At 60.8% G+C, this 56,620-nt stretch carries 54 protein-coding genes and 1 tRNA gene (2 of these 55 cut by a window edge); 42 read left to right on the top strand and 13 right to left on the bottom strand.

Features of this window, described 5'->3' with window-relative positions:
* Positions 1 to 1,315, bottom strand: the 5' portion of a protein-coding gene (gene nirB, locus AC1DZE_RS12400) for a nitrite reductase large subunit NirB (RefSeq protein WP_477671575.1). 1,121 nt of this gene lie to the left of the window's left edge; only the first 1,315 of its 2,436 coding nucleotides appear in the window; the start codon lies at positions 1,313 to 1,315; its stop codon lies off the left edge, out of view.
* Positions 1,316 to 1,367: 52 nt separating this feature from the next.
* The gene (locus AC1DZE_RS12405; protein WP_477671576.1) at positions 1,368 to 1,517 is read right to left on the bottom strand and encodes a hypothetical protein; all 150 of its coding nucleotides are present in this window, start codon (positions 1,515 to 1,517) and stop codon (positions 1,368 to 1,370) included.
* A gap of 250 nt (positions 1,518 to 1,767) precedes the next feature.
* On the opposite strand from AC1DZE_RS12405, the gene AC1DZE_RS12410 reads away from it, so the two are divergent.
* Positions 1,768 to 3,048 carry a type IV pili methyl-accepting chemotaxis transducer N-terminal domain-containing protein gene (locus AC1DZE_RS12410; RefSeq protein ID WP_477671577.1) on the top strand — a complete coding sequence of 427 codons (1,281 nt, stop codon included), beginning with the start codon at positions 1,768 to 1,770 and terminating at the stop codon, positions 3,046 to 3,048.
* Between the two features lie 69 nt (positions 3,049 to 3,117).
* Positions 3,118 to 4,866 (top strand): bifunctional protein-serine/threonine kinase/phosphatase, encoded by a 1,749-nt coding sequence (locus tag AC1DZE_RS12415; protein WP_477700109.1) that lies wholly within the window; start codon positions 3,118 to 3,120, stop codon positions 4,864 to 4,866.
* Positions 4,867 to 5,579: 713 nt separating this feature from the next.
* Here AC1DZE_RS12415 and AC1DZE_RS12420 read toward each other — a convergent pair.
* The 8 genes from AC1DZE_RS12420 to AC1DZE_RS12455 all read right to left on the bottom strand — a co-directional run bounded on the left by AC1DZE_RS12420 (position 5,580) and on the right by AC1DZE_RS12455 (position 14,174).
* Positions 5,580 to 6,794, bottom strand: a complete 1,215-nt coding sequence (locus tag AC1DZE_RS12420) for an MFS transporter (RefSeq protein WP_477671579.1) — start codon at positions 6,792 to 6,794, stop codon at positions 5,580 to 5,582.
* A 184-nt stretch (positions 6,795 to 6,978) separates the two neighbouring features.
* Positions 6,979 to 7,437 (bottom strand): chemotaxis protein CheX, encoded by a 459-nt coding sequence (locus AC1DZE_RS12425; protein WP_431097274.1) that lies wholly within the window; start codon positions 7,435 to 7,437, stop codon positions 6,979 to 6,981.
* A gap of 10 nt (positions 7,438 to 7,447) precedes the next feature.
* The gene (locus AC1DZE_RS12430) at positions 7,448 to 7,819 is read right to left on the bottom strand and encodes a response regulator transcription factor (protein ID WP_457279080.1); all 372 of its coding nucleotides are present in this window, start codon (positions 7,817 to 7,819) and stop codon (positions 7,448 to 7,450) included.
* Positions 7,820 to 7,875: 56 nt separating this feature from the next.
* Positions 7,876 to 10,017: an ATP-binding protein gene (locus AC1DZE_RS12435; RefSeq protein WP_477700110.1), complete on the bottom strand. Its 2,142-nt coding sequence runs from the start codon at positions 10,015 to 10,017 to the stop codon at positions 7,876 to 7,878.
* 61 nt (positions 10,018 to 10,078) lie between these two features.
* Positions 10,079 to 10,888 (bottom strand): ABC transporter ATP-binding protein, encoded by an 810-nt coding sequence (locus tag AC1DZE_RS12440; protein ID WP_477648110.1) that lies wholly within the window; start codon positions 10,886 to 10,888, stop codon positions 10,079 to 10,081.
* Positions 10,889 to 10,916: 28 nt separating this feature from the next.
* The gene (ntrB, locus tag AC1DZE_RS12445; protein WP_477700217.1) at positions 10,917 to 11,723 is read right to left on the bottom strand and encodes a nitrate ABC transporter permease; all 807 of its coding nucleotides are present in this window, start codon (positions 11,721 to 11,723) and stop codon (positions 10,917 to 10,919) included.
* A gap of 219 nt (positions 11,724 to 11,942) precedes the next feature.
* Complete coding sequence (locus AC1DZE_RS12450; protein WP_477671582.1) at positions 11,943 to 13,187, bottom strand: CmpA/NrtA family ABC transporter substrate-binding protein; 1,245 nt, start codon at positions 13,185 to 13,187, stop codon at positions 11,943 to 11,945.
* Between the two features lie 354 nt (positions 13,188 to 13,541).
* Positions 13,542 to 14,174 (bottom strand): ANTAR domain-containing response regulator, encoded by a 633-nt coding sequence (locus tag AC1DZE_RS12455; RefSeq protein WP_477671583.1) that lies wholly within the window; start codon positions 14,172 to 14,174, stop codon positions 13,542 to 13,544.
* Positions 14,175 to 14,416: 242 nt separating this feature from the next.
* Here AC1DZE_RS12455 and tsaD point away from each other — a divergent pair, with 242 nt between their 5' ends.
* The gene (gene tsaD / locus AC1DZE_RS12460; RefSeq protein WP_477674071.1) at positions 14,417 to 15,460 is read left to right on the top strand and encodes a tRNA (adenosine(37)-N6)-threonylcarbamoyltransferase complex transferase subunit TsaD; all 1,044 of its coding nucleotides are present in this window, start codon (positions 14,417 to 14,419) and stop codon (positions 15,458 to 15,460) included.
* Between the two features lie 98 nt (positions 15,461 to 15,558).
* Here the strand turns inward: tsaD and AC1DZE_RS12465 are convergent, their stop codons facing one another.
* Positions 15,559 to 15,960, bottom strand: a complete 402-nt coding sequence (locus tag AC1DZE_RS12465) for an Hsp20/alpha crystallin family protein (protein WP_477671585.1) — start codon at positions 15,958 to 15,960, stop codon at positions 15,559 to 15,561.
* A 141-nt stretch (positions 15,961 to 16,101) separates the two neighbouring features.
* On the opposite strand from AC1DZE_RS12465, the gene AC1DZE_RS12470 reads away from it, so the two are divergent.
* The 26 genes from AC1DZE_RS12470 (at position 16,102) to AC1DZE_RS12595 (ending at position 40,722) form a co-directional block, all read left to right on the top strand.
* The gene (locus AC1DZE_RS12470) at positions 16,102 to 17,379 is read left to right on the top strand and encodes a branched-chain amino acid ABC transporter substrate-binding protein (protein WP_477674409.1); all 1,278 of its coding nucleotides are present in this window, start codon (positions 16,102 to 16,104) and stop codon (positions 17,377 to 17,379) included.
* A 57-nt stretch (positions 17,380 to 17,436) separates the two neighbouring features.
* Entirely contained in the window at positions 17,437 to 18,624 is a 1,188-nt protein-coding gene (locus tag AC1DZE_RS12475) for a pyridoxal phosphate-dependent aminotransferase (protein WP_477700111.1), read from the top strand.
* Positions 18,625 to 18,771: 147 nt separating this feature from the next.
* On the top strand, positions 18,772 to 19,038 hold the full coding sequence (gene rpsO / locus AC1DZE_RS12480) for a 30S ribosomal protein S15 (RefSeq protein WP_348046953.1): 267 nt from the start codon (positions 18,772 to 18,774) through the stop codon (positions 19,036 to 19,038).
* A 220-nt stretch (positions 19,039 to 19,258) separates the two neighbouring features.
* On the top strand, positions 19,259 to 21,376 hold the full coding sequence (gene pnp / locus AC1DZE_RS12485) for a polyribonucleotide nucleotidyltransferase (protein WP_477648118.1): 2,118 nt from the start codon (positions 19,259 to 19,261) through the stop codon (positions 21,374 to 21,376).
* A 76-nt stretch (positions 21,377 to 21,452) separates the two neighbouring features.
* Positions 21,453 to 22,451: an NAD(P)H-quinone oxidoreductase gene (locus AC1DZE_RS12490; protein ID WP_477673200.1), complete on the top strand. Its 999-nt coding sequence runs from the start codon at positions 21,453 to 21,455 to the stop codon at positions 22,449 to 22,451.
* Positions 22,448 to 23,206, top strand: a complete 759-nt coding sequence (gene tpiA / locus AC1DZE_RS12495; protein WP_477673201.1) for a triose-phosphate isomerase — start codon at positions 22,448 to 22,450, stop codon at positions 23,204 to 23,206. Before AC1DZE_RS12490 ends, tpiA begins: the two co-directional genes overlap by 4 nt.
* A gap of 33 nt (positions 23,207 to 23,239) precedes the next feature.
* Positions 23,240 to 23,656 (top strand): preprotein translocase subunit SecG, encoded by a 417-nt coding sequence (gene secG / locus AC1DZE_RS12500; RefSeq protein ID WP_477671590.1) that lies wholly within the window; start codon positions 23,240 to 23,242, stop codon positions 23,654 to 23,656.
* 115 nt (positions 23,657 to 23,771) lie between these two features.
* Positions 23,772 to 23,856, top strand: a tRNA-Leu gene (locus tag AC1DZE_RS12505).
* A 99-nt stretch (positions 23,857 to 23,955) separates the two neighbouring features.
* Complete coding sequence (locus AC1DZE_RS12510) at positions 23,956 to 24,315, top strand: NADH-quinone oxidoreductase subunit A (RefSeq protein ID WP_477700112.1); 360 nt, start codon at positions 23,956 to 23,958, stop codon at positions 24,313 to 24,315.
* A gap of 54 nt (positions 24,316 to 24,369) precedes the next feature.
* Positions 24,370 to 24,849 (top strand): NuoB/complex I 20 kDa subunit family protein, encoded by a 480-nt coding sequence (locus tag AC1DZE_RS12515; RefSeq protein WP_007864469.1) that lies wholly within the window; start codon positions 24,370 to 24,372, stop codon positions 24,847 to 24,849.
* A gap of 3 nt (positions 24,850 to 24,852) precedes the next feature.
* A complete protein-coding gene (locus AC1DZE_RS12520; protein WP_477671592.1) occupies positions 24,853 to 25,461 on the top strand; it encodes an NADH-quinone oxidoreductase subunit C in 609 nt (202 codons plus the stop codon).
* A 23-nt stretch (positions 25,462 to 25,484) separates the two neighbouring features.
* A complete protein-coding gene (locus AC1DZE_RS12525) occupies positions 25,485 to 26,738 on the top strand; it encodes an NADH-quinone oxidoreductase subunit D (RefSeq protein WP_477671593.1) in 1,254 nt (417 codons plus the stop codon).
* Complete coding sequence (locus tag AC1DZE_RS12530; RefSeq protein WP_477671594.1) at positions 26,735 to 27,259, top strand: DUF2059 domain-containing protein; 525 nt, start codon at positions 26,735 to 26,737, stop codon at positions 27,257 to 27,259. Before AC1DZE_RS12525 ends, AC1DZE_RS12530 begins: the two co-directional genes overlap by 4 nt.
* An 18-nt stretch (positions 27,260 to 27,277) precedes the next feature.
* On the top strand, positions 27,278 to 27,772 hold the full coding sequence (nuoE, locus tag AC1DZE_RS12535) for an NADH-quinone oxidoreductase subunit NuoE (RefSeq protein WP_477671595.1): 495 nt from the start codon (positions 27,278 to 27,280) through the stop codon (positions 27,770 to 27,772).
* Positions 27,769 to 29,163: an NADH-quinone oxidoreductase subunit NuoF gene (gene nuoF, locus AC1DZE_RS12540; protein WP_477671596.1), complete on the top strand. Its 1,395-nt coding sequence runs from the start codon at positions 27,769 to 27,771 to the stop codon at positions 29,161 to 29,163. Before nuoE ends, nuoF begins: the two co-directional genes overlap by 4 nt.
* 19 nt (positions 29,164 to 29,182) lie before the next feature.
* Complete coding sequence (gene nuoG / locus AC1DZE_RS12545; RefSeq protein WP_477672599.1) at positions 29,183 to 31,339, top strand: NADH-quinone oxidoreductase subunit NuoG; 2,157 nt, start codon at positions 29,183 to 29,185, stop codon at positions 31,337 to 31,339.
* Positions 31,336 to 32,409, top strand: coding sequence for an NADH-quinone oxidoreductase subunit NuoH (gene nuoH, locus AC1DZE_RS12550; RefSeq protein ID WP_477672600.1), 1,074 nt, complete (start codon positions 31,336 to 31,338; stop codon positions 32,407 to 32,409). Before nuoG ends, nuoH begins: the two co-directional genes overlap by 4 nt.
* A 161-nt stretch (positions 32,410 to 32,570) precedes the next feature.
* A complete protein-coding gene (gene nuoI / locus AC1DZE_RS12555) occupies positions 32,571 to 33,068 on the top strand; it encodes an NADH-quinone oxidoreductase subunit NuoI (RefSeq protein WP_436155269.1) in 498 nt (165 codons plus the stop codon).
* A 38-nt stretch (positions 33,069 to 33,106) separates the two neighbouring features.
* Positions 33,107 to 33,760 carry an NADH-quinone oxidoreductase subunit J gene (locus AC1DZE_RS12560; RefSeq protein ID WP_477672601.1) on the top strand — a complete coding sequence of 218 codons (654 nt, stop codon included), beginning with the start codon at positions 33,107 to 33,109 and terminating at the stop codon, positions 33,758 to 33,760.
* Positions 33,757 to 34,065, top strand: a complete 309-nt coding sequence (gene nuoK, locus AC1DZE_RS12565) for an NADH-quinone oxidoreductase subunit NuoK (RefSeq protein ID WP_007864437.1) — start codon at positions 33,757 to 33,759, stop codon at positions 34,063 to 34,065. The genes AC1DZE_RS12560 and nuoK overlap by 4 nt, the downstream gene beginning before the upstream one ends.
* Positions 34,066 to 34,209: 144 nt before the next feature.
* Complete coding sequence (gene nuoL, locus AC1DZE_RS12570; protein ID WP_477700113.1) at positions 34,210 to 36,234, top strand: NADH-quinone oxidoreductase subunit L; 2,025 nt, start codon at positions 34,210 to 34,212, stop codon at positions 36,232 to 36,234.
* A gap of 30 nt (positions 36,235 to 36,264) precedes the next feature.
* Positions 36,265 to 37,740, top strand: coding sequence for an NADH-quinone oxidoreductase subunit M (locus AC1DZE_RS12575; RefSeq protein ID WP_477700114.1), 1,476 nt, complete (start codon positions 36,265 to 36,267; stop codon positions 37,738 to 37,740).
* Positions 37,741 to 37,760: 20 nt separating this feature from the next.
* Positions 37,761 to 39,263 (top strand): NADH-quinone oxidoreductase subunit NuoN, encoded by a 1,503-nt coding sequence (nuoN, locus tag AC1DZE_RS12580; protein ID WP_477700115.1) that lies wholly within the window; start codon positions 37,761 to 37,763, stop codon positions 39,261 to 39,263.
* 8 nt (positions 39,264 to 39,271) lie between these two features.
* Complete coding sequence (locus AC1DZE_RS12585; RefSeq protein ID WP_457279055.1) at positions 39,272 to 39,574, top strand: DUF2818 family protein; 303 nt, start codon at positions 39,272 to 39,274, stop codon at positions 39,572 to 39,574.
* On the top strand, positions 39,571 to 40,185 hold the full coding sequence (locus AC1DZE_RS12590; protein WP_477672943.1) for an NUDIX domain-containing protein: 615 nt from the start codon (positions 39,571 to 39,573) through the stop codon (positions 40,183 to 40,185). The genes AC1DZE_RS12585 and AC1DZE_RS12590 overlap by 4 nt, the downstream gene beginning before the upstream one ends.
* A 21-nt stretch (positions 40,186 to 40,206) precedes the next feature.
* On the top strand, positions 40,207 to 40,722 hold the full coding sequence (locus AC1DZE_RS12595) for a DUF1178 family protein (protein ID WP_477671604.1): 516 nt from the start codon (positions 40,207 to 40,209) through the stop codon (positions 40,720 to 40,722).
* A gap of 321 nt (positions 40,723 to 41,043) precedes the next feature.
* Here AC1DZE_RS12595 and AC1DZE_RS12600 read toward each other — a convergent pair whose 3' ends face one another.
* Positions 41,044 to 42,357 carry a Glu/Leu/Phe/Val family dehydrogenase gene (locus AC1DZE_RS12600; RefSeq protein WP_477671605.1) on the bottom strand — a complete coding sequence of 438 codons (1,314 nt, stop codon included), beginning with the start codon at positions 42,355 to 42,357 and terminating at the stop codon, positions 41,044 to 41,046.
* Positions 42,358 to 42,525: 168 nt separating this feature from the next.
* Positions 42,526 to 44,310, bottom strand: coding sequence for an ABC transporter transmembrane domain-containing protein (locus AC1DZE_RS12605; protein ID WP_477671606.1), 1,785 nt, complete (start codon positions 44,308 to 44,310; stop codon positions 42,526 to 42,528).
* Positions 44,311 to 44,389: 79 nt separating this feature from the next.
* On the opposite strand from AC1DZE_RS12605, the gene AC1DZE_RS12610 reads away from it, so the two are divergent.
* From AC1DZE_RS12610 to AC1DZE_RS12670, 13 genes are all read left to right on the top strand, one after another.
* Positions 44,390 to 44,941, top strand: coding sequence for a MarR family winged helix-turn-helix transcriptional regulator (locus tag AC1DZE_RS12610; protein ID WP_477700116.1), 552 nt, complete (start codon positions 44,390 to 44,392; stop codon positions 44,939 to 44,941).
* A 106-nt stretch (positions 44,942 to 45,047) separates the two neighbouring features.
* Entirely contained in the window at positions 45,048 to 46,580 is a 1,533-nt protein-coding gene (locus tag AC1DZE_RS12615) for an efflux transporter outer membrane subunit (protein ID WP_477673721.1), read from the top strand.
* A 55-nt stretch (positions 46,581 to 46,635) separates the two neighbouring features.
* Positions 46,636 to 48,012, top strand: a complete 1,377-nt coding sequence (locus tag AC1DZE_RS12620) for an EmrA/EmrK family multidrug efflux transporter periplasmic adaptor subunit (protein ID WP_477700117.1) — start codon at positions 46,636 to 46,638, stop codon at positions 48,010 to 48,012.
* A gap of 93 nt (positions 48,013 to 48,105) precedes the next feature.
* A complete protein-coding gene (locus AC1DZE_RS12625; protein WP_477648140.1) occupies positions 48,106 to 49,680 on the top strand; it encodes a DHA2 family efflux MFS transporter permease subunit in 1,575 nt (524 codons plus the stop codon).
* 1,154 nt (positions 49,681 to 50,834) lie between these two features.
* Positions 50,835 to 51,329 (top strand): YcxB family protein, encoded by a 495-nt coding sequence (locus AC1DZE_RS12630; RefSeq protein WP_477700118.1) that lies wholly within the window; start codon positions 50,835 to 50,837, stop codon positions 51,327 to 51,329.
* Between the two features lie 70 nt (positions 51,330 to 51,399).
* Positions 51,400 to 51,798, top strand: a complete 399-nt coding sequence (locus AC1DZE_RS12635) for a hypothetical protein (RefSeq protein WP_477700119.1) — start codon at positions 51,400 to 51,402, stop codon at positions 51,796 to 51,798.
* Between the two features lie 101 nt (positions 51,799 to 51,899).
* A complete protein-coding gene (locus AC1DZE_RS12640) occupies positions 51,900 to 52,214 on the top strand; it encodes a hypothetical protein (RefSeq protein WP_477700120.1) in 315 nt (104 codons plus the stop codon).
* Between the two features lie 92 nt (positions 52,215 to 52,306).
* Positions 52,307 to 52,924: a lysozyme inhibitor LprI family protein gene (locus AC1DZE_RS12645; RefSeq protein ID WP_477700121.1), complete on the top strand. Its 618-nt coding sequence runs from the start codon at positions 52,307 to 52,309 to the stop codon at positions 52,922 to 52,924.
* Between the two features lie 91 nt (positions 52,925 to 53,015).
* The gene (locus AC1DZE_RS12650; RefSeq protein ID WP_477700122.1) at positions 53,016 to 53,498 is read left to right on the top strand and encodes a hypothetical protein; all 483 of its coding nucleotides are present in this window, start codon (positions 53,016 to 53,018) and stop codon (positions 53,496 to 53,498) included.
* Positions 53,499 to 54,074: 576 nt separating this feature from the next.
* On the top strand, positions 54,075 to 54,602 hold the full coding sequence (locus AC1DZE_RS12655) for a hypothetical protein (protein WP_477700123.1): 528 nt from the start codon (positions 54,075 to 54,077) through the stop codon (positions 54,600 to 54,602).
* 81 nt (positions 54,603 to 54,683) lie between these two features.
* Entirely contained in the window at positions 54,684 to 55,139 is a 456-nt protein-coding gene (locus tag AC1DZE_RS12660) for a hypothetical protein (protein WP_477700124.1), read from the top strand.
* 85 nt (positions 55,140 to 55,224) lie between these two features.
* Complete coding sequence (locus tag AC1DZE_RS12665; RefSeq protein ID WP_477700125.1) at positions 55,225 to 55,710, top strand: GCN5 family acetyltransferase; 486 nt, start codon at positions 55,225 to 55,227, stop codon at positions 55,708 to 55,710.
* 669 nt (positions 55,711 to 56,379) lie between these two features.
* Positions 56,380 to 56,620 carry the 5' portion of a hypothetical protein gene (locus AC1DZE_RS12670; protein WP_477700126.1) on the top strand. 194 nt of this gene lie beyond the right edge of the window, so 241 of the gene's 435 nt are visible here — the first part of the coding sequence; it begins with the start codon at positions 56,380 to 56,382; the stop codon falls past the right edge of the window.

Here is a 56,620-nt window from a genome sequence, read left to right on the forward strand (position 1 = left end):
TGGCCTTGCAGATCGTGCCCTTGTTGACGCCGTTGCAGCCGCAGACTTCGGCGTCGTCGGCCATCAGTGCGGCCTTGTTCTGGCCTTCGTGGCCTGCGTCGCCGAGGTTGGACTCTCCGAAAATCAGCTTGTCGCGGATGTCGGCCACACTGCGGCCATCACGCAGCAGCTTGAAGTAGTAGCTGCCGTCCACGGTGTCGCCGTAAAGGCAGGCGCCGATGAGTTTGTCGTCCTTGATGACGAGTTTTTTGTAGACGCCGCCAAAGGGGTCACTCATCACGATTTCTTCAGCGCCGCTGCCACCCATGAATTCACCGGCGCTGAAGAGGTCGATGCCGGTGACCTTCAGCTTGGTGGACGTGAGCGAGCCGGAATAGCGGCCTATGCCGAACTGCGCCAGGTGGTTGGCTGCAACCTTGGCCTGTTCGAACAGCGGGGCCACGAGGCCATAGGCAATGCCGCGGTGGGCTGCGCATTCGCCGACCGAGTAGATGCGCGCATCGGTGACGGTCTGCATGGTGTCGTTGACCACGATGCCCTTGTTGCAGTGCAGGCGCATGGATTCCGCGAGCTGTGTGTTCGGCCGGATGCCGACCGCCATGACCACGAGGTCAGTGGCCACTTCCGTGCCATCCTTGAATTTGATCGAGGTCACGCGGCCGTCTTCACCACCCACCAGTTCCTGCGTCTGCGCGCCGATCATGAACTTGAGGCCGCGGTCTTCCAGGGATTTTTGTAGCAGCTTGCCCGCCACGTCGTCAAGCTGGCGCTCCATCAGCCAGGGCATGACGTGCACCACGGTGACTTCCATGCCGCGCAGCATCAGGCCGTTGGCCGCTTCCAGGCCCAGCAGGCCGCCGCCGATGACCACCGCTTTTTTGTACTTCTGGGCTGTGGCGATCATCTCGTTGGTGTCGGCGATGTCGCGGTAGGCAATCACGCCCTTGAGGTCTTTGCCGGGCACGGGCAGGATGAAGGGGTTGGAGCCGGTGCACATCAGCAGGCGGTCGTATTCCTCTTCGGTGCCGTCTTCGGCGCGGACCACGCGCTTGATGCGGTCCACTTCAACCACTTTTTTGCCGGCATGCAGCGTAATGTGGTTGTCCTTGTACCAGTCCCAGCTGTTCAGCACGATTTCGTCGAGCGTCTGCTCACCGGCCAGCACGGGGCTGAGCAGGATGCGGTTGTAGTTGGGATGGGGCTCGGCGCCGAAGACTGTAATGTCGTAGAGGTCGGGGGCGACCTTGAGCAGCTCCTCAAGGGTGCGAACGCCGGCCATGCCATTGCCGACCATCACCAGTTTTGATTTTTTCATGGGGCTACTCCAGATTGATTCGATGTCATTTTCAAGGTCCAATGTGCAAGCGTCATGCCACGGCGAACGCGGCAGCAGATGGGCAACGGGCGGGCTGGGCGCGGTGAATGGCCTCGGCGCCGGGATAAGGCGCAGCAACGCAGCGGTAGTTCGCCAACACCAGCGGATCTGTCTGATTTGTCAAAAATTGAGTGGAAATCATGATGCTCTCTCCCGGAAAAACAGGGATCCGGGCTGTCAACCCGGTATGAGGCACACCATTACGCACGTCGTTGTGCGCAGAACCCGCAGTGCATTCGCTAAGGTTGGGCGCGTCGTTACGCCCGCTGCAAATGACGCAAGACTTGTGCCATATCATTGGGATTCGCAGCTTTCCCGGCACCGGCGTGGCGGTGGCATGGCCTGCGACTTGCGAACTGTGTCGCTGTTCCCCGCTTAACCTCTTGATTTGTATGACCTCCGCATTGGTAAACCTGAACGGCCCTGGTGGCGCACATCCCCTGGTTTCAGACCTGGAGGCAGCTGGTATCCAGGTACTGGGGCCTGTGGATGAGCGCAGCAAACTGGTGCAGGAAGTGCTTCGGCAAGCACCCGATGTGGTGATTTGCCATGACCCGCTTCCGGGTGATGAGCTTTTCAAGGTGCTGCAGCTGGTGGCTGACACGGCGCCGTGTCCCGTCATTGTTTTCACCAGCGACACAGACGCGGGAAAGATCACGCGGGCCACCGAGGTGGGGGTTCATGCCTATGTGGTCAACGGTTATGGTGCGCAGCGCCTGCGGCCCCTCATTCACCTCGCCAAGGCGCGTTTTACCCGCGAGCAGGCCCTGCGTGCCCAGGTGCAGGAGGCAGCCAGCCGGCTTGAAGAGCGCAAGGCGGTTGATCGCGCCAAGGGCATTTTGATGCGGGCCCGGCAGATGTCGGACGACGACGCCTTCCATATTTTGCGGACCGCTTCCATGCATACCAACCAGCGGCTGGGGCAGGTGTCGGAGCACATCATCCATTCGGCGCGCTTCGCTGAGGATGTCAACCGTTCCGGCCAGTTGCGCATGTTGTCGCAGCGGCTGGTCAAGCTTGCCCTGTTGCAGCTGGCGGGTGTGCAGGCCGCCCGGGCCAAAGAGCTGCTGAAGGAGTCGGTGCTGCGCATCGACGCCAACCTGGTTTCGCTGGGGAAAAGCCTTTCGCAGCCCACATTTGGAGACCTGCTCGGGCAGGTGTCCATTACCTGGGGACGGCTCAAGATTGCCTTGCAGGACACGCCCGCCGCTGGCAGCATGGCTCACCTGGATGAACTGGCAGACCTGCTTTTGCAGGATGCCGAGCGCATGACCAGCAGCCTGGAGAGCGCCGGCGCAATGCCTCCCTTGCAGATGCTGAACCTGGCTGGCCGGCAGCGCATGCTGAGCCAGCGTTTTGCCAAATATGCCCTGCTCAGGGCCACGGGTGGCAAGGCAACGCTGGCCCGCAGCGAGGCCGGCATGGCCGAGTCCCAGGCGGCATTCGAGCAGGCCTTGCAATACCTGAACGACATTCCGCTGACCAGCAAGGACATCCGCCTGTCGCTGGACCGGGCGGCCATCAGCTGGCAGCACATGCGCGAGGGCGCGCTTGCCATGGACAAAGATCCCCGGCGCCTGGAGGGTCTGGCGACGGCCAGCGAAGACCTCCTCGACGTCTTTGAGCAGCTGTCGGCCCAGTACGAACACAGCATGCAAATGCTGGTGGGCTAGGGCCTGCACGCCAGTCGTGTATTGTTGCGATGCACCAAATTCGGGCATTAAACTTGCTTATCTTGGTGCATGGCATTTGATCTGGACATTGGCTTCGCTTCATTGGCGGGCCGCAAGAACACCAACGAAGACTTTTGCGCTGCGATGCTGCCCGAGGCGGGGCAGGAGGGTATGGGTTCCATCGTGGCGATTGCCGATGGCGTGAGCACAGGCGGCATGGGCCGTGAGGCGGCGCAGACCACCGTGACCAGCCTGGTCCGTGACTACTACGGCACGCCCGAAACGTGGGACACCACCGTGGCCCTGGACCGCATCATCGGGGCGCAAAACGCCTGGCTGGCGGGTATCAACCAGCGCCGCAGTCCGGCCATGGGCCTGACCACCCTCACGGCGCTGGTACTGCGCGGGCAGTCGTACACGCTGGCGCATGTCGGCGATTCGCGGGCCTATCTGCTGCGCGGCGGCAAAACCCAGCAGCTCACGCACGACCATGCAGTCAATCACCCGGACTTTCGGCACCAGTTGCTGCGTTCGGTGGGGGCCGAGGACCATGTGGTGGTGGACTACATGCAGGGTGACCTGCAGGTCGGCGATGTTTTTGTGCTGCTGACGGACGGCGTGCACGGCGTGGTGCGTGACGTGCGGCTGCAGGGTTTTGCCGATCTTGAGGCGTCTGCCGACGCCCAGCTTGCAAGTCAGAACCTGGTCGAGGCGGCCCTGGCGGCCGGCAGCAACGACAACGTGACGGCCGTAGTGGTGCGGGTGCGCGGTTTGCTCGACGCAACACTGCAGGACGTCAACCGCATTGCGCAGACCTTGCCCATTCCGCCCCGCCTGAAGGTGGGCGATGTGATGGACGGCCTGAGTGTGACGGCGCCGGTGGCCGACAACGGCATCAATGTGCTGTATCAGGTGCGCGATCCCGCTACACGGGTGCTGTATGCCCTCAAGACGCTGCACCCGTCGAGGTCGCATGACGAAGAAGAGCGTGCCATGCTGGCCCACGAGGCCTGGCTGGCCCTGCGCATGCAGTCGGGCAGGGCTGCAGGGCATCTGGTCAACCTCCATGAACGCCTGCCGAACGGTCAGGAGCGCAGCGCGTTTTACCTGCTGTATGACTGGCACAGCGGCGAGACACTTCAGCAGCAGCTTGACCGCCGCCACAAGTTCAGCGTGGAGCAGGTGCTGGGCGTGGCCACCCAGGCCGCGCGGGCGCTGGGCCGATTGCACCGCCAGTGCGTGATCCATCGCGACATCAAGCCCGCCAATCTCCATCAGGGCGAAGATGGCGTGCTACGGCTGCTGGATCTCGGCGTGGCATTGAGCGGGCGCGAGCCCGAAGCGATGCGAAAGCTGCACGCCGGCACGCCCAGTTTTATCAATCCCGAGCAATGGGGCTTCAGCGCAAGCAGCACAGATGGGCCGGAGGAGCTGCCCGATGCGCAAAGCGATTTGTTCGCGCTGGGTGTGACGCTGTACCAGTTGCTGACCGCGCGCCTGCCGTATGGAGAGGTGCTGCCCTACCAGGCTGGGCGGTATTACCGCGACCCTGTTGCGCCCAGCCGCATCAATCCCGAAGTGCCCATCTGGCTGGACCACGTCGTGCTCAAGGCCGTGGCGCGCGACAAGCGCCGGCGCTTCGAAACCGCCGAGGAATTGTTGCTGGCGCTGGAGCGGGGCGCCTCGCGGCCGCTGACAGCACCGCAGGCCACGCCTTTGATCCAGCGGGATCCTGTGATGTTGTGGAAGCTGCTGCTGGGCGTGAGTGTGCTGGTCAATGTGTTGTTGATTTACTGGTTGCTGTTTTTGCCGAGGTAGGGTGGGTGAGTATTGAATTGGGCTGTGGGGCAATGGGGACGGGCGCAAGTAGCTATTGAATTGATAGCGGCCTTTTTTTGGGGTTGTTGTTGGTTTGATGGAGGCGCTCTCGTCTGAATCCTGCTGGCCGGGGGTTGCCCGGCATGCAACTCACTTTCTTTTGCTTCGCCAAAAGAAAGTAAGCAAAGAAAAGGCGACCCTGGTTCCTGCGTCCCCGCGCTTCGCTACGGGCAACCTGCGGTGCTCGGTCCAGCCGGGGTCAAAAACAACTCGCCTGCGGCTCAAACAAGTTTTTGCCCTGATCCGTTTGGCCCTGCGCTCCTCGGCGCATACACAAGGGGGTGGAGACAGGAATACCAAACAGCCAAAGACAAACCCCGAATACCTGAAGAAACAAGGACACGCCATGGCGTGTCCTTGTTGGTATTGGAGTTGGTATTTGTCTTCAGTCCCCGCTCCCGATTACCCCTTCTGTCTGCGCCGAGGAGCGCAGGTTCAGGCGGATCAGGGATCGCGATTGTCTGAGCGAAGTGCAACGTAGCGAGTTCGAGCGAGACCCCGCCTGAACCGAGCACCGCAGGTTGCCCGAAGCGCAGCGAAGGGACGCAAACAGCAGGGTCGCCTTTTCTTTGGTGACTTTCTTTTGGCGACGCAAAAGAAAGTTACTTGCCGCCGGGCAACCCCGGCCAGCGGCCTCAGCTAAAGGCGCATCCTCAAGCAGTCCTCGCCCGTCCACCTTTCTCCGCCCAGGTTCGTGTCCACCGAATCTGCATCACCCGCAGCATCACCAGCATGCCCAGCGACAAGGCTGCAAAAAAGAAGAAACCCCACATGTAAGTGCCCGCATACTGCTTGGAGATACCCATGGCATTGGGCACCAGGCCGCCGCCCAGTGCGCCGATTTCCCCGATCATGGAGCCGGCTACCGCAGTAGCCAGGGGCCAGCGTAGCGGTACCAGCTGGAAAAGGGCGCCATTGCCTGCACCCAGTGCGGCAAAGCACAGCATGACCAGCAAGGTGGTGGCCACCAGGGATTTGCTGGCCAGGCCGCATGCCACGAGCGTGGCGGCAATCGTCAGCAGCACGACGCTCAAGGTGTTCACGCCGCCCCAGCGGTCCGAGATCCAGCCGCCGAAGATGCGCAGCGCCGCGCCCATGAAGGCTGCCAGCATCGACAGCTGCCCGGCCTGCACCTTGCTGACGCCGAACTGGTCGTAGTAGTAGGAAGGCAAAAACGTCGCCAGCCCGATGAAGCCGCCAAAACTCACGGCGTAGATCAGGCTGAAAGCCCAGCCGTCTTTTTCGAACAGGCAGGCCACGTGTTCGCGCAGGGTGGCGTGGCTGTCCACATCGTCGGGTTCTTTGGCAAAAAGAATCATCGCGATCATCGGCAGCAGCATGGCTACGGCAGCAATGCCGTAGACCGACTGCCAGCCGAAGCGCTGCGCCAGCGCCGGCGCGACAAGCACGGAGACAGCGGTGCCCACGTTGCCCGCACCGACCAGACCCATGGCCAGGCCCTTGTAACGGGGAGGGAAGGAGCCCGAACCCAGGCTGAGCGCCACGCCGAAACTGGCGCCGGCAATGCCCAGCAGCACGCCCATGGCCAGCAGGCTGCTGTAGGAGTCAACCACGAAGTAGCCGAACAGCAGCGCCACCATGATCAGGCCCATTTCGACCAGCGTGGCATTTTTGCGGCCAATGTATTGCGCCAGCACGCCCAGCGGAAAGCGCATCAGCGCGCCGGCGAAGATGGGAACCGACAGCATCACGCCTTTTTCTGTGGGCGAGAGCTTGTAGGTTTCCGAAATGAAAGGCGCCATGGCGCCGTTCATGACCCAGATGCAGCACGAAAACGCGAAGTAGAAAAACGCCGCACCCAGTGTGGGCGCGTGGCCAGCCTTGAGAAAATTACGAAACCCCGCCATGGTGCAAGCTCTTTCTGTGAAGATGGTTGATTCACAGAAACAGTGCGAAAAGCATGCCAACTTGGGGCACTCAAAATGCACCCTTGCAGCGCAATTTGAGCCTGAGTTGCTGTTTCTTTTGGTGCAACGCACACATTGCGTGCGTGCAGCCGTGCGAATCAACCAAGCCGACCGAGGTCGCGGGCTAGTTTTTGCGGTCCATGTCGACGCAGACCATTGCCGCGTAGTGGTTCCAGCGCAAGGTGATCACGTAGGGGCGCTTGCGTACCCGGGCTTTCATGCCCTGCGCACCCTGCAGCTTGATCGGCACTGAAATCTGCAGCTCGGACCCCAAAGCCTTGCGTGCATTGCCTGCCAGGGTGTTGGCGATTTCACCCACGGCGTCGAGCAGATTGCCATCGCTCAGATCGGTTTCATGCTGGAGCAGCAAAATCTCGCGCACCAGTTTCCCTGGCATGGACACCACCACATGTCCGTTGTGGCTTCCGGAAAAGGTCACGATGCCGTTGAATTCAAAGGCTTCGATATCTCCCGTGCCGAGATAGGCCGAGGTGATCTGCGGTTCCTGCCGGGTCGTGATCTTGAGGTAATGCCGGATGGAATCGACAAAGAGCTTGAGGTCGTTTTCGTTCAGTGTGGCCATAACAATGTCCTTAGCGCACGTCTGCAACGTCGAGCAGTGCAATCTGCAGCTCTTCGTCGGTAAAGGGTTTGGCAACGAATCCGCGGGCGCCCAGCTTGAGCGCCTGGATGGCTGTCGATTTGTCGCTGAGGGCGCTGACCACCAGTATCTTGATGGACGGGTCGAACTTCAGCAATGCGGTGATGCATTCAATGCCGTCCATCTCGGGCATGGTCAGGTCCATGGTGACGACCTCAGGCCGGGTTGCCCGGGCCAGCCGCACGGCTTCAAGGCCGTTTTTGGCCAGGCCTGCGAGCACCACGCCCTTGATGCCGCCGTTTTGCACCACTCTCGAAATCCGGGTCCGGATCATGTTGGAGTCGTCAACAATCAGCAGTCGCATGGAGAAGCTCCTGTGTGGGGTTTGTGATGGCCATTGCTGGATTGCTTCAGGAAAATTCAGGAAAAAGAAACCTTGAATTCGGTGTGCTGGCCGGGCGTGCTGGAGAGCAGCAGGCGCGCCCCCAGCTGCTGCACATTGGTCTGCACCAGGTCCAGGCCCACGCCGCGGCCTGCGTGGCGGGAGGTGGCACCGGCCGTGGAAAAGCCCGGCTTGAAAATATGCGCAACGATCTGCTGCTCGCTGAAGCTTTGCAGCTGCTCAGGCGTATACCAGCCCAGTTCAAGCAGACGGCGGCGAACGTCGGCCGCATTCAGGCCCGCGCCATCGTCGCGTACGCTGAGCTGCCACTGGCCGTCTTCGTTCCGGGTGAGGTTGACGGTAATCCGCCCGGACTCCGCCTTGCCCGCAGCGCGCCGCACGGATGGCACCTCCACGCCGTGCACCACGGCGTTACGCAGAAGCTGGATGGCGATTTCGCGCAGCAGGTTCATCTTGTCGGCCGGCATGTCCTGGGCACTGCCCATACGCACCTCGGCATCCACGCGTTTGCCGCAGTCGGTGCCGACCTCGTTCGCCAGCTGGGTCAGCACGGCGTTCAGTCCTTGCGATGCGGAACCGTCCGGGGCGGGCGTCGTGTCACCGCCTGAGCGCTTCTGGCCCAGCGCCTTGAAGGCGCCGACCTTGGCCAGCAGGTCCTCGAGCGGCAAAGGCAGGGCCAGCAGGGCGTCGCCGGTGGCGGCGCCGTTGTCCTTGAGCTTTTGCAACTCGCTTTCGAACTGATGGGCCAGTGTGGCCAGGATTTCCAGCCCGAGCGATGCTGCGTCACCCTTGAAGGCGTGGATGCGGCGGTAGGCGCCGTCCACAGCTTTGAGCACCTGGACTTCCGAGGCGGCCGATGAAGTGCTTCGCAGCAGGTCGTTGACTTCCAGCAGGGACGCTTCAGCCCTCTCGACAAAGGCGCGCATCATGGCTGGCTCCGTCTCGAAAGCCTTGAGCATCATGGACAGCTCTTTTTGCGAGCGCTGGCGTTCGCCGGTCAACCGGGCCTGCAGCTCGACCTTTTGCGTGATGTCCTGCACGGTAACCAGCAGGTGCCGTACGGTGTTGCCGTCCTGCACCCGGTTGAAATGGAACGAAAGGTAGCGCTTGGTGTCCTGGCCGAGCCGGTTCCTGACGGTGAGTTCCACCTCCGACAGCGGGTTGATGCCCTGAATGAGTTGCTCCTTGACGTGCGGGGAGAACAACAACTCGACATAGTCCCGCGCATCGGTCAATGCCTTGTCGGAAACCAGGGTGGACAGCTGGTAAAAGAAGTTTTGCCCTGGTGCCAGCGTTTTGCCGAACAGTGCGTGGGTCGAACGGGACAACTGGGAACCGAGCTGGTGCTGGGGTGTCAGCAGGAACAGCCCTTCGCGAACGCTGGCGAGAATTTCCCGGTTTTCTTCGGTGGCGGCCTCAATCGCGGCGTCTGAAGTTTTGAGGCGGCGCAGGAACTTGAACAGGATAAAGGCGAAATTCAGCAGTGCCAGCACGATGCCGCCGGTTTGCACCATGCGCAGCACGCTGGCTCGCGAGGCGCCTATCTGCTGCGTTTCGGTCACGAAGTCGTTAGCCGCGCCCAGCAGCGGGATGTTGTAGGTCTGGCTGTAGGCCAGCGCGGCGGCCAATTCCTGCTGCGTGAAGTTGTCGCCTGCCAGCAGCGGCTGGAGCAGGGCGAAGTAGGGCTTCCAGATTTGCTCCACCTTTTCCTCGAGCTCACGGCCGCGGCTGGACACCACCGGCTCCAGGTAGACCGGCTTGCCGTCGCCGCCGGGAATGGTGCCGCCTTCGCGAAACGCCAGCTGCGACACCTGGAAGATTTTGGCACCCGCACGCAGCTCCGCCAGAGTGTCGGCCCTGTAGGGCGCACCCGAGACGCGCATGGCATCGAGCTCCAGCAGGGTGCGCGCGACGCGTTGCGAGACGACGCGCTGGCGGCCGGAAAGGTTGATGGCCACGGTGTCCTGGTCAATCTTGAACGAGGTGTAGAAGTTCAGGACCAGCACGCCCAGGTCAAACAGCAGGAAGAACGCGACTGCGATGATGATTTCACGGTACTTGCCGAGCGAGGAGAGGCCGTGCGATGCTGACGGCCGTGTGCTGATCGGCGCGCCATGGGCGATTCTGTCGGCGCCGGGGATTGGCAAAACTGCAGACATTAAAAACCTCCCTTTGAAAATCCCGGAGCGGCTTGTTTGCCGCTTTTCCGGTCTGGCCTTTTCAGGCCGCTTTTTCGACGTGGCCCTGGCGGGTGTAAAGGAAATCGATGACGGCCTTGCGGTAACCCAGGTAACGGATGTCTTCGGCCAGCGCCACGCGGGAACGTGGGCGGGGCAGCTCTACTGGCAACACTTCGCCGATCGTGGCGGCGGGACCGTTGGTCATCATTACAATGCGGTCGCTCAGGAGAACGGCTTCGTCGACATCGTGGGTCACCATCACGACCGTGCTTTGCGTGGTGGCGACGATCTGTAGCAGTTCGTCCTGCAGCTTGGCGCGGGTCAGCGCATCAAGGGCACCGAAAGGCTCGTCCAGCAGCAACACCTTGGGTTCCATCGACAGTGCGCGTGCAATGCCAACGCGCTGCTTCATGCCGCCCGAAATCTCGCCGGGACGTTTTTGCGCCGCTGGCGTCAGCCCGACCATGGCCAGTGCGGCGTCGGTGCGGGCCTTGAGCTGGGCCTTGTTTTCCGTGGCCGCAAAAACCCGCTCGACGGCAAGGTAAACGTTCTCGAAGCAGGTGAGCCAGGGCAGCAACGAATGGTTCTGGAATACGACGGCCCGCTCGGGTCCGGGGCCGGCGATTTCGCGGTTGGCGCACAGCAGGCTGCCCTCGGTGGGTGTGGTCAGGCCGGCAATCAGGTTGAGCAGCGTGGATTTGCCGCAACCGGAATGGCCGATCAGTGTGACGAACTCGCCCTTGGCGACCGTGAGGTTGATGTTTTGCAGTGCGCAGAACGGCCCCTTTTTGGTCTTGAAAGTTTGCTCTACGCCCTGGATCTCGATGTACTTGGTAGTGAAGGATGTCATGGCTTGGTTCTCCTTTTGTTCGAGCGGTTCAGTTCTTGACTTCTTCAAACGTGAAGGCTGTTGCAAGCTTGATCAGTGCGAACTCCAGCACCAGCCCGACGATGCCGATCACGAAGATCGCGATGATGATGTTCTTGACGTTGAGGTTGTTCCACTCGTCCCAGACCCAGAAGCCGATGCCGACGCCACCGGTCAGCATCTCGGCGGCCACGATCACCAGCCAGGCGGTGCCGACAGCCAGACGAACGCCGGTCAGCATGTAGGGCAGCACGGCAGGAAAGAGGATCTTGGTCACGATCTTCCACTCGCTGAGATTGAGCACACGCGCCACGTTCATGTAGTCCTGCGGCACGCGTTGTACACCGACAGCCGTGTTGATGATCATGGGCCAGATGGAGCAAATGAAGATGGTCCAGATAGCAGCCGGGTTGGCGCCCTTGAAGACCAGCAGACCAATCGGCAACCAGGCTAGCGGCGACACCGGGCGCAAGAGGCTGATCAGCGGGTTGAACATGCGGCTCAAAAAATTGAAGCGACCGATCATGAAGCCGACCGGTATGCCGACGACGGCCGCCATGCCAAAGCCCATGGCCACGCGCTTGAGCGACGACAGCACGTTCCAGCCCACGCCCTGGTCATTCGGCCCCTTGCTGTAAAACGGGTCGCTGAAGATCTGCACCGCCTGCACAAAGGTGTCTTTGGGCGAGGGAATGCTGCCGGCCGTGCCCATGAAAACAAGCTCCCAGATCAGCACCAGCAAACCGAGGCCCAACAGGGGGGGCAGGATGGTGAGCCAGAGCCAGGAGGCATCGCGGGATGGCTTGGTGGCGGGCATGGGTTTTATTGAAACGTTCATGTTATTTTTGGCTGCGGAGCCCGTTGGATAAGCGCCGCCAGCTATCGAATTGATAGCGACGGCCTCTCTGGGCCTTTCGTTGCTGCGGCTTGCAGGGGTTGCCGCCTCCAGCGGGTTGTGAAATACGGCACTGACCATGGCGTCACCTCTTTACGTGGGAAGGTTGGGTGGGGTGTAGCGTGGATATAGCGTGGGTGTTCAGGCGTGAACCTTGAAACTGTCGGCGTATTTTTTCGGGTCCTTGCCGTCCCACACCGTGCCGTCCATCAGCTTGCTGCTGCGCATGATGTCTTTGGGAACGCTCGCCTTGGCAGCCGTCGCGGCCTGTTTGTAGACGTCGATGTGATTGATCTGTTTGGCGATGCCCAGGTAGTCCGGATGCTCCTTGATCAGGCCCCAGCGTTTGTGCTGCGTGAGGAACCACATGCCGTCGGACAGGTAAGGGAAGCTCACCGCACCGTCGTTGTAGAACTTCATGTAGTTCGGGTCGTCCCAGGTCTTGCCCATGCCGTTCTGGTAGCGGCCCAGGATGCGCTGGTTGATGGCGTCCACGCTGGTGTTGACGTAGCTCTTGTCGGCCACGGTCTCGGCCATCTTGTTTTTGTTGGAGAGGCTGGCGTCAATCCACTTGCCGGCTTCGATGATGGCGGCGGTCACGGCGCGCGCTGTATTGGGGTATTTTTTGACGAAGTCGGCCGTGGTGCCCAGCACTTTTTCAGGGTGGTCTTTCCAGACGTCCTGGGTGGTCACGGCGGTCACGCCTATGCCGTCGATGATGGCGCGGTGGCCCCAGGGCTCGCCCACGCAGAAGCCGTCCATGTTGCCCACGCGCATGTTGGCCACCATTTGCGGTGGCGGCACGGTGATGACCTTGGCGTCCTTCATCGGGTTGATGCCGTTGGCGGCCAGCCAGTAGTAAAGCCACATGGCGTGCGTGCCGGTCGGGAAGGTCTGGGCGAAGGTGTATTCGCGCTTGTCGCTGGCCATGAGCTTGGCCAGGCCCGGGCCGTCGATGGCGCCCTTGTCGGCCAGTTTCTTGGACAGCGTGATGGCCTGGCCGTTGTTGTTGAGCGTCATCAGCACAGCCATGTCCTTCTTGGGGCCGGCTGTGCCCATGTGGACGCCGTAGACCAGGCCGTAGAGCACATGGGCGAAGTCCAGTTCGCCGTTGACCAGCTTGTCGCGTACGCCGGCCCAGCTGGCTTCCTTGGTCGGGATGATCTTGACGCCGTATTTCTGGTCAATGCCCAGCACTGAGGCCATGACCACCGAGGCGCAGTCGGTCAGCGGAATGAAGCCGATCTTGACTTCCTTCTTCTCTGGTGCGTCTGAGCCCTGGGCATAGACGGCAGCGCGCAGGGCGGGGTTGATGCCCACGGCGCCTACGGCCGCGGCCTGCAGCACGGTGCGGCGAGTCAGCGAAGATTTCAGCAGTTCAGTCATGTCAGCGGCTCCTGATAGTTAAAACGAAAGACAAAAACAAAAAGGCGCTCGACCCGGGCAACACGTTGAACGTGATGCAGGGTGCGAACGCCTTTGTTCCTTGGGGGCACCACACACTTCGCCATTGAAGTGCTGTGCCGGTTGGCCATCTTTGACCAGTGCCTAGGGCATTGCAAAAGCTGTGCCAGCGATGCTGAGTGCTGTGACAGCGGGTCGTTTTGAGAAGGGAAAGTGCCCGGACGCACTGCGTGCACCAGTGGCTGCGGGGAAAGGCGGTGCGAGGCGGTGGTTTGATGCTTGCACCGTATTTGTGCGGTGCACCAATTGAGGGTTACCTGAGATCAGGCCCGGGATTTATCCCAGCAAATCCAGGGCGTCGAGCATGCGCTGGGCGACTTCGCCCAGCCGCAGGCCCTTATCCATCGCTGCCTTGCGCAGCTTTTCGAAGGCGGCCTGTTCGGTCAGGCCCTGGCGCTGCATCAGCATGCCCTTGGCCCGGTCTATGACTTTTCGGTCATGCAGCTCTGTTTTGGCGTGTGCCAGTTCCTTGCGGAGGCCCTGTTCGTGCTCAAAGCGCGCCATGGCCACGTCCAGGATAGGCCGAATGCGGTCCGGGGAGAGGCCGGCCACTACATAGGCCGACACGCCGGCGGCGACGGCATCCTTCACGTGGCTGGTGTCGTTGTCGTTGGTGAACAGCACGATGGGCCGGCGGGCGTCCCGCGTCGCCATCACCACATGCTCCAGCGAATCGCGGGCCTCGCTTTCGGCGTCCACGATGATCATGTCGGGTTGCAGTTGCGCCAGGCGCTCGTCCAGGAAGGTATCGGCCGGGAGCACCGCGACGATGTTGTAACCGTTTTCCAGCAATCCGATGCGCAGCTGGCGCGAGCGCTCGGCCAGCTCCCGCGCATGGTCGTCATCGGACACGGACTCCAGCAGGTCCGGGGCGATGATGACAAGGCGCAGGGATTGGGACGGCGTCATGCAGGATTTAGTGCAAGAAACGTGCCCCCACGGTCGTTCACTGTGTGTAACTCCTTACCTCCCCGAGGGGTCCGCCCGCCCTCCGGCCCGGCAAAGCCGGTTCCAGGGCTCATGCTGGGTTGAGGAGGGGCTCAACCAGCGGGAGCCGCGGGACTGGCTTTGCCAGACCGCAGGCACCCCCCCCTTGAGGGGGGCAGGCTACACGTAGTGAGCCTGAACGGGGGGGGCTTTACACTCGAAGGATGAGAGTCTTGGGAATCGAATCGAGTTGCGATGAAACCGGTGTGGCGCTGGTGGATGCCAGCGGCAGTGGCGTGCCGCGCCTGCTGTCGCACGCCTTGTTCAGCCAGATCGACATGCACCAGGCTTATGGTGGTGTGGTGCCTGAGCTGGCGAGCCGGGACCATATCCGGCGTGTCTTGCCTTTGACGCATCAGGTGATGGCCGAGGCGGGCAGCAGCCTGGCGCAAGTGGATGTGGTGGCGTATACACGCGGCCCTGGGCTTGCGGGTGCGCTGCTGGTGGGGGCGGGTATTGCTTGCTCGCTGGCGGCGGCGCTGGGCAAGCCTGCGATGGGTGTGCATCACCTGGAAGGGCATTTGCTGTCGCCCTTTCTGAGCGCCGACCCGCCCGAGTTTCCTTTTGTGGCGCTGCTGGTGTCTGGCGGCCATACCCAGCTGATGCGGGTGGACCGGGTCGGCAGTTACGAATTGCTCGGTGAAACCATTGACGATGCGGCAGGTGAGGCTTTTGACAAGTCGGCCAAGCTGATGGGCTTGCCTTATCCCGGCGGGCCCCATCTGTCGAAGCTGGCTGAGCACGGCGACTGCGCGGCCTTCAAGTTGCCGCGACCCTTGCTGCACAGTGGTGACCTGGATTTTTCATTTGCCGGGCTCAAAACCGCAGTGCTGACTCAGGCCAAAAAATTGGGTGCGGAGCTGGACAGCCGCAAGGCCGACCTCGCGGCATCCACGCAGGCGGCGATCGTGGAAGTATTGGTGAAAAAATCACTGGCCGCCATGGCGCAAACCGGACTCAAACGCCTGGTGGTGGCGGGCGGCGTGGGCGCCAATGCGCTGCTGCGAAGCCAGCTCAATGCCGTGTGCAAGCAACGCGGTATTCGTGTGCATTACCCGGAACTGCATTTGTGCACCGACAACGGCGCCATGATTGCGCTGGCGGCCGGCATGCGGCTGCAGGCGGGGCTTGAAACGCTTCAGCGCGACTACACGTTTGATGTGAAGCCGCGCTGGAGTTTGACCCCCACGGTCGCTCGCGCCGCGTAGTTCCCCGTCCCCCCGAGGGGGCCGCTGCGCCTGCGGCCCGGCAAAGCCGGTTCCACGGCCCCGGCTGGCAGGGACGGCTAACCGGCTTTGGTCGGTGGTTACTGGATGTCGAGGTGGGTGACGTTGCTGACAGGGACTTTTTTGCCCAGTGTCAGGGTCAACACGCCGTTTTCCAGTTTGGCGCTGCTGTTGGCGGTATCGATTTCCAGCGGGAAGCGCCATGCGGCCTTGATTTTGCGGGGTGCGTCTTCCTTGCTGGAGACACGAACCACGTCGCCTTCAATGCCGATATCCAGTTGTTCGCGGGCCAGGCCGGGAACGTCGAATTGCAGGGTATATGCCTTCTCGAGGTCTTCCACGTTGGCGGCCTTGGCGGCGCCGGTGTCAGACAGCGAGGAGAAGGTGTCGTTGAGGAATTTTTCCAGGGCGCCGTTGCTCACGACGGGTGCGTAGTGGCGATGAAAGGCGCGGGCAGGGCGATGGGCGAGAGAGTAAAACATGGCTATTCCTTGATGGATGAACAAGGGGTGTTTTCCCCTTACACTGCGCGGCGCTCACCGTGATTGCCGCTTGCACCCCAGTTAGGTGTGCAAGCGGTTTATTCAAGCCAAATCAGGCAAAAGACCAGGGTCTATTTTTTTATGCAGAAACACTTGAAACGCTTCCTCATGGCCCTATGTCTTTGCGCCTCGGCGGCGGCGTTCGCGCAGACCGCAAGCCAGCCGCCTGTCCCGGCACCTGTTCGTATTGCGCTGATCGAAAGCCTGTCAGGCGCATTCGCCAATACCGGCGAAGCGGTGTTCCGCAACCTCGTCTGGGCCACTGAGCGCGTCAATGCGCGTGGCGGCGTGAAGCTGGCAGGCGGCCCGCGCAACCTGGTCGTTGAGCGCTACGACAGCAAGGGCCAGAACGAAGAGGCGCTGGCGGCCTTGCGTTCGGCCATTGACGACGGTGTGACCATCGTGGCGCAGGGCAATTCCTCGGCGATTGCGGCGGTGCTCATTGACGCCATCAACAAGCACAACGAGCGTGAGCCGAACAAGCGCGTGGTGTTCCTCAACTATTCGGCGGTCGACCCGATCCTGACGAATGAAAAGTGCAGCTACTGGCATTTCCGCTTTGATGCGCATGCAGACATGCGCATGGCCGCGCTCATGGATGTGCTCCGGGACGACAAGGCGCTCAAAAGCATTTACCTGATAGGCCAAGACTACAGTTTCGGGCAGGCCGTGCTGCGTGAGGCACGCAAGCAACTGGGCGCGCAGCGACCCGACGTGCAGATCGTGGGCGACGAGTTGCACGCGCTGGGCCGTGTCAAGGACTTCATTCCCTATGCCGCGAAGATCAAGGCCAGCGGAGCGCAGGCAGTGCTCACGGGCAACTGGGGCAACGACCTGACGCTGCTGATCAAGGCGGCAAGGGAAGTGGGTTACGAGGGCAAGTTCTATACCTTCTATGGCAACGCGCTGGGCGTGCCGGGTGCGCTGGGCGACGCCGGCGTGGGCAAGGTGATAGCGGTGGCCGACTGGTTCCCGAATGAGGCGGGCGCGCAGTCCGAAGCCTTCTACCTATCCTTTCGCCAGCGCTTTCCCAAGCCTCAGGACGACTATGTTCACATGCGCATGCAGCTCATGATTGAGGCGCTGGCCCAAAGCCTTGACAAAGCGGGCAGTGCTGACGCCGGGGCGGTGGCGGCGCAGCTGGAGCGTAGTTCGGTTACTTTCGTGGGCCACAAAGGCGCGATGCGCTCGGCCGACCACCAGTTCCAGCAACCGCTGCTGGTGGCATTGATGGGCAAGCAGGGTTCGCCGGGTGTGAAATTTGACGTGGAAGGTTCCGGCTACGGCTTTCGCGTCATCAAGACGATTTCGCCCGAAAAGGCCGAGCAGCCTAACAGCTGCAAGATGGTCCGGCCTTGAGTTCAAATTGGCTGATTGAATAATTGATTGAAGCCGGCACAGGCGGACGGACTATCCATGAGAAAAACTGTTTTAGATCTTGAAGAATCGATGATCCGCCAGGTGGCCAACGCGGGCATGGGGCGCGATGATGTGCTCAAGTTCTGGTTTGGCGAGAGCGATGAGGTCACGCCGGCCTTTATCCGCGAGGCGGCGGCTGCGTCGTTGCAGCAGGGCGAGACTTTTTATGCGCAAAACCTGGGCTTGCCAGAGCTGCGGGAGGCCATTGCCGCTTACGCGGCGGGCCTGCGCTGTGCGGGGGCCGCGCCGATCACGGCCGAACGCATTGCGGTGACCTCAGGCGGCGTCAATGCGCTGATGCTGGCGGTGCAGGCGCTGGTGGATGCCGGCGACGAAGTCGTGGCCGTGACGCCTGTCTGGCCCAACCTGACGGCCCAGCCGGCCATCATGGGCGCGCAGGTCAAATGCGTCAGCCTCAAGCCGGTGGCAGGCGAGTGGCGGCTTGATGTGGCCGAACTGCTGGCCGCCATTACGCCGAAAACCAAACTACTCATCGTCAACGCGCCCAACAATCCCACCGGCTGGACGCTGTCGCGCGCCGAGCAAGAGGTCATCCTGGCGCATTGCCGCAAGACGGGCACCTGGATTCTGGCGGACGAGGTGTACGAGCGCCTGTATTACGAGCCCACCCCTAATGGTTGCGCCCCCAGTTTTCTGGATATCGCCGCGCCCGAAGACCGCCTCGTGGTGGTTCACAGCTTTTCCAAGAGCTTTTTGATGACCGGGTGGCGCCTGGGCTGGCTGGTGATGCCGGCTGCCATGACGCCGCACATGGGCAAGCTGGTGGAGTTCAACACCTCCTGCGCGCCGGTGTTCGTGCAGCGGGCCGGGCTGGTGGCCATCGAACGCGCGGCCGATATCACGCCCCGGGTGGTTGCCCATCTGAAAACCTGCCGCGACACTTTGGTGCCGCTGCTGCAGGCCGTGCCGGGCGTGCAGTTGGCACCGGCCAAAGGCGGCATGTACGCCTTTTTCCGCCTGGAAGACCAGGCGCGCTTCGGGGACTCTCTGGAGACCGCCAAACGTCTGGTGGTGGAGGGGGGCTTGGGCCTGGCGCCCGGCAATGCATTCATGGTCAATCCCGGGCCCGAGGCTCAGGGCTGGCTACGCTGGTGTTTCGCCAGCCAGGATGTCGCTCGGCTGGGGCGGGGGGTGGAACGCCTCAGGCGCTGGCTTGGGGAATGATCTCAGGCTATAATCCAAAGCTCTGCGCAATTTGAGGCTCTTTTTGAGCCTTTTTCATGCCGGAACACGACGAAAGCGGTTTATTCACTCCCATGTCGGGAACGCTGCTTCGCTCGCAAGCGCACCTCGGTGCAAGAAAGAGAAAACATGATTGCAAAATCAATCAAGGCCGAAATCGTTCAGGCCAACGCACGCGCCGCCGGCGACACCGGCAGCCCTGAAGTTCAAGTGGCGCTGCTGACCGGCCGCATCAACGAACTGACCCCCCATTTCAAGGCCAACGCCAAGGATCACCACGGTCGCCGCGGTCTGCTGCGCATGGTGAGCCGCCGCCGCAAGCTGCTGGACTACCTGAAGTCCAAAGATGCCGAACGTTACACCGCGCTGATCGCCAAGCTTGGCCTGCGCAAGTAATCGGTAGCAACGATTTGAAAGCGCCTGAGTTAGTTCACTAGCTCAGGCGCTTTTTACTTCGGAGCAAGGCAAAACGAGCACGCGCTGTGTCATTCCACAAGAAAAGCCCTGGTCAGGCCCTTGATTCCAGGCATTTTGTGGAATGGCATCGTGTTCAGCCAGCCGCCGCTCCGGGCCTCCCGCACTGCCTCAAGTGCGTGAATTTAGTGGAGATAAGAACATGAGCATTTTCAACAAAGTCACCAAGTCTTTCCAATGGGGTCAGCACAAAGTCACGATGGAAACCGGCGAAATCGCACGCCAGTCCAGCGGCGCCGTCGTCGTTGACATGGACGGCACCGTGGTACTGGCCACCGTGGTCGCCAAGACCGATGCCAAGCCCGGCCAGGATTTCTTCCCCCTGACAGTCGACTACCTCGAGAAAACCTACGCCGCTGGCCGCATTCCAGGCAGCTTCTTCAAGCGCGAAGGCCGTCCCAGCGAATTCGAAACGCTGACTTCGCGCCTGATCGACCGCCCGATCCGCCCCTTGTTCCCTGAAGGCTTCTTCAACGAAGTTCAGGTCGTGATCCATGTGCTGTCGCTGAATCCTGAGGTCGAAGGCGACATCCCTGCGCTGATCGCCTCGAGCGCTGCGTTGTCGATCTCCGGCATCCCGTTCAACGGCCCCATCGGCGCCGCTCGCGTGGCCTACATCGACGGCCAGTACGTGCTGAACCCCGGCAAGACCCAGCTCAAGGATTCGAAGATGGACCTCGTCGTGGCCGGCACCGAAGCCGCCGTGCTGATGGTCGAGTCCGAAGCCCAGCAACTGTCCGAAGAGATCATGCTCGGCGCCGTGGTGTTCGGCCATGAGCAGGGCAACATCGCCATCAACGCGATCCATGAACTCGTTCGCGACGCCGGCAAGCCGGTGTGGGACTGGAAAGCGCCTGCCAAGAACGAGCCGCTGATCGCCAAGGTCAACGAACTGGCCGGTGCCAAGCTGCAAGCCGCTTACCAGATCCGCGCCAAGCAAGCCCGTACGCAAGCCTGCCGCGTGGTGACCTCTGACGTGATGGCCGCGCTCAAGGCCGACGGCGTGGAATTCGACGGTGTGGCCGTTGAAGGCATGCTGTTCGACATTGAAGCCAAAATCGTCCGCAGCCAGATTCTGGCCGGCGAACCCCGCATCGACGGCCGCGACACGCGCACCGTTCGTGCGATTGAAATCCGCAACAGCGTGCTGCCCCGTACCCACGGTTCGGCCCTGTTCACGCGTGGCGAAACCCAGGCTCTGGTCGTGACCACGTTGGGCACTGAGCGCGATGCGCAGCGTATCGACGCGTTGTCGGGCGACTACGAAGACCGCTTCATGCTGCACTACAACATGCCTCCGTTCGCCACCGGTGAAACCGGCCGTGTCGGCTCGCCAAAGCGCCGCGAAATCGGTCACGGCCGTCTGGCCAAGCGCGCGCTGATCGCCGTGCTGCCGTCGAAGGAAGAGTTTCCGTACACCATGCGCGTGGTGTCTGAGATCACCGAGTCCAACGGCTCTTCGTCCATGGCTTCGGTCTGCGGCGGCTGCCTGTCGCTGATGGATGCCGGTGTGCCGATGAAAGCCCACGTGGCCGGTATCGCCATGGGCCTGATCAAGGAAGACAACCGTTTTGCCGTGCTGACCGACATCCTGGGTGATGAAGATCACCTGGGCGACATGGATTTCAAGGTTGCGGGTACCACCTTCGGTATCACCGCGCTGCAGATGGACATCAAGATCCAGGGCATCACCAAGGAAATCATGCAGGTCGCGCTGGCCCAGGCCAAGGAAGCCCGCATGCACATCCTGGGCAAGATGCAGGAAGCCATGGGCGAAGCCAAGGCTGAAGTGTCCGACTTCGCGCCGCGTCTCTACGTCATGAAGATCAACCCAGAGAAGATCCGCGACGTGATCGGCAAGGGCGGCGCCGTCATCCGCGCGCTGACCGAAGAAACCGGCACGCAGATCAACATCGAGGAAGACGGCACTATCACCATCGCGTCGAATGACAGCGCCAAGGCCGACGAGGCCAAGCGCCGCATCGCCGAGATCACCGCTGAGGTCGAAATCGGCAAGGTGTACGAAGGCCCGGTCACCAAGATCCTGGACTTCGGCGCCCTGATCAACCTGCTGCCCGGCAAGGACGGCCTGCTGCACATCAGCCAGATCGCCCACGAGCGCGTCGAGAAGGTCACCGACTACCTGAGCGAAGGCCAGATCGTCAAGGTCAAGGTTCTGGAGACCGACGAGAAGGGCCGTGTCAAGCTGTCGATGAAGGCTTTGCTCGACCGTCCGGCCCAGGACCAGGACCGGGGCTGATCAATACTGCTATTGATTTTGTAGCTGCTTGCGCTCTTGTACAGAGGGCTGGCGGCTCAAATGACCTTGATACGCCATGAAAGTTGTTGAAATTACCTCCTACGGCAAGCCTGAGGTGTTGCGCCTGGCTGATCGCCCGGCGCCCATCGAAGGTTCTGGCGAGGTAGTGATTCGCGTGAGCGCCAGTGGCGTCAACCGACCTGATGTTCTTCAGCGCATGGGTCACTACCCGGTACCGCCCGGGGCGTCCGACATTCCCGGGCTTGAAGTCGCGGGTGTGATCGTGTCCGGCGATGCCGTGGCCATGGCCGTAGCCGGCCTCAAAATCGGTGACCGTGTCTGCGCGTTGGTCGCGGGTGGTGGCTATGCCGAGTTGTGTGTTGCTCCGATTGGGCAGTGCCTGCCGGTGCCTTCAGGGCTGAGCAACATCGAGGCGGCATCTCTGCCCGAGACGTTTTTCACCGTCTGGAGCAATGTGTTTGAGCGCGCTTACCTGCAGCCGGGCGAAACCTTGCTGATCCAGGGCGGCTCCAGCGGCATCGGCGTCACGGCCATTCAGATCGCCAAGGCCTTGGGGGCCACGGTGCTGGTAACGGCCGGCAGCGACGAAAAATGCGCTGCCTGTGTGGCCCTGGGCGCGGACCATGCCATCAACTACAAGACCAGTGACTTTGCCGAAGAGGCAAAAAAGCTGACCAACGGGAAGGGCGTCGACGTCATTCTTGATATGGTTGCCGGTGGTTATGTTGCGCGAGAAGTTGACTGCATGGCCGAGGACGGCCGTCTGGTCATCATTGCGATACAGGGCGGGGTCAAGTCCGAGATCAATGCGGGATTGGTGTTGCGCAAGCGCTTGACCGTCACCGGTTCAACCCTGCGTGCGCGATCTGTCGAGTTCAAGAGCGCCATTGCGAATGCATTGAGGAATAAGGTGTGGCCACTGCTTGCGAGCGGTGCTGTCAAGCCGGTGATTCACAGCACGTTTGCGGCGGCTGATGCGGCCAAGGCGCATGCATTGATGGAGTCCAACCAGCATGTCGGCAAAATCGTCTTAACCTGGTCACCGACACCATGAAGAAGCTTATTGCTGGTAACTGGAAGATGAACGGCGGCCTGGAGGCCAACGCAGCCTTGCTGGATGCCCTGGCGAGTGGGCTGGCCAATCCTCCGGCATGTGAGGTGGCGGTTTGTGTTCCTGCGCCTTACCTGGCACAGGTTCAGCTATTGCGGGCTGCTAAACCCGGCCTGTCTGCCATTGAACTGGGCGCACAGGATGTGTCCGTTCATGCCAGTGGCGCCTATACGGGTGAAGTCAGTGCCGCCATGCTCAAGGAGTTTGGTTGCCGTTTCGCTATCGTTGGTCACTCGGAGCGGCGCCAGTATCACGGCGAGACTGATGCGACGGTCGCCGACAAGGCAAAATCTGCACTGGCCTGCGGTGTTACCCCCATCGTTTGTGTTGGCGAAACGCTGGCCGAGCGTGAGGCAGGCCATACCGAAGAAGTCGTGAAGCGGCAGCTCGCGGCGGTGATCCACACCAATGGCCACTGCATCAGCGAAATCGTGGTGGCCTACGAACCGGTATGGGCGATTGGTACCGGCAAGACAGCGACTCCGCAAGAGGCGCAGGCTGTGCACCTGGTGCTGCGCAACCAATTGAAGGCGGCTACAGATCAGTTTGCCCGCGTGAAAATTCTGTATGGCGGCAGCATGAACGCGGCCAACGCGGCAACGCTGCTGGCCCAGCCCGATATCGACGGTGGCCTGATTGGCGGTGCGTCGCTCAAAGCCCCCGATTTTTTGACAATTATTGCTGCAGCCCGCAACTGACAGGCGCAGAACGCTATTAATTTAGGAGTAGATATGAACGTTGTATTAACCATTGTCCTCGCTGTGCAGATGCTTTCGGCGCTCGGCATGATTGGCCTGATCCTGGTGCAACACGGCAAGGGCGCAGACATGGGCGCGGCGTTTGGCAGTGGCGGTTCGGGCAGCCTTTTTGGCGCCAGCGGCAGTGCTAATTTCCTGTCACGCACTACCGGCGTTCTCGCCGCGTTGTTTTTTGCCTGCACCTTGCTGCTTGCTTACTTTGGGAATGCCCCTGCACGCACAAGCTCCAGCGTCCTGGAGGGGGCCGCCGTGAGCGCTCCGGCGCCGGCTGCTGCAGCTTCCGGTGCGGCCCAGATTCCGGGAACCTCTGCGCCTGCAAGTACTGGCACGGCAGTTCCTGTCCCGCCTGCGCCTGCCGCGTCCGGTGCTGCGCAAATCCCGACGAAATAACGAGATTTTGCTGTTGCCCGCAGTCGGGAGCAGCAATATTTCGGGGTAAACTCTAAGACTGTCTGGAAAGCCAAAAACCGCAAGGTTCCTCATGCCATCCAGGCAGTTAAATACCGCGGACGTGGTGAAATTGGTAGACACGCTATCTTGAGGGGGTAGTGCCGAAAGGTGTGCGAGTTCGAGTCTCGCCGTCCGCACCAGATTGACATGCATCGGCAGCAGTGCTCCGGCAATGTTGTCGGCTCAAACGGCAAGCTGAAGCAAACCGCGCAAGTGGCTTTTCAGAAGTTGAATCCACGATGAACCTCGATCAATACCTTCCTGTTCTTTTGTTTATTCTGGTTGGTGTGGGTGTCGGTGTGGTGCCTCAGGTCCTGGGGCGTTTGTTGGGCCCCGTGYGTCCCGACAGCGAAAAAAATTCCCCTTACGAATGCGGCTTCGAGGCTTTCGAAGATGCCCGCATGAAATTCGATGTGCGCTACTACCTGGTCGCCATCCTCTTCATCCTTTTTGACCTCGAAATCGCGTTTCTTTTTCCCTGGGCCGTGGCGCTCAGGGAAATCGGCCCTGTCGGTTTCTGGTCCGTCATGATTTTCCTGGGCATTCTGGTCGTGGGCTTTGTTTACGAGTGGAAAAAGGGTGCGCTGGACTGGGAATAAGAAGCTAAGAATCCCGAGGGTTCTCTAGGCGGGTCACGCCACAAAGGTACGGGTATGTCACTTGAAGGTGTTTTCAACGAAGGCTTCATGACCACGAGTTACGACTCGGTGGTGAATTGGGCCAAGACGGGTTCGCTTTGGCCCATGACGTTCGGCCTGGCCTGCTGCGCCGTCGAAATGATGCATGCGGGCGCGGCGCGTTACGACCTGGATCGCTTCGGCATGTTGTTCCGTCCCAGCCCGCGCCAGTCCGACCTGATGATTGTGGCCGGCACGCTGTGCAACAAGATGGGCCCGGCCTTGCGCAAGGTGTACGACCAGATGTCGGAGCCGCGCTGGGTGTTGTCCATGGGCTCGTGCGCCAACGGCGGCGGCTATTACCACTACAGCTATTCCGTGGTTCGCGGCTGCGACCGCATCGTGCCGGTGGACGTCTACGTGCCCGGCTGCCCGCCCACGGCCGAAGCGCTGATGTACGGCATCATCCAGCTACAGCAGAAAATTCGTCGCACCAACACGATTGCGAGGGCATAAAGCATGTCCTCTTCTCCTGTGTCCATGGAACAACTCGCCGAAACGATTCATGCGGTGCTCGGCGACAAGGTCAAAAGCCTGAAGACCGCTCTGGGTGAAATCACCCTCACGGTCGCCGCCGCCGATTACCTCGCGGCCGCAACCCTGCTGCGCGATGCGCCAGGTTGCCGCTTCGAGCAGCTCATCGATCTGTGTGGTGTCGACTATTCCGAATACAAGGACGGTCAGTACGACGGCCTGCGCTACTGCGTGGCGTCGCATCTGCTGTCCGTCAGCCTCAACCAGCGCGTTCGCCTCAAGGTGTTCTGCCCCGACGACGATTTCCCCGTGGTGGATTCGCTCAATGGCATCTGGAACTCGGCCAACTGGTTCGAGCGCGAAGCCTTCGATCTCTACGGCATCATCTTTGAAGGCCACAATGACCTGCGTCGAATCCTGACCGATTACGGTTTCATCGGCCATCCTTTTCGTAAGGATTTCCCGACCTCGGGCCATGTGGAGATGCGCTACGACCCTGAGCAAAAGCGCGTGATTTACCAGCCGGTCACCATTGAGCCGCGTGAGATCACTCCGCGTGTGATCCGTGAAGACAACTACGGCGGCCTGCAGTAAGCAGCGTCGACAGAAGATACCCCATGGCTGAAATCAAAAATTACACGCTCAACTTTGGGCCACAGCATCCCGCAGCGCACGGTGTGTTGCGCTTGGTACTCGAGCTCGACGGCGAAGTGATCCAGCGCGCCGACCCACACATTGGCCTGCTACACCGTGCCACTGAAAAGCTCGCCGAAAGCAAGACTTACATCCAGTCGCTGCCCTACATGGACAGGCTGGACTACGTCTCGATGATGTCCAACGAGCACGCCTACTGTCTGGCCATCGAGAAGCTGCTCGGCGTCGACGTGCCGGTGCGCGCGCAGTACATCCGCGTGATGTACGCCGAAATCACGCGCCTGCTCAACCACCTGCTATGGCTGGGTGCGCACGGTTTCGACTGCGGCGCGATGAACATCCTGATTTACTGCTTCCGCGAGCGCGAGGCGTTGTTCGACATGTACGAAGCCGTGTCCGGCGCGCGCATGCATGCGGCCTACTTCCGCCCGGGCGGCGTCTACCGCGACCTGCCCGACAGCATGCCGCAGTACCGCGTCAGCAAGGTCAAGAACGCCAAGGCCATCGCAGCGCTCAATGAGAACCGCCAGGGTTCGTTGCTCGACTTCATCGAGGACTTCAGCAACAAATTCCCGGCTTATGTCGATGAGTACGAAACCCTGCTGACCGACAACCGCATCTGGAAGCAGCGCACCGTGGGTGTCGGCGTTGTGTCGCCTGAGCGAGCCCTCAACCTCGGCTTTACCGGCCCCATGCTCCGCGGTTCGGGTTTCGCCTGGGACCTGCGCAAGCAACAGCCCTACGACGTCTATGACAAGATGGACTTCGACATCCCGGTCGGCAAAACCGGCGACTGCTATGACCGTTACCTGGTCCGCATCGAAGAGATGCGCCAGTCCAACCGCATCATCAAGCAGTGCATTGACTGGTTGCGCGTCAACCCCGGCCCCGTGATCACCAGCAACCACAAGGTTGCCGCACCCGACCGCGAATCCATGAAGTCCAACATGGAAGAGCTGATTCACCACTTCAAGCTCTTCACCGAAGGTTTTCACGTGCCCGAAGGTGAAGCCTATGCGGCGGTCGAGCACCCCAAGGGCGAGTTCGGCATCTACATCGTCAGCGACGGTGCCAACAAGCCCTATCGCTTGAAGATCCGCCCGCCGGGTTTTCCGCATCTCGCGGCTATGGACGAAATGTCGCGCGGCCACATGATCGCCGATGCCGTTGCTGTGATCGGCACCATGGATATTGTGTTTGGAGAGATTGACCGATGAATCGGTTATCCCGTTCGCTGCTGCTCTGTTTTTTTCTGCTCGGACTGCAGGCGGCACACGCGCAAACAGTTTCCGCGGCGGAGATGGAGAAGCGTCGCGTGCTTGCCGTTCGCCTGATGGCCCAGACCGGATTCGACAAGATGTATGACACCATGGCCGACCAGATGATCCCATTGTTTGAGCCCATGTTGACCCAAATGCTGAAATCAACCAATGCGCCCGAACCGCTAAAAAAAGAATTTATCTCGAAATTCTCGGCGAATTTTCTTCGTGAATTCAAGTCCACCGAAACAAAACAGCTCTATACCGATGTGGTAACGGGTATTTTGGCAAAAGACTACTCCATAGAAGAAATGGAGGCGTTATCCGCTTTTTATGCCACTCCGTTAGCCCAGAAAATGCTCGCTCGTCAACCGCAACAGATGCAAGGTATCTTGCTTCAGGGTCGTGCGATTGGCGAGGCATCTGGGCGCAGGGCCGCGGCACAAACGCTAGAACAAATGGGCATAGGCAAACGCTAGTTGCGGATCGAAGATCATATGATTTCTGAACAAACCAGAGCGCGCTTCGACCGCGAAGTCGCCAAATACCCCGCGGACCAGAAACAGTCGGCCGTCATGGCTTGCCTGACCATCCTGCAGGAAGAGCACGGCTACGTCAGCGCCGAAAGCGAGAAGGTCGTGGCCGAATACCTCGGCATGGCGCCGATTGCCGTGCACGAAGTCACCACCTTCTACAACATGTACAACCAGCGCCCCGTTGGCAAGTACAAACTCAACGTCTGCACCAACCTGCCTTGCCAGCTGCGCGACGGCGCCAAGGCGCTCAAGCACCTGGAGCACAAGCTGGGCATCGTCATGGGCGAGACCAGCGCCGACGGTCTTTTCACGCTGCAGCAGTCTGAATGCCTGGGCGCCTGCGCGGATTCGCCGGTGATGCTCGTCAACGATCTCACCATGTGCAGCTTCATGAGCAACGAGAAGCTGGACCAGCTCATCGAAGGCCTTCAATCCGCCGAGGCAAAGCAACCATGACGCTCGCACCCCTGACACCCAACAGCGCGGCCGCGCAGAGCGTGCTGTCGCAGTTCTCGGCTACTGGCGTGCAGACCTGCTTCCACGGCCGGCACATCAATCCGCAAATCCTGGCTGACCTCGACGGCAGCAACTGGCGGCTCAAGGACTACGAAGCGCGCGGCGGCTACCAGGCGCTGCGCAAAATCCTCAAGCAGGATGGCGGCGAGGGCATGACGCCCGACCAGGTCATCGCTGAAGTCAAGGCCGGCAGCTTGCGCGGCCGCGGCGGCGCGGGTTTCCCGACCGGGCTCAAGTGGAGCTTCATGCCGCGTCAGTTCCCGGGCCAGAAATACCTGGTCTGCAATTCGGACGAAGGCGAGCCGGGTACCTGCAAAGACCGCGACATCATGCAGTACAACCCGCACAGCGTGATCGAGGGCATGGCGATCGCCGCCTACGCCATGGGCATCAGCGTGGGTTACAACTACATCCACGGCGAAATCTTCGCGACCTACCAGCGCTTTGAAGAAGCGCTGGAAGAAGCACGCGCTGCCGGCCTGCTGGGCGACAACATTTTCGGCAGCGGTTACAGCTTCCAGCTCCATGCCTCGCATGGTTTCGGCGCCTACATCTGCGGCGAAGAAACCGCGCTGCTCGAGTCGCTCGAGGGCAAAAAAGGCCAGCCGCGCTTCAAGCCGCCGTTCCCGGCCAGCTTCGGCCTCTACGGCAAGCCCACCACCATCAACAACACCGAGACCTTCGCGGCCGTGCCCTGGATCATCCGCAACGGCGGCCAGGCCTACCTCGAATGCGGCAAGCCCAACAACGGCGGCACCAAGATTTATTCGGTGTCCGGCGACGTCGAGCTGCCCGGCAACTATGAAGTGCCCATGGGCACGCCGTTCTCCAGGCTGCTGGAACTCGCAGGCGGCGTGCGCAAGGGCCGTACGCTCAAGGCCGTGATTCCCGGCGGGTCTTCGGCGCCCGTGCTGCCGGCTTCCATCATGATGGACTGCACCATGGACTACGACTCCATCGCCAAGGCCGGCTCCATGCTGGGTTCGGGCGCGGTGATCGTCATGGACGACAGCCGTTGCATGGTCGAGTCGCTCAAGCGCCTGTCCTACTTCTACATGCATGAGTCCTGCGGGCAATGCACGCCTTGCCGCGAAGGTACGGGCTGGCTCTGGCGCGTCGTGGACCGTATCCACAACGGCCACGGAAAGCAGACCGACATGGACCTGCTCAACTCGGTGGCCGACAACATCCAGGGCCGCACCATCTGCGCGCTCGGCGATGCCGCGGCCATGCCGGTGCGCGCCATGATCAAACACTTCCGCCATGAGTTTGAAGCCATGATCAAGCCACAAGTCTCCCACACTCCGGTTTCGGCTACCGCGCAAGCCTGAATTGCGGAAAGAAAAAAATATGGTTGAAATAGAACTCGACGGCCAGAAGGTGGAAGTGCTTGAAGGCAGCACGGTGATGCATGCGGCCGAAAAGGCCGGCACTTACATTCCGCACTTCTGCTATCACAAGAAGCTGAGCATTGCCGCCAACTGCCGCATGTGCCTGGTCGACGTGGAGAAGGCGCCCAAGCCCATGCCGGCCTGCGCTACGCCCGTCACTCAGGGCATGATCGTGCGTACCAAGAACGACAAAGCCATCAAGGCCCAGAAGGGTGTGATGGAGTTCCTGCTGATCAACCACCCGCTGGACTGCCCGATCTGTGACCAGGGCGGCGAATGCCAGTTGCAGGACCTGGCCGTCGGTTACGGCGGCAGCGAATCGCGCTACGAGGAAGAAAAGCGCGTCGTCTTCCACAAGGACGTGGGCCCGCTGATTTCCATGCAGGAAATGAGCCGCTGCATCCATTGCACGCGCTGCGTGCGCTTCGGCCAGGAAGTGGCCGGCGTGATGGAACTCGGCATGTCGCATCGCGGCGAACACGCCGAAATCGAAACCTTCGTCGGCATGTCGGTGGACTCCGAGCTGTCCGGCAACATGATTGACATCTGCCCGGTGGGCGCGCTGACCAGCAAGCCTTTCCGCTACAGCGCCCGCACGTGGGAACTGTCGCGCCGCAAGTCGGTCAGCCCGCACGACTCGACCGGCGCCAACCTGATCGTCCAGGTCAAGAACAACAAGGTCATGCGCGTCGTCCCCCTGGAGAACGAAGACGTGAACGAATGCTGGATCGCCGACCGCGACCGCTTCTCGTATGAAGCCCTCAACGGCGACGAACGCCTGACCAGCCCCATGCTCAAGCAGGGCGGCGAATGGAAGGCTGTCGACTGGCAGACCGCGCTCGAATACGTGGCCAACGGCCTCAAGCAGATCAAGGCCGACCACGGTGCCAGCAGCATCGGCACCCTGGCCAGCCCGCACAGCACGCTCGAAGAGCTCTACCTGGCCGCCTCCCTGATGCGCGGCCTGGGCAGCGAGAACATCGACTACCGGCTGCGCAACGCCGAGTTCACCGCACCTTCGGCCATCCGCTGGCTGGGTACCTCCGTTGCCTCGCTGTCGCAGCTGCAGCGCGTGCTGGTGGTCGGCTCCAATCTGCGCAAGGACCACCCGTTGTTCGCGCAGCGCATACGCCAGGCCGTTCGCAAGGGCGGGGCGCTGAGCACCGTCAATTCCACCGCCGAACTGGCAAACGCCGACGCCTGGGCCATGCCTGTCGCCAATAGGCTGCTGGCAGCGCCCGAAGCCTGGACCCAGGCCCTGGCCGATGTGGCTGCCGCGATTGCCGCTGACAAGGGCGTTACCGCGCCCGCCGCCGGCCAGGCTACCGACGCCGCCAAGGCGATCGCCAAATCCCTGCTGGGCGGCGAGCGCAAGGCCATCCTGCTGGGCAATGCCGCGGCGCATCACACCAAGGCCTCCAGCCTGCTGGCGCTCGCCAACTGGATCGGCGAGCAGACCGGCGCCACCGTGGGCTACCTCACGGAAGCCGCCAATACCGTGGGTGCCCAACTGGCCGGCGCCTTGCCTGCCGGCAAGGGCCTGAATGCCGGTCAGATGCTGGGCGGCCAGCTCAAGGCCGTGATCCTGCTCAACAACGAACCCGAGTTTGACTCGGCTGCCGGCGCCAGCGCCAAGTCTTCGCTCAACGCCGCACAGATGGTCGTGACGCTGAGCCCTTTCAAGGCCAACATGGGCTTCAGCGATGTGCTGCTGCCGATTGCGCCTTTCACCGAAACGCCCGGCACCTTTGTGAACGCCGAGGGCCGCGTGCAAAGCTTTCACGCCGTCGTCAAGCCGCTGGGCGATACCCGTCCGGCCTGGAAGGTGCTGCGCGTGCTCGCCAACGTGCTGGGCTTGCCCGGCTTTGATTTTGAATCCGCGCAGGACGTGCTCAAGCAGGTCGCGGGTGCCGATGCGGTGGAGCTTCCCGCGGACAGGCTCGGCAACAGCACCAAGGCCGCTATCGACCTGTCGACCGCTATCGTCCAGGTGCCTGCGGTGGCCAGCATTTACCAGCTGGACGGGCTGGTCAGGCGCGCCACATCGCTGCAGCTGACGGCGGATGCCCGCCGGGCCGCCGGCGTCGAAGCCAGGCTCGAAGGAGTGACGGCATGATTGATGGAATCTTCGCGTTTGGCCAGGGTTTGATGGGCGGCATCTGGCCGGCCACGGTATGGCCTGTGCTGTGGACGCTCGTCAAGATCGTCTGTGTCCTGTTGCCGCTGATGGGCCTCGTGGCTTACCTGACCTTGTGGGAACGCAAGGCCATCGGCTTCACGCAGATTCGCCTCGGCCCTAACCGCGTCGGGCCTTTCGGCCTGCTGCAGCCAATCGCCGATGCGCTCAAGCTGCTGACCAAGGAAATCATCATCCCCACGGCGGCCAGCAAGGGCCTGTTCGTGCTCGGCCCCATCATGACCATCATGCCGGCCCTGGCCGCCTGGGCCGTGATTCCCTTCGGGCCCGAGATCGCGCTGGCCAACATCAACGCCGGCCTGCTGTTCCTGATGGCCATCACCTCGCTGGAAGTCTATGGCGTGATCATCGCGGGCTGGGCTTCGAACTCCAAGTACGCCTTCCTCGGCGCCATGCGCGCTTCGGCGCAAATGGTCAGCTATGAAATCGCCATGGGCTTCTGCCTGGTGGTGGTGCTCATGGTGTCCGGCAGCCTCAACATGACTGACATCGTGATGAGCCAGGGCAAGGGCATGCTGGCAAGCAACGGATGGACTTTCCTGTCCTGGAACTGGCTGCCACTGTTGCCGATTTTTGTCGTGTACTTCATCTCCGGCCTGGCTGAGACCAACCGCCACCCCTTCGACGTCGTCGAAGGCGAGTCCGAAATCGTGGCTGGCCATATGGTCGAGTACTCGGGCATGGCTTTCGCGATGTTCTTCCTCGCTGAATACGCGAACATGTGGCTGGTCGCCATCCTGGCCGTGCTGCTATTCCTGGGCGGTTGGTTGCCGCCTGTTGAAGCCCTGAGCTTCATTCCGGGCTGGATCTGGCTGGGTGCCAAGACCTTTGTGGTGGTCACCATGTTCCTTTGGGTGCGCGCCACCTTCCCGCGCTTTCGTTATGACCAGATCATGCGTTTGGGTTGGAAGATTTTTATCCCCGTGACCCTGGTCTGGCTGGTGGTCGTTGGCGCCTGGATGCAGACGCCGTACAACATCTGGAAGTGACTATGGCCCCCACGCTTTTCACTGCGTCTTCGACTTCGTGTAATGCGCTGCCCCCCGAGGGGGCGCTGCGCCTGCGGCCCGGCAAAGCCGGTTCCGCGGCCCCTGCTGGCTTGAAGAGCCCTTGTGTACGCCTACGCCTTACTTCTGCAGGAATCTGATTTATGTCCGCCGTCGCTTCCATCAAAGACTTTGCGTCGAGCTTCATGCTCACCGAGCTGTTCAAGGGCATGGCCCTGACCGGCAAGTACATGTTCAGCCGCAAGATCACGGTTCAGTTTCCCGAAGAGAAAACTCCGCTGAGCCCGCGTTTTCGCGGCCTGCATGCGCTGCGCCGCTATGAAAACGGCGAAGAGCGCTGCATCGCCTGCAAGCTCTGCGAAGCGGTGTGTCCTGCGATGGCCATCACCATTGAGTCCGACGTGCGTGAAGACGGCAGCCGTCGCACCTCGCGCTACGACATCGACCTGACCAAATGCATCTTCTGCGGTTTCTGCGAAGAAAGTTGCCCGGTCGATTCCATCGTTGAGACCCACATCTTTGAATACCACGGCGAGAAGCGCGGCGACCTGTATTTCACCAAAGAGATGCTGCTGGCCGTGGGTGACCGGTATGAATCCGAAATTGCCGCCAACCGCGCGGCAGACGCCAAGTACCGCTGAATCCCAAGCCGCTGGCTCAAGAAAGAATCCACAACAACATGGACGCTAAAACAGGTCTTTTTTATGTTTTTGCCGCGGTGCTGCTGTTTGCAGCATTCAAGGTGATTACCGCCCGTAACCCCGTGCATGCGGCGCTATACCTCGTGCTGGCATTCTTCCAGGCATCCGCCGTCTGGATTCTGCTCAAGGCCGAGTTCCTGGCCATTACGCTGGTGCTGGTTTATGTGGGTGCTGTGATGGTGCTCTTCCTGTTCGTCGTGATGATGCTGGACATCAATATTGACAGTGTCCGCAAGGGCTTCTGGAAGCACTTCCCGCTGGCCGGGTCAGTGGGCGCCATCATCGCGCTGGAAATGTCTTACGTGCTGATGGGTGGTTTTCGTGAGCCACCCAAGGCCGCGACCGCCGCGGGCCAGATAGGCGCGCAGATCTCCAATACCAAGGAGCTCGGCAAACTGCTGTACTCCGAATACCTCTATCCGCTGGAAGTTGCCGCGGTGATTCTGCTGGTGGCCATCATTGCGGCCATCGCGCTGACCTTGCGTGCACGCAAGGACTCCAAATACCAGAACCCTTCAGAACAGATACGGGTCAAGCGCGCTGACCGTGTAAGCCTGGTCAAGATGAAATCCGTTGTGGCCGCACCAGCTGTCATTCCGGCTGCAGTACCTGCCGAGGAAAAGAGGCCATGACGCTCACACTGGGACATTTTCTTTCGCTGGGCGCGATGCTGTTCGCGCTGTCGGTCATCGGCATCTTCCTGAACCGCAAGAACCTGATCGTGCTGCTCATGGCCATCGAGCTCATGCTGCTGGCGGTCAACATGAATTTTGTGGCCTTCTCGTACTACCTGAATGACATGGCCGGCCAGGTATTTGTGTTCTTCATCCTGACCGTCGCTGCGGCCGAATCGGCCATAGGCCTGGCCATCCTGGTGCTGCTGTTCCGCAACAAGTCCAGCATCAACGTCGACGAACTCAACACGCTCCAGGGCTAAAGATGACGCTCCCCCCCGAAGCGGCCTCCGGCCGCCTCCCCCTCAAGGGGGCGCCGCTGACGGCCCGGCAGAGCCGGTTCCGTGGCGGCCCTGGCATGGCTTCCTTGTTTGCCAGCGCAACTTGCTTGACGAAGAAAAACTGATATGGCATCCACCCTCAACGCTTCAACTCTGCTGGCCGTCCCGCTGGCGCCGCTGGCCGGCGCCTTGGCGGCCGGTATTCTCGGCACCTCTTTCGGCGGCAACTGGATAGGCCGGCGCCTGTCGCACACCCTTACCATCCTCGGGGTGCTGGTGGCTTTCATCATTTCGGCCATGACGCTCAAGAGCGTGGCGATTGACGGCGCGCGCTTCAACGAGACGCTCTACACCTGGATGAGCGTCGGTGGCCTGAAAATGGAAATCGGTTTCCTGGTCGACGGCCTCACAGCCATGATGATGTGCGTGGTGACCTTTGTGTCGCTCATGGTGCACATCTACACCATAGGCTACATGGAAGAAGACGAGGGCTACAACCGCTTCTTCGCCTACATCTCGCTGTTCACCTTTTCCATGCTGATGCTGGTGATGAGCAACAACATGCTTCAGCTGTTCTTCGGCTGGGAGGCCGTGGGTCTGGTGTCCTATCTGCTGATCGGCTTCTGGTTCAACAAGCCGACCGCCATCTTTGCAAACATGAAGGCCTTCCTGGTCAACCGCGTGGGCGACTTCGGTTTCATCCTTGGCATCGGCCTGATCGCTGCCTATGCCGGCACACTGAACTACGGCGAGGCCTTTGCCAAGGCCGGCGAGCTTTCCAAGCTGAGCTTCCCGGGCACCGGCTGGATGCTGGTAACCGTGATTTGCATCTGCCTCTTCATTGGCGCCATGGGCAAGTCAGCGCAATTCCCTTTGCACGTCTGGTTGCCGGATTCCATGGAAGGCCCAACCCCGATCTCCGCGCTGATTCACGCAGCAACCATGGTGACGGCCGGCATCTTCATGGTGGCGCGCATGTCACCGCTGTTTGAGCTCAGCGATACCGCGCTCAGCTTCATCATGGTGATAGGTGCCATTACGGCGCTGTTCATGGGCTTTCTCGGCATCATCCAGAACGACATCAAGCGTGTGGTCGCGTATTCCACACTTTCGCAGCTGGGTTACATGACGGTGGCGCTGGGCGCCTCGGCCTATTCTGTCGCGGTGTTCCACCTGATGACGCACGCCTTCTTCAAGGCGCTGCTGTTCCTGGCCGCGGGCTCGGTCATCATCGGCATGCACCATAACCAGGACATTCGCTGGATGGGCGGCGTACGCAAGTACATGCCCATCACCTGGATCACTTCGTTGCTGGGTACGCTGGCCTTGATCGGCACGCCGTTGTTCGCGGGTTTTTACTCCAAGGACAGCATCATTGAAGCCGTGCATGAGAGCCACCTGGCAGGCGCTGGCTTTGCCTACTTCGCGGTGCTGGCAGGTGTCTTCGTGACGGCCTTCTATTCCTTCCGGCTGTATTTCCTGGTGTTCCACGGCAAGGAACGCCATGACCAGAATCCCGACGCGCACCACCACGGTCACGACGACCACGGCCATCATGACGAACACCACGAGCCGCACGAATCCCCGTGGGTGGTGACGGTGCCGCTGATCCTGCTGGCGATTCCGTCGGTGGTCATCGGTTTCATGACGATACAGCCCATGCTGTACGGCGATTTCTTCAAGGACGCCATCTTCGTGGACCTCGAGAAACATCACGCCATGGAAGAGCTTAAGCATCTGTTCCACGGCCCATGGCAGATGGCTTTGCACGGCCTGATGGCGCCACCGTTCTGGCTGGCTCTCGGGGGCTCGGTGCTGGCCTGGTATATGTACATGGTTAACCCCGCCTTGCCGGCCGCGATCAAGCGCATGTTCATGCCCATCTTCACGTTGCTCGAAAACAAGTACTACTTCGACTGGTTCAACGAAAACGTGCTGGCCCGCGGCACGCGCGCTCTCGGCACCGCGCTCTGGAAGGGCGGCGACCAGAAGCTGATCGACGGTGCGCTGGTCAACGGTTCGTGGAAGGTGATCGGCTGGGTCTCCGGCATGGTTCGCCGGCTGCAGTCCGGCTACATCTATCACTATGCCTTCGGCATGATCATTGGCGTGTTTGTGTTGATGACGTATTTCGTCTGGCTCAATCGCTGATCAGTTCAACAAAATCAAGGAAGAACAAGAATGGGTTTGTTGAGTCTTGCGATCTGGACGCCGATTGTTTTCGGTGTGGTTCTGCTGGCGCTGGGCCGTGACGAGCAGGCGCGCAGCGTCCGCTGGGTCGCACTGATAGGCGCGGTCGTCAGTTTCCTGGTGACGCTGCCCTTGTACAGCGGTTTTCAGCTGGACACGTCGGCGATGCAGTTTGTCGAAAAGGGCAGCTGGATCCAGCGGTTTAATGTCAACTACCACGTAGGTGTTGACGGCATATCGCTGTGGTTTGTGCTCTTGACGGCCTTTATCAATGTGGTGGTCATCATCGCCAGCTGGGAAGCCATCACCACACGCGTGAACCAGTACATGGCTTCTTTCCTGATCCTGAGCGGGCTCATGATCGGCGTGTTTTCGGCACTTGACGGCATTCTGTTTTACGTGTTCTTCGAGGCCACGCTGATCCCGATGTACCTGATCATCGGCATCTGGGGCGGCCCCAACAAGATCTACGCGGCCTTCAAGTTCTTCCTGTACACCTTGCTCGGCTCCCTGCTGATGTTGGTGGCGCTGATCTTCCTGTACAACAAGTCGGGCGGCAGCTTCGACATCCTGACCTGGCACAAGCTGCCGCTGGGCAGCACGGTGCAGACATTGCTGTTCTTTGCCTTCTTCGCGGCGTTTGCCGTCAAGGTGCCCATGTGGCCGGTCCACACCTGGCTGCCTGACGTGCACGTTGAAGCTCCCACCGGTGGTTCGGCTGTGCTGGCCGCCATCATGCTGAAGCTGGGCGCATACGGTTTTCTGCGGTTCTCGATGCCTATCGCTCCGGATGCCGCGCATGAATGGGCCTGGCTCATGATTGCACTGTCGCTGATTGCCGTGATCTACGTCGGTCTGGTGGCGCTGGTGCAGCAGGACATGAAGAAGCTGGTGGCTTATTCGTCAGTGGCCCACATGGGCTTTGTCACCCTGGGTTTTTTCATCTTCAACGACCTGGGCATTTCCGGCGGCATCGTGCAGATGATCGCCCACGGCTTTGTGTCGGGCGCGATGTTCCTGTGCATTGGTGTACTGTACGACCGCGTCCATTCGCGCGAGATCGCCAGCTACGGCGGCGTGGTGAACACCATGCCCAAATTTGCGGCTTTTGCACTGCTTTTTGCCATGGCCAACTGCGGCCTTCCGGCCACAGCCGGTTTCGTCGGCGAGTGGATGGTTATTCTGGGTGCGGTCAAATACAACTTCTGGATAGGCGGCGCGGCAGCGACGGCACTCATATTTGGCGCAGCCTACACCCTGTGGATGTACAAGCGCGTTTACCTGGGCCCCGTGGCCAATGACGACGTCAAGGCACTCGTCGACATCAACAGCCGCGAATTCCTGATGCTGGCGCTGCTGGCCATCGCTGTGCTGTACATGGGCATCTATCCCAAGCCGTTTACCGATGTGATGAATACTTCAGTGGCGGACCTGCTCAAGCACGTCGCGGCCTCCAAACTGAACTGAAGCAACTACAAAGAATTCAGATGATTGACAAACTCTCCTGGATCACGGTTTATCCGGAAATCGTCCTCCTGACCATGGCCTGCGTGATTGCGCTGGTGGACCTGGGCGTCAAGACGCCGCAGCGTACGCTGACCTACTTGCTCACGCTGTTGACCCTGGCCGTCGTGGCGGCCATGGAGGCTGCCTACGCATCTGGAGGCCAGACCTTCTATGGTTTCGGCAACATGGTTGTCAGCGACCCCATGGGCGGCTGGCTCAAATGCTTTGCCTGTATCACCGTGATGATTACGCTGGTCTATGGCCGCCCTTACGCGGCAGATCGCGACATGCTGCGCGGCGGTGAGTTCTTCACTCTGAGCTTGTTCGCGCTGCTGGGCATGTTCGTCATGATCTCGGGCCACAACTTCCTGGTGATCTACATGGGCCTGGAATTGCTGACCCTGTCCAGCTATGCGCTGGTGGCCCTGCGCCGCGACAACGCCACTGCCACCGAAGCCGCCATGAAGTACTTCGTGCTGGGCGCGCTGGCTTCGGGTTTCCTGCTGTATGGTCTTTCGATGCTGTACGGCGCGACCGGCTCCCTGGACCTCAACGAAGTGTTCAACGCGATTGCCAGCCGCCAGGTCAAGCACCAGGTATTGATTTTCGGCTTGGTCTTCATCGTGGCTGGCCTGGCCTTCAAACTGGGCGCTGTGCCTTTCCATATGTGGCTGCCTGACGTCTACCAGGGTGCGCCTACAGCCGTGACCCTCCTGATCGGTGGAGCGCCGCAGCTCGCGGCCTTTGCGATCTGTATCCGCCTGCTGGTCGAAGGCCTGTTGCCGCTGGCAATTGACTGGCAGCAGATGCTGGGATTGATGGCCATCGGCTCGCTGCTGGTGGGCAATCTGGCCGCAATTGCGCAGTCCAACCTCAAACGCATGCTGGCGTTCTCCACCATCTCCCAGATGGGCTTCTTGCTGCTCGGCCTGCTGGCCGGCGTGGTCAACGGCAACCAGCTCAACACTGAATCCGCCTACAGCGCAGCGATGTTCTATGCACTGACTTATGTGCTCACCACTCTGGGTGCTTTCGGCATCATCATGCTGTTGGCACGGGCAGGGCATGAGTCTGAAGAGATCGTCGATCTGGCCGGCCTGAACCAGCGCAGCCCGTTGTACGCCGGCGTGATGGCCATCAGCATGTTCTCGCTGGCCGGCCTGCCGCCGCTGGTGGGGTTTTATGCCAAGCTGTCCGTCCTGCAGGCGCTGATTTCCTCGCAACAAACCAGCTACATTGTGCTGGCCGTTTTTGCGGTGATCATGTCGCTGGTGGGCTCCTTCTATTACTTGCGTGTGGTCAAGGTCATGTACTTTGATGCACCCTTGGCCCATAACGCCCAGCCGGTTTCTGCGCCGGCAGATGCCAAGGCAGTGCTGGCCGTCAATGGCGCGCTCATTCTGATCCTGGGCATCATGCCTGGCGGTTTGATGACCCTGTGCGCGCAGTCCATCAGCAGCATCGTCAAATCACTGGGTAGCTGACCCCTGCCATGACCCAAACTGCTTCAGTCTGGCTGGTCGTGCTGCTGGCCTTGCTGGCAGCCAACCTGCCTTTCATCAGCAATCGCCTGTTCGCGGTCTACGCGCTCAAGTTGCCGAAAAACCTGGCAATCAGAGCCGCAGAGCTGGTGGTCTGGTACCTGGTTGTCGGCGGTCTGGGCTTATACCTTGAGCAGCGGAGCGGCCAGATTGCACCGCAAGGCTGGGAGTTTTATGCCATCACCGGCACGCTCTTCATCACCTTTGCGTTTCCCGGATTTACCTGGCGCTACCTGTTCAAGCACCGCCCATGAGCGCATCTTCCGGTCCTGATCAAGCCGGTGCAATTGCCGACGCGCACCTCGTCGAGACCTGCATCGATTCGGTCGAGATCCTGAGAGGGAATTTCCTGCATGCCCTGCGCGATACCGTCAGGCTGCCCGATGGCAACCAGGCAACGCGCGAATACGTCATTCACTCCGGTGCCGTGATGATCGTGGCGCAACTGGACGACGGGCGTCTGGTGCTGGAGCGCCAGTACCGCTACCCCATGCGTGCCGTGATGGTGGAGTTTCCCGCGGGCAAGCTCGATCCGGGCGAAGGTTCGCTGGCCTGCGCACAGCGTGAACTGCTGGAGGAAACCGGTTACACCGCACGTGAATGGGCGAGGGCGGGCGTGTTGCATCCGGTGATCTCGTACTCTACCGAATTTATTGACATCTGGTTTGCGCGCGGGCTGACACTCGGCCATCGCAAGCTGGATGCCGGGGAGTTTCTGGACGTCTTTACGGCAACACCCGCTGAGCTTCTTGCCTGGTGCGCCAGCGGCGAGGTCACGGATGCAAAAACATTGACAGGCGCACTGTGGTTGCAAAACGTGCTGTCCGGGGCGTGGGCTTTGGACTGGCAAACTGCAACACCCTGATCCCCCGGCGATAATCCGGCCATGAAAGTCCTGAATCTCCAATGTGCGCACCAGCATTCATTTGAAGGCTGGTTTGCGTCCGAGGACGACTTCCAGGCCCAGCTGTCGCGCGGCCTGATCGAATGCCCGATGTGTGCCGACAAAAGCATCCAGAAACTTCCCAGTGCACCACGTCTCAACCTGGGTGGCCATGATATCGTGAGCGCAGGCAGYCGGGCTGCTGCGTCTTCACAAGTTGCCATTCCGAACCCGGCGCGGGTCGTTGAAGGCGAGGCCAACGCCATGGCGGGTATACCGGCCGCAAAGAGTCAGGCAGAGCAGGCCGCGTTCCTGAAGGCCTTGCGTCATGTGATGGCGCATACCGAAGATGTCGGAAGCCAGTTTGCGGATCAGGCCCGCCGCATGCACTATGGCGAACTGGAGGCGCGCAGCATTCGCGGCCAGGCCAGTGCGCGCGAAACCGTGGAACTGATAGAGGAGGGCATCGACGTCATGCCCTTGCCTCTGCTGCCTGGGATCAAGGAAACGTTGCAGTAATGACCCCCACGGTCGTTCGCTTCGCGTAACTCCCGAGGCCTTGCAGGCCGCGGCTCGCGAGACGCTTCGCCTCTGTCGCCTGTCCAAACCTGCTCAAGCAGGTTCGGAGCCGCAGGCTCCAGCCCCTAGGGGGCCGCTGCGCCTGCGGTCTGGCGAAGCCAGTCCCGCGGAGAAATAGAGCCCCCACGCTTTTCACTTCGTGTAATGCGCTGCCCCCCGAGGGGGTGCTGCGCCTGCAGTCCGGCAAAGCCGGTTCTGCGGCCCCTGCTTGAAAGGTTGTCCAGGTCGTTGACGCGCAGGTCCCGGCGCTGACCCAGTAACTCAGGGGTACAGGCCGCGCAACTCGCGCGTGTGCAGGATTCGCTTGCAGGCCACGATGAAGGTGGCGGTACGCAGGCTGACCTTCTGGTCTTGCGCCACGGCCCAAACACCGGCAAAGGCGTCTTTCATGATTTTCACCAGGCGCTTGTTGATTTCTTCTTCGTCCCAGAAGAAGCTGGAAAAATCCTGCACCCATTCAAAGTAGCTGACGGTCACGCCGCCGGCATTGGCGATCACGTCCGGCAGCACCAGCACGTTGCGGTCATGCAGGATGTCGTCGGCGGCAGGTGTCGTCGGGCCGTTCGCGCCTTCAATGATCATGCGCGCCTTGATGCGGCCGGCATTGGCGGCAGTGATTTGCTGCTCAAGTGCGGCCGGAATCAGGATGTCGCACTCCACGTCCCAGAACGCGTCATTGGCAATGACTTCGGCTTCGGTGAATCCGGCCACACTGCCATTGGCTTCCACATGACGCAGCAGCGCCGGCACATCGAGGCCGGCTTCACGGTAAATCGTGCCGCCATGGTCTTGCACCGCGACCACACGTGCGCCGGTTTCGGCAAACAGCTTGCCCGCCACACCGCCCACATTGCCAAAGCCTTGCACGGCGACCCGTGCGGTACTGATATCAAGGCCAATGTGCTTGGCCGCTTCGGTGCCCACGGTGAACACGCCGCGCCCCGTGGCTTCACGCCGGCCCAGCGAGCCGCCCAGGTCGACCGGCTTGCCCGTGACGACGCCGGTTGAGGTGGAGCCGGTGTTCATCGAGTAGGTGTCCATCATCCACGCCATGATCTGGTCGTTGGTGTTGACGTCCGGCGCGGGGATGTCCTTGTTGGGGCCGATGATGATGCCGATTTCGCTGGTGTAACGGCGCGTCATGCGCTCAAGCTCGCCACGCGAAAGCTTTTTCGGGTCGACGCGGATACCGCCTTTGGCACCGCCGTACGGCACGTTCACCGCCGCGTTCTTGACCGACATCCAGGCCGACAGCGCCATCACTTCAGACAGCGTGACGTCCTGGTGGAAACGCACACCGCCCTTGCCGGGACCGCGCGAAACGTTGTGCTGCACACGGTAGCCTTCAAAGTGCGCCACGGTGCCGTCGTCCATGTGAATCGGCACGTCCACGATCAGCACACGCTTGGGCCGCTTGAGGGTTTCAGCCCAGCGCGCCAGGCTGCCCAGGTGCGGAATGACGCGGTCTACCTGCTGCAGGTAGTTGCCCCAGGGGCCCAGGTTGTCCGCCTGCAGGTAAGACGGAAGCGGGTGAGACCCGGCGGGGGTGGGAACAGAAGAGGCTGCGTGTGACATTGAAAAAGCTCCTTGTGGGATTTCTTGCGGGAAAGTCTGCGGGAAGAATCAATGGACGGAGCTTAAAAGCCTCGGCCTAAATAGTCCAAGGCATTGTTCACCAATATCTATGCAAATAATGCATATCGCTGATTTTTGATGGCTGCTGAAGCTGCGCAACCCGCGTCGTCACACCGTGAACTGCAGCGCCGCCAGCCGCGCATAAACGCCCCCGCGGTTTACCAGCTCGGCATGCGTGCCTTGCTCCACCAGCCGCCCATGGTCCAGCACCAGGATGCGGTCAGCCTGCTGCACAGTGGCCAGCCGGTGCGCAATCACCAGCGTCGTGCGGTCCTTCATGGCCGACTCCAGGGCCGCCTGCACCATGCGTTCGCTTTCGGCATCCAGCGCGCTGGTGGCTTCATCCAGCAGCAGCAGCGGAGCGTTTTTCAGCATCGCCCTCGCGATCGCAATACGCTGGCGCTGGCCACCGGAAAGCCGCACACCGCGCTCCCCGAGAAAGGTGTCGTAGCCTTCGGGCAGGGCGGTAATGAACTCATGCGCGAAGGCCGCCCTGGCCGCTGCACGGGTCTCTTCATCAGTGGCTTCAGGTTTGCCGTAGCGGATGTTCTCCAGCGCGCTGGTCGAGAAGATGACGGCGTCCTGCGGCACGATGCCGACGCGCTGCCGCAAATCGTGCAGCGCCATGTCGGCTGTGCGCACGCCATCCAGTTCGATGCGGCCCGAGGCCGGGTCATAAAACCGCAGCAGCAGCTGGAACACCGTGCTCTTGCCTGCGCCGCTGGGTCCCACGATGGCCACCGTTTCACCGGGCGACACGCTCAGGGAAAAGTTTGTCAGGGCAGCTTGCGCGGGCCGCGACGGGTAGTGAAACGTCACTGCTTCAAATTTGATAGCGCTTCCCGCCCGTGTGACCTGCCCGGGAACCGGATTTGCCGGTGAAATGACGGGTGAACGCGACGTCAGCAGCTCCATCAGCCGCTCGGTGGCGCCGGCCGCCCGCAGCAGGTCGCCATAGACCTCGCCCAGCACGGCCGCCGCGCTGGCCAGGATGATCACGTAAACAACTGTCTGGCCCAGGTGGCCTGCCGTGATGTCGCCCCGCATCACCGCCTGCGTGCCCTGGTACAGGCCCCACAGCAGCGCCGCCGACGTGGCGATGATGATGAAGGCCACCAGCACCGAGCGCGCCCTGGTGCGGCGAATCGCGGTGTTGAATGCGTTGGTGGTTGACGCATCAAAGCGCGCGGCCTCGCGGCCTTCAGCGGTGTAGCTTTGCACCACCGGAATGGCGTTAAGCACTTCGGCCGCGATCGCGCTGGAGTCGGCCACGCGGTCCTGGCTGGCGCGCGACAGCTTGCGTACACGCCGGCCAAACCAGACCGAGGGCGCGACGATCAACACCAGCACCACCAGTACCTGCACCATGAGGTACGGGTTGGTATAGACCAGCATCCCCAGCGCGCCCACGCCCATCACGGCATTGCGCAGGCCCATGCTGAGCGAAGAGCCCACCACCGTCTGCACCAGCGTTGTGTCGCCGGTCAGGCGCGAGAGCACTTCGCCTGTCTGTGTGGTTTCAAAAAACTCGGGGCTTTGCCGCACGACATGCGCGTAGACCGCATTGCGCAGGTCTGCCGTCACGCGCTCGCCCAGCCAGCTCACCATATAGAAGCGGCCTGCCGAAAAAAGGCCCAGCGCCGCCGCCACGCCAAACAGTTCAAAGAAATGGGTGCGCAGCGCCATCAGCTGCTGGCCCTTGTCCGCCGCGCTGAGCCCGCCGTCAATCAGGCTGCGCAGGGCCAGCGGAAACACCAGCGTGGCCACGGCCGCCATCACCAGGAAAAACATCGCCAGAACAATCCGCCCCCGGTAGGGACGCAGGAAGGGAACGAGGCCGGAAAGGGAGCGGGGCGCGCCCTTGGGCGCATTGGAAAGGGAAGAAGTAGCCATGCGGGGAGTTTAGCCATAAAAGATGTCTGTACAAACACAGCCTTGACAATGTTTGTCTAGGCATGTATTATTCGTGTCCATGAAATCTGAATCCACCCGTCCGCCAGCGACCTCAGTTCCTTCAACTCCCTTGTGCGGGTTGCCGGCCGAGTTCTATTGCGCGACGGATTACGACGCCGGGCAAAGCACCGGCGCGCTGATGCGCCAGATTCTCAACAGCGTCTCCCAGCAGGTCACGCGCGAACTGGAGCCCCAGGGCCTCACCAACGCGCAGTGGGTGCCCATGCTCAAGATCTACCTCGGAAAGGCTTCCACGGTGGCTGAACTGGCCCGTGTCTGCCAGCTCGACGCCGGTTCCATGACCCGCCTGCTCGACCGGCTCGAAGCCAAGGGCTTTTGCCGCCGCATCCGCTCCAGCGAAGACAGGCGCGTGGTCAATATCGAATTGACACCCGAAGGCCGCGAAGCCGCAAAAGAAATCCCCGCGGTGCTCAGCCGTGTGCAAAACGCCCACCTGGCCGGCTTCACGGTCGATGAGTGGCAAAACCTCAAAGGCTACCTGCGCCGCATTCTTGAAACAGCGCAGACCCTTCAAGCCCTTCAAGCAGCGAATGAAAAAGATGACAAATAACAGCAACACCCTCTGCAGCGCGTCCGCTTCTGTCTCGGCTTGCGTTTCGGTGAACCAGGCCGAACACGCCGAGCCGCGCCTGCCGCTCTGGCGCGCCTCTTTCCGCATGGCCCTGGTGGCCGCCGCCAGCGTGGTGGCCGTGGGTTTGATGGCAACCGGCCTCACCGGCTGTGCCGACATGTCGGGCATCGCACCGCATTCCAGCCTGCGTGACGCGCCTTCGCTGGGCCTGGCTGCCGACACCGCCAGCCAAACGCCGGCCCAGGCGCCACTGGCCGCCGAATGGTGGCGCGAGTTTGGCGATGTGCAACTCAATAGCCTGGTCGACCAGGCCCTGCAAACCAGCCCGACCTTGAAGCTCGCGCAGGCCCGTCTGGCTCGCGCACTGGCCGTCACCGAGGTTGCCGATGCCGCCACGCTGCCGCAGGTCACCGGGCAACTGGACCTGACGCGCCAGCAATACACCGCCAATGGCGCAGTGCCCGCACCACTGGCAGGCTCCATCCGCAACAGCGGTACCGCGCAGCTCGCGGTGAGCTGGGAGCTTGATTTTTTCGGCAAGAACCGTGCCGCACTGGACGCCGCGCTGGGCACCGCCAACGCGGCTGAAGCAGACGCGCAGGCCGCACGCTTGCTGCTGGCCAGCAATGTGACCCGCACTTACTTTCAGCTGGTTCGCCTGAACGAGCAGGTGACAGTGGCCCGCCGAACACTCGCCCAGCGTGACGAAACCCTCAAGCTGGTGCGCGACCGCGTCGACGCCGGCCTGGACACCCGCCTGGAACTGCGCCAGAGCGAAGGCGGCTTGCCCGAAGCGCGCCTGCAGCTCGAAACCCTGCAGGAACAAATGGCCCTCACGCGCAACGCGCTCGATGCCCTCATTGGCAAGCCAAATGGCACTGCAGCTCTTTCCCTTCCTGCGCAAGCAGCTATCAAAAATGTAGCAACCGCCACGGCCATTCCGGCCGACCTGCTGGGCCGGCGCGCCGACATTGCCGCCGCGCGCTGGCGCGTAGAGGCTTCGTCCAAAGACGTGGTCAATGCCAAAACCCAGTTCTACCCCAACGTCAATCTCGTTGCTTTTGCCGGTTTTTCCAGTATCGGCCTCGGCCGCCTGCTTGACTCCGGCAGCCAGCAGTGGGGTGTCGGGCCGGCCCTGCGCCTGCCGATTTTTGACGCCGGCCGCCTGCGTGCCAACCTGCGCGGCAAAACCGCCGACCTCGATGCCGCTGTCGAAAGCTACAACGCCGCCGTGATCGACGCGGTGCGCGATGTGGCTGACCAGGTGGCGTCATCGCAAGCCATCACGCGCCAGCAAACCGAACAGCGCGCCGCGCAGGAAGCCGCAGAAGGCGCCTATGACATCGCCGTGCAGCGCTACAAGGCCGGACTGGGCACCTACCTCAATGTGCTGACGGCCGAAACCAGCGTGCTGGCCCAGCGCCGCCTGGCGGTAGACCTCTCGGCCCGCGCGCTCGACACACAGGTCGCCTTGATACGCGCCCTGGGCGGCGGCTACAGCAATGCCCCGGCTCAGGCGAAGCAGGCGCAAGGTGCTACAAAAACAATAGCTGCTGGCGCTCGTCCTGATTGGGCTACAGCCGGTTTTAATTCTGAAAAAGTGCCTGCAGCGCATTAGGCGCCGGTCCCACGTCACGCAACGTCTTCAAATCAATCAACACCCTGACAACATCATGAGCGACACAACATCTACCAACTCCCCAGCTCCCAATGCGCCTGCACAGCCGCCCGCAGGAAACCCCAAACGCAAAAAGGCGCTGACGGCGCTTGCGGCCGTGGTGGTCGTTGCAGGGCTGGGTTGGTCTGCCTATGAATACCTGGTGGCCAGCCATTACGAGTCCACCGACAACGCCTATGTGCAGGGCAACGTGATCCAGATCACGCCGCAAATCGGCGGCACTGTCATGGCCATCATGGCCGACGACACCGACTTTGTGAAAGCCGGCCAGACGCTGGTGCAGCTTGACCCGGCCGACGCCAAGGTCGCGCTGGAGCAGGCCGAAGCCGCACTGGCCCAGGCCGTGCGCCAGGTGCGTACGCTCTACGCCAACAACGGCACGCTGGCCGCGCAGATCGCGCTGCGCGATGCCGATGTGGTCAAGGCGCAAAGCGACATCGCCCGCGCCAGCGACGACCTGAACCGCCGCCAGTCGCTCACCGGCAACGGCGCGGTGTCCAAAGAAGAACTCAACCACGCGCAGACGCAGCTGGCCACCGCCAAAAGCGCGCTGGCTGCGGCGCAGGCCGGTGTGGTCGCCGCACGTGAGCAGCTCACCAGCAACCAGGCCCTGACCGAAGGCACCAGCGTCGAGCAACACCCCAGCGTGCAGGTTGCCGCCGCCCGGGTGCGTGAGGCCTACCTGGCCACACAGCGCGCCGCGCTGCTGGCGCCCGTGGATGGCTATGTGGCCAAGCGCACGGTGCAACTCGGCCAGCGCGTGGCCGCCGGCGCGCCGATGATGTCCATCATCCCGCTCAACCAGGTCTGGGTCGACGCCAACTTCAAGGAAGTCCAGCTGCGCAACATCCGCATCGGCCAGCCCGTGACGCTGGTGGCAGACCTGTACGGCAAGAAGGTGGAATACAAGGGCAAGGTAGCCGGCCTGGGCGTCGGCACCGGTGCCGCCTTTTCATTGCTGCCCGCGCAAAACGCCACCGGCAACTGGATCAAGGTGGTGCAGCGCGTGCCGGTGCGCATCGCGCTGGACGCCAAACAGCTCGCCGACAACCCGCTGCGCGTGGGCTTGTCGATGGACGCCGAAGTGGACGTGAGCAGCAAGGACGGCAAGACGCTGGCCGATGCGCCGCGGGACGCCACCCTGGCACACAGCCAGACTTACGGCACACCTGACGATGCCGCTGACAAGGATGTGCAGCGTGTCATCGCCGCCAACACCGGGAAATTCGTGAAGCCGGCCAAGTCCGCCGTCGCGGCCAAGCCGGCCCTGCCGCAGGGTGGGGCTGTTTCGCCCGCCCAGGCCGGCACCGACCCGCAGCGCCTCGCGTTCAGCCACACGCTGTCGCTGGCTGGCAACCGCGTGGCGCCGTAAGTCACAGCCTCACACACAACCCGCACTTCCAGACCGCGCAACCGCAGCGAATCCCGTAGCGGTTTCCACCAGCCCCTTATTCGCAAGGCTTTCATGGCTTCCGCACCTGCTCCCGCCTCCGCCTATGTCCAGCCGCCACCGCTGACGGGCTCTGCCCGCCTGTGGGGCACGCTGGCCCTGTCGGCCGCAACGTTCATGAATGTGCTCGACACGTCCATCGCCAATGTGTCGCTGCCCGCGATTGCCGGCGACCTGGGCGTCAGCCCCAACCAGGGCACCTGGGTCATCACCAGCTTTGGCGTGGCCAATGCGATTGCCGTGCCGCTGACCGGCTGGCTGTCGCAGCGCTTCGGTCAGGTTCGGCTTTTCACCACCAGCGTCATCCTGTTTGTTATCACCTCGTGGCTGTGCGGCCTGGCGCCCAACATGACCACGCTGATTTTTCTGCGCGTGCTGCAGGGCCTGGTGGCCGGGCCCATGATCCCGCTGTCGCAGGCGCTGCTGCTGTCGAGCTACCCGAAAGCACTGGCGGGGCTGGCCATGGCGCTCTGGTCCATGACCACGCTGATCGCGCCCGTCATGGGGCCGCTCTTAGGGGGATGGATCACCGACAACATTTCCTGGCCCTGGATTTTTTATATCAACATCCCCGTGGGCTTTGGCGCTGCCTTCATCACCTGGAGCATCTTCCGAAAGCGTGAAAGCGTCACCCGAAAACTCCCCATCGATTCGGTGGGCCTGGCGCTGCTGGTCATCTGGGTCGGCGCGCTGCAGATCATGCTCGACAAGGGCCAGGAGCTCGACTGGTTTCATTCCGGTGAAGTGATCGCGCTGGGCATCATCGCGCTGGTGGGCCTGATCGCCTTCGTGATCTGGGAGCTGACGGAAGAACACCCGGTGGTCGACCTCACGCTGTTCAAGAAGCGCAACTTCTGGGCCGGCGCGCTGGCGCTGTCGGTCGGCTACGGCCTCTTCTTCGGCAACGTTGTTCTGTTGCCGCTGTGGCTGCAGCAGTACATGGGCTACACCGCCACACAGGCCGGCATGGTGCTGGCGCCTGTCGGCGCCTTCGCCTTGCTGCTCTCGCCCGTGGTCGGCAAGAACATCGCGAAAGTGGATCCGCGCCGCTTCGCCGCGTTTGCCTTCATGGTGTTTGCGCTGGTACTGTGGATGCGGTCCAACTTCAACACCCAGGCCGATTTCCGCACCATCATGATCCCGACCATCATCCAGGGCGTGGCCATGGCTTTCTTTTTCATCCCGCTGGTCACCATCACGCTGTCGGGCATCTCGCCCGACAAAATTCCCGCGGCCTCCGGCCTGTCAAACTTCGTGCGCATCACCGCCGGTTCCTTCGGCACCTCGATCGCCACCACCATCTGGCAAGACCGCGCCGCCATGCACCACGCGCAAATCAGCGAATACGTGAACCAGGGCAGCACCGCCACCAACAGCGCCCTCACAGGCCTGGCCGGCGCTGGCCTCACGCCCGACCAGGCGCTGGGCACCATCAACCGCCTGGTCGACCAGCAGGCCTACATGCTGGCCGCCAACGACGTGTTTTATGCCTCCTCGCTGATCTTCCTGCTGCTGATTCCGCTGGTGTTTTTGACACGGCATACCAAGGCGGGGGCGGGGAGTGCCGATGCTGCGGCCGGGGCGCACTGAGGCCTCTGCGTGGGGCTGGAACGAAGACGGCGCCTTGTGCGCCGTTTTTGTTGGTGCTATCAAATCAGTAGCTGCTTGCGCAGTTTTACATTGGTCTGCAGGCCTATTTCGCATCTAAAACGGCCCCTAAACGCTCAAAAACAAGGGGTTTTGGCGCTGCCACACTTTGCAAAGGTCTGCAGCGCCTCCGAAGCGGATTTTGGACCTATTTTTAGGTGTAAAAACGGGCTGCAGCCCAATCGGGATGTGCGCGAGCAGCTATTAAATCAATAGCGTTTCAGGCGAGCAGGGCGTCCAACGGGCTGGCTGTGCCGCCAGAGTCAACGTTCCGCACATGGGTGTAAATCATCGAGGTGCAAGGCGCAAACGGATACGGGTTCTACCTTGCGTATCCCCATGTCGCGAGGATGCGTCATGTGGCCATTGCGGCCATGCCATCGGACAAAAAAACGGACCTAACACAGATAAATTTTCCCGGTGCCAAGGCTATAGTGCAAATACCGAACCCGCTCCCGGACCTGGTCCAGCAAGCGGGCAGACTGCAAGGGAGAATTGCGGGGTTTCGCGGAATTTTTATATCTGTATGAATTTACAGTATATTGTCTTGAAATCCAGCATGCAAGCGGCTTACAGAGGGTTTTTATGTCCAGATTAGATTGCAACCGCCAAGTTATACGGCAGGTTTTGCGGCATACATTACGTTAGACGGCATATGCCCGAGCAATTGCAAGACTTACCCCAGCTAACCTCGACGCACTTCACGCGCGAGTCGAAGATCATGCTTAGATTTGCCGTGGCAGTGGCTGCAATGAGCTTGGTCGCGTCAATCGTAGGCGCCCTACTAGTGGCTTGGCGTACGTCATCGGAATTGAAGGAGTGCGGGGTCGCGGGCGGCAATTGGAGCCTTGAGAGCGGAGCCTGCGAACTGCCGAGAAAATTGTCTGAGCGGAGAACCGAACGTTGAAGCTGCATGACAGCCATAGAAAAGAATCTGAAGACGTTTACGTCCGCTCAGTAGCAAGTCCGCCAGACAGCATCATCAAAATGAAACCGTGACGATGCTGTCTAACCTGTCAGCCAACACGGACCCACGCCTGCAGACTGCTGCTTCGCAGCGAAGGGTGTGGTCCGGTTGCTTCCGACGTTAGCCGCTAATGTTCTTCGAAGCCACGCTCAAATACAGTGAAGCCATCGTGAGAAGAGCCGCTTTGGCCAGTTGGCGCCACGCCTTCGGGGTTAGGTTTGTTGTTGCACTCGCACTTCTGGGCGCGAGCTTTCTGTTTCTGGTTCAGCGAGGCGAGAGATCCTGGATCGTTGGAATGCTCGGCACTGTCTGGCTGTTGGGCATTGCCTTCGCGGCGGCGGCCTATGTCGTTTCGGTTCAAAGCTCCTTGAGCAGGCTTCGACAAATGCAGTCCCCGGAGGCCCTCCTTCGCGCGGAGGCGTCGGGCTTCAGCATTTCATCTGAACTCGGCGCGGTCACCATGCCGTGGTCTGCAGTCAAGCGGGTTTGGCGCCATCCAGAGTTCTGGCTCCTCGTCCTATCAAGGTCAAGCCAAGTCACGCTCCCTCTTGCCGCAGTCGCAGAAGAGGCGCAGTCCTTCATCCTGCAACAGATCAAAGGCGCCGGAGGTAAGGTTGGCGGCTAACCCTTCAGTCAACCGGACGTCCAACAGCGGGCTTCGCCCACTGTCGGCCGCCGGTTACCTCAAACGTTAGATGGCACAGATCGGCGTGGCGAGAACCTACAGCATCTACGACCTTGTCAGAGAGGTCTCGGTGCGCCCAGGGATGTATCTTGGCCAAGAAACTATCGATAAGCTTGGCTGCTACATATGGGGCTACAAAAAGGCTATGCATGATCTCGGTGTTCCTGAGTCGCCCATATTTGACCCGTATGAGTTCACCAGTTGGGTGCGAAGAAAATACAACTATCCTGGCTCAGCCGAAATTTCCGGGTGGGAGAAGACCGTACTGGCAATCAGCTTGGAAATTCCCGGCGATGAAGTTGAGTGGGACAAACTGCCGACAAACGTCTCAGTCGAGAGGCATCGAAGCTCCGTGTACTTCTTCTTTGAGCTTCTTAAAGAATTCGGTGAGCGCAAGAATGCCATCTAACCAGCTAGTCGACACGGACGCCCAAGGGCTTCCGCTCGGTCGCTGCGCTCCCTGCGCACCTTTCCGCGGTCGCCGGTCACACGCACGTTAGACCGCACTCAATGTTTCACCCTGCCACTATCGCTGAAGTCACTGGCCTTTTGGAAGACGGTCTTCCCAGGTTGCATCCGGAGCATCGCGCAGCTTTAGAGAAGGCACGCATAGCTCCGCGTGAGCTGTCAGTCGCAGATTCACCTGGTGAGTATGTCGTTGCCATCGCTGCCTTTGGCGATAAGCTGCTGCACTGGTCCGACGTAGAGGAAGGGTGGGAGCTCGAACGTCCAGACGACGAGGGCGGCATTGCGTCGCGTGGCTGTAACCAGTTCGAGCTGACCCATGTTATGTACCAGACGCTGGGAGATCCCAATGCTGTCTAACTGGTCGGTCAACGCGGACCCGCAACTGCAGGAGGCGGCTCCGCCGCATTTGTTGCGGTCCGGTCATTTTCAACGTTAGACGTCGAAAACCTATGCGACAAGCACTGCTCATCACGACTCTTCTAGTTTCCACTTTCGCTTACGGGGCGGGGTTTGATTGCGCTAAGGCAAGCACGAAAGTCGAGCGCTTGATTTGTTCCGACGGAGAGCTTTCTGAACTTGATAAAACGCTCTCAGAGGTCTTCTCGCTTGAGCTAGACAGAGAAAACGATGCTCCGCGCCTTCGCGCATCGCAGAAGAAGTGGCTTGCGGCCCGGAATTCGTGTGGAAATGCACTGTGCATCAAGCAACAGTACGAGCGAAGGATCTCTGAACTTTCTTGCGAGCCCCAGAGCCGCATGGCAGGCTCAGCCATAGGCAGCAGCCAGTGTTCGCACTTCTCGCAGGGCGTTCTGGAACGGGAGCTCTCGATCCTTGAGGAGCGTTACAGCAAGAAGGTCTTAGCAGAGTCAAATAATCTTGAATACACAGAGCGCACGCTGCTCGCTGAACGGAAGGCGTGGCCCGACTATCGCGGTGCACAATGTGCGTTGTATGGCGCAACCGAGGGAGGATCTGATGGTTGGAAGAACGCTTTCGCAGGCATGTGCGAAGTCAACGAGACACAGAGGCGAATTACGCGGCTTAAGCAAGAGCTGGATACGAAGTAGGTGCTTTTCGTCGACGCCTAACCTCTCCATCGAGCGGACAGTTGTCGGCAAGGCGCCAACTGCCGCTCATGTCGAACGTTAGAAGGCAGAAATGACTACGCTGGCACGCACACTGTCATCCGCGCAAACGGTTCTGATGAAGATCATTTTTCCCGTGGTTTGGATCGCAGGGTTTGGCTTCGGCACTCTCCTTTTGTGGACCGGCGCGATGCATGGCGTGGGCGGCGAACCTCCGCCGTGGGCGATGAAGTGGCAGTTTCTGTGCATCTGGGTGGCCGGGTCCGCGTTCATCTTGTGGGGATGTGCAGGACTAAAGAAAGTTCGACTTGACGGGAGTTGTCTATACGTGTCGAACTATCGTCGTGAAATCAAGGTGCCATTGACTTCCATCGCGTCAGTCACGGAAAATCGTTGGATCAACATCCATCCAGTCACTATTCACTTTCGTGTTCCCACGGAGTTTGGTCGGAAAATTACTTTCATGCCGAAGGTGCGCTTTTTCACTTGGGGGAGTCATCCGGTTGTCGGAGAACTGCGGCACGTGGCTGGTCTGCAAGGCGCGCATGCCGTCTAACATGTCGCTCGACACGGACCCGCAACTGCAGGAGGCGGCTTTGCCGCGAGTGTTGCGGTCCGGTCAGCTCCAACGTTAAAGCGCATGAGTACGCTACTTCTCGGTTTGAAGCTCGCAAGCATTTCTGCTATTGTTGGCGTAGCGGCTGCAATACTTAGCAGCTGCGGGGTCGGCCTTGCATTGGGAACAGGCACTTGGTGCAGCCCTCTTACGTGGTTTGTTGGGTCGCTCTTTGCAATCCCCGTCGCGATATTCGCAGGCCTGCCGTTATGGCTGCTGTTCCGGCGTTTTGGCTTTAGCCGACATTGGCAGTACGTTCTTGGTGGGTTGGTATGCGCATTGCCTATGTGGTACCTTCTTGCCGGCCCTTTCGACTCAGACCGCTGGCAACACGTCGGTGAATTTGACACTCTCAATTACCTAGGCTCGGGAGCATTTGGTGGGTATTTTTTCTGGCTGCTATCTAGACTACCCCATGGCGATTCGCTTTAACAAGTCGGCCAACACGGACCCGCAACTGCAGGAGGCGGCCTCGCCGCCAGTGTGGCGGTCCGGTTGCCTTCGACGTTGGGCGTCATGAAAGTCATCACCGCGCTTTTGCTTTGTCTCTTGGCGGCCTCAGCGCACGCTGATGCCTTCTTCAAGTTGGTCGGCTATCAGTGCGACAAGCAATCCAATCGGTTGGTACTGACCTACGCTGCAGCCGCCAACGGCGCGGGCCAGACGATGCTAGAGGCCAAGACAAACTATCAGTGGGATCCATGGACGCTCGTTCAGATGCGAGATGAAGACAGCATTGCGTCAACGACGACGGTACGGGCGACTTGCAAGTTGAGTGACGGCGTCTACTCGATCGAACTCGGTCCGATCCCCGGAAACACGAACATTCAAAGACGGTGTGGCGCCTGGATTTCCGCTTGGGCAGAAGTTCGCCTGGGAAAGATTGTCATCTACCCCCGCACAGACTTTGAATCAGGCGTTGGCTGCTTCTACGCCGATGGCGAAATCACAACGCGGGTTGAAATAGCACCTCGTCGCGCCAGGCACGAGATCACGAGGTTTCCGGCGGAGCAGTTGCTCAGCGATACTTCGGCACTGCGATGAGCAGCCTGACGCCCAACCCTTCCTTCAAGCGGACCCGCCTACGGCGGTCCGCTTAAGTCAAACGTTAGGCGTCACCAAGATATGCTGCTGCTCCGCACTACCGTAGGGATTGCCCTCCTTCTTGCCGCGTCCGTCTCGTCCGCCCAGGCAGCCCGGGAAGTCTGTAACCTATTGAAGTCGAAGGGTGGGCTCAGCGATTTCGCAGTTGAGGTACAGGAGGACGGCGACGGAAACGTCGTTGTCGAGGTGGATTTGGATGGCGATGGCCAGGCTGACAAGCTCGTTTGGTTTCGTACTGGCTCTGCGAGTTTGATACCGCCTGACGATTCGAGCGTCACTCTCACCTTATCCGCGATGGGGAAAACCGTTTTTGTTGGGGATCAGCGCATTCTCTTGGCGCAATACAAGAACAAGTACTACGTGATGGCGAGCTCGTTCCGTTCCGGCAACGGGCTGTGGCGGCGCAGCATCTTCTCCGTTGGACCGCGTGGCTTTTCCAAACTTTGCACTGTTGGCGGAAAAGGTCTGGGGCCGTGATGCCTAACAGGTCAATCAACACGGACGTCATCGCGGCAGGCTTCGCCTGCCTATGTGTCGCCGGTCATTTTCGACGTTAGAACTCATGGTGCGTTTTCTCGCAACCCTGCTTCTTGGATGCTTCTGCGCAGTGGCCGCAGCCGGCTTGGACGTCGGCGGTGCAGACAGAACGGTGGCGGGCAGCAGCGCCTACCCTGTTGCAAGCGATCCTTCAAAAGTCGGACGGTATCCAGCGCAAACCAAGTCCGGTGCAGGCTACTTTTACGATAACGTTCTTGAGTATCGGGTCTGGTTGCATCCACACGATGGCGCAAGAAGACTGAATGGGAACGACGTCTACTATCGAGCCTTTGCACAATACGAGCGCGCTCTGGAGTATTCACGAGGAGCTAAAGGCGCAGAACAACCGTTGGTGCTCGTTCGGCAGTTGAAACACATCAATGAGCCCAGGCCCGGGGTGTTTGAAGTCATTGAAGAAGAGCGAATAACTGAGTGGCGGGTTGAGTGGCTTTCGGGTACAAAGCGCTCGCCTGGCTCCATTGAAAAGTTCATGAAGGAGCGCCGGAAATGAGTTCTAACATGTCAATCTACACGGACCCACAACAGCAGGAGGCGGCTTCGCCGCATGTGTTGCGGGCCGGTCAGCTCCGACGTTAAATGGCACGAACAATGGGTTTCCTATCTAACCTCTTTCGCCGGTCGCCCGCTGTGTCGCTCGGGCACCCAGTGTTTGGCACTCTCACATTGGAAAGTGGAGCCAAAGGTCCTTACTGGGTGCATGAGGTGTATGAGGGTGAGGATGGCATTTCGATTTCGATCGATACGCGCGACGCAGCGGAGCCCACCCAATTACAGGTCGACTTCTTTCGGCGCGTCACATCCGATCTTGATAACGTCGTTGGGCCCGTGTTGTCAGAGCTCGGGGAACGCCATAAGGAAATCTACGGCGAAAACCTTCCGTCCGATTGGCGCCTGGCATTCACTCTTGCCGGCGTAGGCGTGCCATTGGACGGGGATCCAAACGCTGAGTGGGACATTGCCCTCGAGTGTCTTACTAACAACTCGAAATTTCTATACACCTGCTACTTCGAAGAAGGTAAATTGACACATGTCTCTGTCGACACTTGAGGCCATGCCACTTAACTGGTTAATCGACATGGACCCACAACCGCAGAAGGCGGTCTCGCCGCAAACGTCGTGGTCCGATCATTTTCGACGTTAGACAACATCAGAAGCCGCCATGAGCCTGCATCCAGACTATCCAGTCGTCACGGGAACCTATCAAATGACCGATGAATGGGCGGTCGCTCTTCCTGAAAGGTTCAATCGACGAATAGAAGATGGAAGCCTTGTTCTGTGGAGGGCAACACTCACCTTCTGGGTCACCATTTGGGGGAACGACAAAGGCACACCCGAAGAGCAGCGGCTAGCTTCAATTCTGGAAACAGCCAGCGATCTTCGAGGCGAGCAACAGATCGAAC

Source organism: Polaromonas sp. P1_F1 (assembly GCF_056405795.1).

Coding starts and splice junctions, on each gene's coding strand:
- AC1DZE_RS12610 (WP_477700116.1), top strand. CDS start 44,390: ATGAAATCTGAATCCACCCGTCCGCCAGCGACCTCAGTTCCTTCAACT.
- nuoN (WP_477700115.1), top strand. CDS start 37,761: ATGATTGACAAACTCTCCTGGATCACGGTTTATCCGGAAATCGTCCTC.
- nuoH (WP_477672600.1), top strand. CDS start 31,336: ATGATTGATGGAATCTTCGCGTTTGGCCAGGGTTTGATGGGCGGCATC.
- AC1DZE_RS12590 (WP_477672943.1), top strand. CDS start 39,571: ATGAGCGCATCTTCCGGTCCTGATCAAGCCGGTGCAATTGCCGACGCG.
- AC1DZE_RS12520 (WP_477671592.1), top strand. CDS start 24,853: ATGTCCTCTTCTCCTGTGTCCATGGAACAACTCGCCGAAACGATTCAT.
- AC1DZE_RS12470 (WP_477674409.1), top strand. CDS start 16,102: ATGCAGAAACACTTGAAACGCTTCCTCATGGCCCTATGTCTTTGCGCC.
- AC1DZE_RS12625 (WP_477648140.1), top strand. CDS start 48,106: ATGGCTTCCGCACCTGCTCCCGCCTCCGCCTATGTCCAGCCGCCACCG.
- AC1DZE_RS12420 (WP_477671579.1), bottom strand. CDS start 6,794: ATGGCGGGGTTTCGTAATTTTCTCAAGGCTGGCCACGCGCCCACACTG.
- AC1DZE_RS12665 (WP_477700125.1), top strand. CDS start 55,225: ATGGTGCGTTTTCTCGCAACCCTGCTTCTTGGATGCTTCTGCGCAGTG.
- AC1DZE_RS12515 (WP_007864469.1), top strand. CDS start 24,370: ATGTCACTTGAAGGTGTTTTCAACGAAGGCTTCATGACCACGAGTTAC.
- AC1DZE_RS12585 (WP_457279055.1), top strand. CDS start 39,272: ATGACCCAAACTGCTTCAGTCTGGCTGGTCGTGCTGCTGGCCTTGCTG.
- AC1DZE_RS12620 (WP_477700117.1), top strand. CDS start 46,636: ATGAGCGACACAACATCTACCAACTCCCCAGCTCCCAATGCGCCTGCA.
- AC1DZE_RS12415 (WP_477700109.1), top strand. CDS start 3,118: ATGGCATTTGATCTGGACATTGGCTTCGCTTCATTGGCGGGCCGCAAG.
- nuoI (WP_436155269.1), top strand. CDS start 32,571: ATGTCCGCCGTCGCTTCCATCAAAGACTTTGCGTCGAGCTTCATGCTC.
- AC1DZE_RS12530 (WP_477671594.1), top strand. CDS start 26,735: ATGAATCGGTTATCCCGTTCGCTGCTGCTCTGTTTTTTTCTGCTCGGA.
- nuoF (WP_477671596.1), top strand. CDS start 27,769: ATGACGCTCGCACCCCTGACACCCAACAGCGCGGCCGCGCAGAGCGTG.
- AC1DZE_RS12605 (WP_477671606.1), bottom strand. CDS start 44,310: ATGGCTACTTCTTCCCTTTCCAATGCGCCCAAGGGCGCGCCCCGCTCC.
- AC1DZE_RS12650 (WP_477700122.1), top strand. CDS start 53,016: ATGACTACGCTGGCACGCACACTGTCATCCGCGCAAACGGTTCTGATG.
- AC1DZE_RS12435 (WP_477700110.1), bottom strand. CDS start 10,017: ATGTCTGCAGTTTTGCCAATCCCCGGCGCCGACAGAATCGCCCATGGC.
- AC1DZE_RS12635 (WP_477700119.1), top strand. CDS start 51,400: ATGGCACAGATCGGCGTGGCGAGAACCTACAGCATCTACGACCTTGTC.
- nuoL (WP_477700113.1), top strand. CDS start 34,210: ATGGCATCCACCCTCAACGCTTCAACTCTGCTGGCCGTCCCGCTGGCG.
- AC1DZE_RS12490 (WP_477673200.1), top strand. CDS start 21,453: ATGAAAGTTGTTGAAATTACCTCCTACGGCAAGCCTGAGGTGTTGCGC.
- AC1DZE_RS12560 (WP_477672601.1), top strand. CDS start 33,107: ATGGACGCTAAAACAGGTCTTTTTTATGTTTTTGCCGCGGTGCTGCTG.
- AC1DZE_RS12410 (WP_477671577.1), top strand. CDS start 1,768: ATGACCTCCGCATTGGTAAACCTGAACGGCCCTGGTGGCGCACATCCC.
- AC1DZE_RS12430 (WP_457279080.1), bottom strand. CDS start 7,819: ATGCGACTGCTGATTGTTGACGACTCCAACATGATCCGGACCCGGATT.
- AC1DZE_RS12640 (WP_477700120.1), top strand. CDS start 51,900: ATGTTTCACCCTGCCACTATCGCTGAAGTCACTGGCCTTTTGGAAGAC.
- nuoK (WP_007864437.1), top strand. CDS start 33,757: ATGACGCTCACACTGGGACATTTTCTTTCGCTGGGCGCGATGCTGTTC.
- AC1DZE_RS12660 (WP_477700124.1), top strand. CDS start 54,684: ATGCTGCTGCTCCGCACTACCGTAGGGATTGCCCTCCTTCTTGCCGCG.
- AC1DZE_RS12645 (WP_477700121.1), top strand. CDS start 52,307: ATGCGACAAGCACTGCTCATCACGACTCTTCTAGTTTCCACTTTCGCT.
- nuoG (WP_477672599.1), top strand. CDS start 29,183: ATGGTTGAAATAGAACTCGACGGCCAGAAGGTGGAAGTGCTTGAAGGC.
- AC1DZE_RS12575 (WP_477700114.1), top strand. CDS start 36,265: ATGGGTTTGTTGAGTCTTGCGATCTGGACGCCGATTGTTTTCGGTGTG.
- secG (WP_477671590.1), top strand. CDS start 23,240: ATGAACGTTGTATTAACCATTGTCCTCGCTGTGCAGATGCTTTCGGCG.
- tpiA (WP_477673201.1), top strand. CDS start 22,448: ATGAAGAAGCTTATTGCTGGTAACTGGAAGATGAACGGCGGCCTGGAG.
- pnp (WP_477648118.1), top strand. CDS start 19,259: ATGAGCATTTTCAACAAAGTCACCAAGTCTTTCCAATGGGGTCAGCAC.
- AC1DZE_RS12405 (WP_477671576.1), bottom strand. CDS start 1,517: ATGATTTCCACTCAATTTTTGACAAATCAGACAGATCCGCTGGTGTTG.
- AC1DZE_RS12440 (WP_477648110.1), bottom strand. CDS start 10,888: ATGACATCCTTCACTACCAAGTACATCGAGATCCAGGGCGTAGAGCAA.
- AC1DZE_RS12600 (WP_477671605.1), bottom strand. CDS start 42,357: ATGTCACACGCAGCCTCTTCTGTTCCCACCCCCGCCGGGTCTCACCCG.
- AC1DZE_RS12655 (WP_477700123.1), top strand. CDS start 54,075: ATGAAAGTCATCACCGCGCTTTTGCTTTGTCTCTTGGCGGCCTCAGCG.
- AC1DZE_RS12615 (WP_477673721.1), top strand. CDS start 45,048: ATGGCCCTGGTGGCCGCCGCCAGCGTGGTGGCCGTGGGTTTGATGGCA.
- AC1DZE_RS12425 (WP_431097274.1), bottom strand. CDS start 7,437: ATGGCCACACTGAACGAAAACGACCTCAAGCTCTTTGTCGATTCCATC.
- AC1DZE_RS12465 (WP_477671585.1), bottom strand. CDS start 15,960: ATGTTTTACTCTCTCGCCCATCGCCCTGCCCGCGCCTTTCATCGCCAC.
- nuoE (WP_477671595.1), top strand. CDS start 27,278: ATGATTTCTGAACAAACCAGAGCGCGCTTCGACCGCGAAGTCGCCAAA.
- rpsO (WP_348046953.1), top strand. CDS start 18,772: ATGATTGCAAAATCAATCAAGGCCGAAATCGTTCAGGCCAACGCACGC.
- AC1DZE_RS12475 (WP_477700111.1), top strand. CDS start 17,437: ATGAGAAAAACTGTTTTAGATCTTGAAGAATCGATGATCCGCCAGGTG.
- AC1DZE_RS12450 (WP_477671582.1), bottom strand. CDS start 13,187: ATGACTGAACTGCTGAAATCTTCGCTGACTCGCCGCACCGTGCTGCAG.
- ntrB (WP_477700217.1), bottom strand. CDS start 11,723: ATGCCCGCCACCAAGCCATCCCGCGATGCCTCCTGGCTCTGGCTCACC.
- AC1DZE_RS12525 (WP_477671593.1), top strand. CDS start 25,485: ATGGCTGAAATCAAAAATTACACGCTCAACTTTGGGCCACAGCATCCC.
- tsaD (WP_477674071.1), top strand. CDS start 14,417: ATGAGAGTCTTGGGAATCGAATCGAGTTGCGATGAAACCGGTGTGGCG.
- AC1DZE_RS12630 (WP_477700118.1), top strand. CDS start 50,835: ATGTTCTTCGAAGCCACGCTCAAATACAGTGAAGCCATCGTGAGAAGA.
- AC1DZE_RS12455 (WP_477671583.1), bottom strand. CDS start 14,174: ATGACGCCGTCCCAATCCCTGCGCCTTGTCATCATCGCCCCGGACCTG.